This window comes from Cupriavidus sp. GW822-FHT03E04 (genome assembly GCF_058801495.1).
Genome location: NZ_JBXANI010000025.1, coordinates 1 through 55425, shown reverse-complemented (window position 1 = coordinate 55425; position 55425 = coordinate 1). Strand labels below are relative to the sequence as shown.

At 64.5% G+C, this 55425-nt stretch carries 56 protein-coding genes and 1 tRNA gene; 44 read left to right on the top strand and 13 right to left on the bottom strand.

Translation table 11 applies throughout. The features are described from left to right. The first annotated feature begins 34 nt into the window (after positions 1 to 34). The 4 genes from AC1RQC_RS30705 to AC1RQC_RS30690 all read left to right on the top strand — a co-directional run bounded on the left by AC1RQC_RS30705 (position 35) and on the right by AC1RQC_RS30690 (position 8778). Positions 35 to 1171 carry a deoxyguanosinetriphosphate triphosphohydrolase gene (locus AC1RQC_RS30705; RefSeq protein ID WP_492373455.1) on the top strand — a complete coding sequence of 379 codons (1137 nt, stop codon included), beginning with the start codon at positions 35 to 37 and terminating at the stop codon, positions 1169 to 1171. A 121-nt stretch (positions 1172 to 1292) separates the two neighbouring features. Continuing rightward, positions 1293 to 2015 (top strand): transposase, encoded by a 723-nt coding sequence (locus tag AC1RQC_RS30700; RefSeq protein ID WP_492373456.1) that lies wholly within the window; start codon positions 1293 to 1295, stop codon positions 2013 to 2015. Between the two features lie 379 nt (positions 2016 to 2394). Then, on the top strand, positions 2395 to 7176 hold the full coding sequence (locus AC1RQC_RS30695; protein WP_492885567.1) for a glutamate synthase-related protein: 4782 nt from the start codon (positions 2395 to 2397) through the stop codon (positions 7174 to 7176). 138 nt (positions 7177 to 7314) lie between these two features. Continuing rightward, on the top strand, positions 7315 to 8778 hold the full coding sequence (locus AC1RQC_RS30690) for a glutamate synthase subunit beta (RefSeq protein ID WP_441637855.1): 1464 nt from the start codon (positions 7315 to 7317) through the stop codon (positions 8776 to 8778). Between the two features lie 91 nt (positions 8779 to 8869). Here AC1RQC_RS30690 and AC1RQC_RS30685 read toward each other — a convergent pair whose 3' ends face one another. After that, the gene (locus tag AC1RQC_RS30685; protein ID WP_492373458.1) at positions 8870 to 9406 is read right to left on the bottom strand and encodes a GNAT family N-acetyltransferase; all 537 of its coding nucleotides are present in this window, start codon (positions 9404 to 9406) and stop codon (positions 8870 to 8872) included. A 295-nt stretch (positions 9407 to 9701) separates the two neighbouring features. Between AC1RQC_RS30685 and AC1RQC_RS30680 the strand changes: the two genes are divergently transcribed. The 27 genes from AC1RQC_RS30680 to AC1RQC_RS30550 all read left to right on the top strand — a co-directional run bounded on the left by AC1RQC_RS30680 (position 9702) and on the right by AC1RQC_RS30550 (position 30899). Beyond that, on the top strand, positions 9702 to 10742 hold the full coding sequence (locus AC1RQC_RS30680; RefSeq protein WP_492373485.1) for a tripartite tricarboxylate transporter substrate binding protein: 1041 nt from the start codon (positions 9702 to 9704) through the stop codon (positions 10740 to 10742). 151 nt (positions 10743 to 10893) lie between these two features. Continuing rightward, positions 10894 to 11715, top strand: a complete 822-nt coding sequence (locus AC1RQC_RS30675; RefSeq protein WP_492373459.1) for an ABC transporter ATP-binding protein — start codon at positions 10894 to 10896, stop codon at positions 11713 to 11715. Continuing rightward, a complete protein-coding gene (gene mlaE, locus AC1RQC_RS30670; protein ID WP_492373460.1) occupies positions 11712 to 12488 on the top strand; it encodes a lipid asymmetry maintenance ABC transporter permease subunit MlaE in 777 nt (258 codons plus the stop codon). The genes AC1RQC_RS30675 and mlaE overlap by 4 nt, the downstream gene beginning before the upstream one ends. 49 nt (positions 12489 to 12537) lie before the next feature. Beyond that, a complete protein-coding gene (gene mlaD, locus AC1RQC_RS30665) occupies positions 12538 to 13065 on the top strand; it encodes an outer membrane lipid asymmetry maintenance protein MlaD (RefSeq protein WP_043352390.1) in 528 nt (175 codons plus the stop codon). Further along, positions 13062 to 13892: an MlaA family lipoprotein gene (locus AC1RQC_RS30660; RefSeq protein ID WP_492373461.1), complete on the top strand. Its 831-nt coding sequence runs from the start codon at positions 13062 to 13064 to the stop codon at positions 13890 to 13892. Before mlaD ends, AC1RQC_RS30660 begins: the two co-directional genes overlap by 4 nt. Before the next feature lie 203 nt (positions 13893 to 14095). Continuing rightward, complete coding sequence (locus AC1RQC_RS30655) at positions 14096 to 14719, top strand: MlaC/ttg2D family ABC transporter substrate-binding protein (protein ID WP_150985713.1); 624 nt, start codon at positions 14096 to 14098, stop codon at positions 14717 to 14719. A 55-nt stretch (positions 14720 to 14774) separates the two neighbouring features. After that, complete coding sequence (locus tag AC1RQC_RS30650) at positions 14775 to 15155, top strand: STAS domain-containing protein (RefSeq protein ID WP_492885565.1); 381 nt, start codon at positions 14775 to 14777, stop codon at positions 15153 to 15155. Between the two features lie 247 nt (positions 15156 to 15402). After that, positions 15403 to 16356 (top strand): ABC transporter ATP-binding protein, encoded by a 954-nt coding sequence (locus AC1RQC_RS30645; protein WP_150985711.1) that lies wholly within the window; start codon positions 15403 to 15405, stop codon positions 16354 to 16356. 56 nt (positions 16357 to 16412) lie between these two features. Beyond that, complete coding sequence (locus AC1RQC_RS30640; RefSeq protein ID WP_416050396.1) at positions 16413 to 17183, top strand: ABC transporter permease; 771 nt, start codon at positions 16413 to 16415, stop codon at positions 17181 to 17183. 81 nt (positions 17184 to 17264) lie between these two features. After that, entirely contained in the window at positions 17265 to 17522 is a 258-nt protein-coding gene (locus tag AC1RQC_RS30635) for a BolA family protein (protein WP_043352389.1), read from the top strand. A gap of 210 nt (positions 17523 to 17732) precedes the next feature. Then, positions 17733 to 18983 carry a UDP-N-acetylglucosamine 1-carboxyvinyltransferase gene (murA, locus tag AC1RQC_RS30630; RefSeq protein WP_492373463.1) on the top strand — a complete coding sequence of 417 codons (1251 nt, stop codon included), beginning with the start codon at positions 17733 to 17735 and terminating at the stop codon, positions 18981 to 18983. Positions 18984 to 19009: 26 nt separating this feature from the next. Further along, positions 19010 to 19672: an ATP phosphoribosyltransferase gene (gene hisG, locus AC1RQC_RS30625; protein ID WP_150985708.1), complete on the top strand. Its 663-nt coding sequence runs from the start codon at positions 19010 to 19012 to the stop codon at positions 19670 to 19672. A 33-nt stretch (positions 19673 to 19705) separates the two neighbouring features. After that, positions 19706 to 21043 carry a histidinol dehydrogenase gene (hisD, locus tag AC1RQC_RS30620; RefSeq protein WP_174424915.1) on the top strand — a complete coding sequence of 446 codons (1338 nt, stop codon included), beginning with the start codon at positions 19706 to 19708 and terminating at the stop codon, positions 21041 to 21043. A gap of 87 nt (positions 21044 to 21130) precedes the next feature. Next, on the top strand, positions 21131 to 22231 hold the full coding sequence (gene hisC / locus AC1RQC_RS30615; RefSeq protein ID WP_492373464.1) for a histidinol-phosphate transaminase: 1101 nt from the start codon (positions 21131 to 21133) through the stop codon (positions 22229 to 22231). Positions 22232 to 22235: 4 nt separating this feature from the next. Then, positions 22236 to 22829 carry an imidazoleglycerol-phosphate dehydratase HisB gene (gene hisB, locus AC1RQC_RS30610; RefSeq protein WP_006159655.1) on the top strand — a complete coding sequence of 198 codons (594 nt, stop codon included), beginning with the start codon at positions 22236 to 22238 and terminating at the stop codon, positions 22827 to 22829. 122 nt (positions 22830 to 22951) lie between these two features. After that, a complete protein-coding gene (locus AC1RQC_RS30605; RefSeq protein ID WP_043350221.1) occupies positions 22952 to 23575 on the top strand; it encodes a YchE family NAAT transporter in 624 nt (207 codons plus the stop codon). After that, positions 23572 to 24225 carry an imidazole glycerol phosphate synthase subunit HisH gene (gene hisH / locus AC1RQC_RS30600; protein WP_492373465.1) on the top strand — a complete coding sequence of 218 codons (654 nt, stop codon included), beginning with the start codon at positions 23572 to 23574 and terminating at the stop codon, positions 24223 to 24225. The genes AC1RQC_RS30605 and hisH overlap by 4 nt, the downstream gene beginning before the upstream one ends. An 89-nt stretch (positions 24226 to 24314) precedes the next feature. Further along, on the top strand, positions 24315 to 25061 hold the full coding sequence (gene hisA, locus AC1RQC_RS30595) for a 1-(5-phosphoribosyl)-5-[(5-phosphoribosylamino)methylideneamino]imidazole-4-carboxamide isomerase (protein WP_006159658.1): 747 nt from the start codon (positions 24315 to 24317) through the stop codon (positions 25059 to 25061). A 78-nt stretch (positions 25062 to 25139) separates the two neighbouring features. Further along, positions 25140 to 25910: an imidazole glycerol phosphate synthase subunit HisF gene (hisF, locus tag AC1RQC_RS30590; RefSeq protein ID WP_174424913.1), complete on the top strand. Its 771-nt coding sequence runs from the start codon at positions 25140 to 25142 to the stop codon at positions 25908 to 25910. A gap of 15 nt (positions 25911 to 25925) precedes the next feature. Next, positions 25926 to 26333 (top strand): phosphoribosyl-AMP cyclohydrolase, encoded by a 408-nt coding sequence (hisI, locus tag AC1RQC_RS30585; protein WP_043350207.1) that lies wholly within the window; start codon positions 25926 to 25928, stop codon positions 26331 to 26333. After that, positions 26330 to 26710, top strand: a complete 381-nt coding sequence (locus AC1RQC_RS30580; RefSeq protein ID WP_492373466.1) for a phosphoribosyl-ATP diphosphatase — start codon at positions 26330 to 26332, stop codon at positions 26708 to 26710. The genes hisI and AC1RQC_RS30580 overlap by 4 nt, the downstream gene beginning before the upstream one ends. A 59-nt stretch (positions 26711 to 26769) precedes the next feature. Next, complete coding sequence (locus AC1RQC_RS30575) at positions 26770 to 27144, top strand: DUF4870 family protein (protein WP_174424912.1); 375 nt, start codon at positions 26770 to 26772, stop codon at positions 27142 to 27144. Between the two features lie 71 nt (positions 27145 to 27215). Beyond that, on the top strand, positions 27216 to 27572 hold the full coding sequence (locus tag AC1RQC_RS30570; protein WP_174424911.1) for a histidine triad nucleotide-binding protein: 357 nt from the start codon (positions 27216 to 27218) through the stop codon (positions 27570 to 27572). A gap of 163 nt (positions 27573 to 27735) precedes the next feature. After that, positions 27736 to 27972: a Sec-independent protein translocase subunit TatA gene (tatA, locus tag AC1RQC_RS30565; protein WP_043350196.1), complete on the top strand. Its 237-nt coding sequence runs from the start codon at positions 27736 to 27738 to the stop codon at positions 27970 to 27972. A 151-nt stretch (positions 27973 to 28123) separates the two neighbouring features. Beyond that, a complete protein-coding gene (gene tatB / locus AC1RQC_RS30560) occupies positions 28124 to 28633 on the top strand; it encodes a Sec-independent protein translocase protein TatB (protein WP_253931150.1) in 510 nt (169 codons plus the stop codon). A gap of 130 nt (positions 28634 to 28763) precedes the next feature. Next, positions 28764 to 29561 (top strand): twin-arginine translocase subunit TatC, encoded by a 798-nt coding sequence (gene tatC, locus AC1RQC_RS30555; RefSeq protein WP_492373468.1) that lies wholly within the window; start codon positions 28764 to 28766, stop codon positions 29559 to 29561. Positions 29562 to 29807: 246 nt separating this feature from the next. Beyond that, complete coding sequence (locus AC1RQC_RS30550; protein WP_492830502.1) at positions 29808 to 30899, top strand: porin; 1092 nt, start codon at positions 29808 to 29810, stop codon at positions 30897 to 30899. 505 nt (positions 30900 to 31404) lie between these two features. Here the strand turns inward: AC1RQC_RS30550 and AC1RQC_RS30545 are convergent. Continuing rightward, entirely contained in the window at positions 31405 to 32598 is a 1194-nt protein-coding gene (locus tag AC1RQC_RS30545; protein ID WP_492373470.1) for a Do family serine endopeptidase, read from the bottom strand. 19 nt (positions 32599 to 32617) lie between these two features. On the opposite strand from AC1RQC_RS30545, the gene AC1RQC_RS30540 reads away from it, so the two are divergent. Next, positions 32618 to 33364, top strand: a complete 747-nt coding sequence (locus AC1RQC_RS30540) for a Nif3-like dinuclear metal center hexameric protein (RefSeq protein ID WP_492373471.1) — start codon at positions 32618 to 32620, stop codon at positions 33362 to 33364. 54 nt (positions 33365 to 33418) lie between these two features. Here AC1RQC_RS30540 and mscL read toward each other — a convergent pair whose 3' ends face one another. Continuing rightward, positions 33419 to 33850, bottom strand: coding sequence for a large conductance mechanosensitive channel protein MscL (mscL, locus tag AC1RQC_RS30535; protein ID WP_441637936.1), 432 nt, complete (start codon positions 33848 to 33850; stop codon positions 33419 to 33421). Between the two features lie 212 nt (positions 33851 to 34062). Between mscL and petA the strand changes: the two genes are divergently transcribed. From petA to AC1RQC_RS30495, 8 genes are all read left to right on the top strand, one after another. After that, positions 34063 to 34680, top strand: coding sequence for a ubiquinol-cytochrome c reductase iron-sulfur subunit (gene petA / locus AC1RQC_RS30530; protein ID WP_267604528.1), 618 nt, complete (start codon positions 34063 to 34065; stop codon positions 34678 to 34680). A 2-nt stretch (positions 34681 to 34682) separates the two neighbouring features. Beyond that, positions 34683 to 36086, top strand: coding sequence for a cytochrome b (locus tag AC1RQC_RS30525; RefSeq protein ID WP_441637817.1), 1404 nt, complete (start codon positions 34683 to 34685; stop codon positions 36084 to 36086). Positions 36087 to 36123: 37 nt separating this feature from the next. Beyond that, positions 36124 to 36867, top strand: a complete 744-nt coding sequence (locus AC1RQC_RS30520) for a cytochrome c1 (RefSeq protein ID WP_492373472.1) — start codon at positions 36124 to 36126, stop codon at positions 36865 to 36867. Between the two features lie 257 nt (positions 36868 to 37124). Next, positions 37125 to 37736 carry a glutathione S-transferase N-terminal domain-containing protein gene (locus tag AC1RQC_RS30515; protein ID WP_006159674.1) on the top strand — a complete coding sequence of 204 codons (612 nt, stop codon included), beginning with the start codon at positions 37125 to 37127 and terminating at the stop codon, positions 37734 to 37736. 63 nt (positions 37737 to 37799) lie between these two features. Continuing rightward, entirely contained in the window at positions 37800 to 38297 is a 498-nt protein-coding gene (locus tag AC1RQC_RS30510; protein ID WP_150985693.1) for a ClpXP protease specificity-enhancing factor, read from the top strand. 61 nt (positions 38298 to 38358) lie between these two features. Beyond that, positions 38359 to 38434 (top strand) — tRNA-Thr (locus AC1RQC_RS30505). A gap of 274 nt (positions 38435 to 38708) precedes the next feature. Continuing rightward, positions 38709 to 39575 carry an endo alpha-1,4 polygalactosaminidase gene (locus tag AC1RQC_RS30500; protein WP_492830525.1) on the top strand — a complete coding sequence of 289 codons (867 nt, stop codon included), beginning with the start codon at positions 38709 to 38711 and terminating at the stop codon, positions 39573 to 39575. Between the two features lie 247 nt (positions 39576 to 39822). Then, positions 39823 to 41145, top strand: a complete 1323-nt coding sequence (locus AC1RQC_RS30495) for a PQQ-dependent sugar dehydrogenase (protein ID WP_492830500.1) — start codon at positions 39823 to 39825, stop codon at positions 41143 to 41145. A gap of 35 nt (positions 41146 to 41180) precedes the next feature. Here AC1RQC_RS30495 and AC1RQC_RS30490 read toward each other — a convergent pair whose 3' ends face one another. From AC1RQC_RS30490 to AC1RQC_RS30480, 3 genes are all read right to left on the bottom strand, one after another. Further along, on the bottom strand, positions 41181 to 41729 hold the full coding sequence (locus tag AC1RQC_RS30490) for an ester cyclase (RefSeq protein WP_492373475.1): 549 nt from the start codon (positions 41727 to 41729) through the stop codon (positions 41181 to 41183). A 44-nt stretch (positions 41730 to 41773) separates the two neighbouring features. Then, a complete protein-coding gene (locus AC1RQC_RS30485) occupies positions 41774 to 42778 on the bottom strand; it encodes a polysaccharide deacetylase family protein (RefSeq protein WP_492830498.1) in 1005 nt (334 codons plus the stop codon). A gap of 150 nt (positions 42779 to 42928) precedes the next feature. Next, positions 42929 to 43888: a LysR substrate-binding domain-containing protein gene (locus tag AC1RQC_RS30480; RefSeq protein ID WP_492373477.1), complete on the bottom strand. Its 960-nt coding sequence runs from the start codon at positions 43886 to 43888 to the stop codon at positions 42929 to 42931. Positions 43889 to 43986: 98 nt separating this feature from the next. Here AC1RQC_RS30480 and AC1RQC_RS30475 point away from each other — a divergent pair, with 98 nt between their 5' ends. Beyond that, on the top strand, positions 43987 to 45000 hold the full coding sequence (locus AC1RQC_RS30475) for a tripartite tricarboxylate transporter substrate binding protein (RefSeq protein WP_492885562.1): 1014 nt from the start codon (positions 43987 to 43989) through the stop codon (positions 44998 to 45000). A gap of 2 nt (positions 45001 to 45002) precedes the next feature. Beyond that, positions 45003 to 45380: a hypothetical protein gene (locus AC1RQC_RS30470; RefSeq protein WP_492373479.1), complete on the top strand. Its 378-nt coding sequence runs from the start codon at positions 45003 to 45005 to the stop codon at positions 45378 to 45380. Positions 45381 to 45399: 19 nt separating this feature from the next. On the opposite strand, the gene AC1RQC_RS30465 is transcribed toward AC1RQC_RS30470, so the two are convergent. From AC1RQC_RS30465 to AC1RQC_RS30435, 7 genes are all read right to left on the bottom strand, one after another. Continuing rightward, positions 45400 to 45894 carry a M48 metallopeptidase family protein gene (locus AC1RQC_RS30465; protein WP_150985760.1) on the bottom strand — a complete coding sequence of 165 codons (495 nt, stop codon included), beginning with the start codon at positions 45892 to 45894 and terminating at the stop codon, positions 45400 to 45402. A 59-nt stretch (positions 45895 to 45953) separates the two neighbouring features. Then, positions 45954 to 46178 (bottom strand): hypothetical protein, encoded by a 225-nt coding sequence (locus AC1RQC_RS30460; protein ID WP_043350086.1) that lies wholly within the window; start codon positions 46176 to 46178, stop codon positions 45954 to 45956. A 120-nt stretch (positions 46179 to 46298) separates the two neighbouring features. Then, on the bottom strand, positions 46299 to 47186 hold the full coding sequence (locus tag AC1RQC_RS30455; RefSeq protein ID WP_492373480.1) for a carbohydrate ABC transporter permease: 888 nt from the start codon (positions 47184 to 47186) through the stop codon (positions 46299 to 46301). Beyond that, entirely contained in the window at positions 47183 to 48082 is a 900-nt protein-coding gene (locus AC1RQC_RS30450) for a carbohydrate ABC transporter permease (RefSeq protein ID WP_043350082.1), read from the bottom strand. Before AC1RQC_RS30450 ends, AC1RQC_RS30455 begins: the two co-directional genes overlap by 4 nt. 77 nt (positions 48083 to 48159) lie before the next feature. Beyond that, on the bottom strand, positions 48160 to 49482 hold the full coding sequence (locus AC1RQC_RS30445; RefSeq protein ID WP_492885560.1) for an ABC transporter substrate-binding protein: 1323 nt from the start codon (positions 49480 to 49482) through the stop codon (positions 48160 to 48162). Then, positions 49479 to 50651 (bottom strand): ABC transporter ATP-binding protein, encoded by a 1173-nt coding sequence (locus tag AC1RQC_RS30440; protein ID WP_492373482.1) that lies wholly within the window; start codon positions 50649 to 50651, stop codon positions 49479 to 49481. Before AC1RQC_RS30440 ends, AC1RQC_RS30445 begins: the two co-directional genes overlap by 4 nt. A gap of 98 nt (positions 50652 to 50749) precedes the next feature. Beyond that, positions 50750 to 52483, bottom strand: a complete 1734-nt coding sequence (locus AC1RQC_RS30435; protein ID WP_492811622.1) for an IlvD/Edd family dehydratase — start codon at positions 52481 to 52483, stop codon at positions 50750 to 50752. 324 nt (positions 52484 to 52807) lie between these two features. Between AC1RQC_RS30435 and AC1RQC_RS30430 the strand changes: the two genes are divergently transcribed. After that, positions 52808 to 53575: a FadR/GntR family transcriptional regulator gene (locus tag AC1RQC_RS30430; RefSeq protein ID WP_492373484.1), complete on the top strand. Its 768-nt coding sequence runs from the start codon at positions 52808 to 52810 to the stop codon at positions 53573 to 53575. Positions 53576 to 53639: 64 nt separating this feature from the next. Then, positions 53640 to 55307: an energy-dependent translational throttle protein EttA gene (gene ettA / locus AC1RQC_RS30425; protein WP_006159698.1), complete on the top strand. Its 1668-nt coding sequence runs from the start codon at positions 53640 to 53642 to the stop codon at positions 55305 to 55307. Positions 55308 to 55425 lie beyond the last annotated feature (118 nt).

Below are 55425 nucleotides of genomic sequence, written 5' to 3'. Positions count from 1 at the left end.
CGCCACCCGGCCGCACGCCTGACCGGATTGCCGCATGACCGACCTCGAAAGCCATCTCGCTCCCTATGCCGCCCGCTCCGCGCAGACACTTGGGCGGGTGCATGCCGAACCGCCCTCGTCCTCGCGCACGGAATTCCAGCGCGACCGCGACCGCGTCATCCACAGCACGGCCTTCCGGCGGCTCGAGTACAAGACCCAGGTCTTCGTCAATCATGAAGGTGACCTGTTCCGCACCCGGCTCACCCATAGCCTGGAAGTGGCGCAGATCGCCCGCTCCATCGCCCGCAACCTGCGCCTGAACGAGGACCTGGTCGAAGCCATTTCGCTGGCGCACGATCTTGGCCACACGCCCTTCGGCCATGCCGGCCAGGATGCGCTGAACAACTGCATGAAGAACCACGGCGGCTTCGAGCACAACCTGCAGAGCCTGCTGGTGGTGGATGAGCTGGAGGAGCGCTATGGCGGCTTCAACGGGCTCAACCTGACGTTCGAGACCCGTGAGGGCGTGCTCAAGCATTGCTCGCGCGTCAATGCCTCTGCGCTTGGCGAACTGGGCCGGCGTTTTCTGGAGGGAACGCAGCCCTCGCTGGAGGCCCAGCTGGCCAACCTGGCCGACGAGATCGCCTACAACAACCACGATATCGACGACGGCCTGCGCTCGGGGCTGCTCACGCTTGAGCAGATGGACGAGGTGCCGATGTGGGGGCGCCACCGCGCCGAGGCGATGGCGGCATTTCCCGGTATCAACGGGCGGCGCGTGATCAACGAAACCGTGCGCCGGATGATCAACACGCTGATCGTCGACCTGATCGAAACCACCAGCCAGAACATTGCCGCCGCCAATCCGCGCAACATCGAGGCCGTGCGGGCTGCAGGCCCGCTGGTGGCCTTCAGCGCGCCGGTGCGCGAGGAAGCGGCGGCGCTCAAGCGTTTCCTGTTCCGCCATCTCTATCGCCATTACCTGGTGATGCGTATGTCCTCCAAGGCCCAGCGCATCATCACCGACCTGTTCGATGTCTTCATGGCGGATCCGCGCCTGCTGCCGCCGCAGTATCAGGCGGGGCAAGGCCGTGACCCGTCCCGGCTGATCTCGCACTACATCGCCGGCATGACCGACCGCTATGCGATCCGGGAGCACCGCCGCATTTTTGCTGTCGACGAAGGCAGTTAGGCCAGCGCGGCCAGCGGGAAAATTGGGGACGGATCAGGCTGCGGCTACGCTATCATCGGGCATCGCTTCCGTTTAAGCCATCCGAGCGGCAAGCACCTATCGCCGATTCCCTTCGCCCATCATGGCCCGACTTCCTCGTTTCTCCCCGGCTTCGCTGCCGGCACTGGTGTTGCAACGCGGCAACAATCGTCAGCCCGTCTTCCTTGGCACCGACGACTACCTCCACTACCTGGACTGCCTGCGCATGGCCGCGCGGGAGCACGACCTGGCGATCCACGCCTACGCCTTGCGGCCGAATCATGTTCACCTCGTGGCAACCCCCAGGCATGCCGATTCGCTCAGCCTCACCATGCAAGCGGTAGGGCGCCGCTACGCGCGCTATTTCAACCGGGTGGCGGACCGTACCGGCACGCTTTGGGATGGCCGCTTTCGCTCGGCGGTGTTCGATCCCGCTGCCTGGATGCTGCCAGCCATGCAGTACGTGGAGGGCAACGCCGTGCGTGCCGGCGAGGTGATTTCGGCCGAAGGGGATCGCTGGAGCAGCTATCGCCATCACGCCGGCATTGAGGCCAGCCCCTTTGTGAGCGATCACTCTGCGTACTGGGCGCTGGGCAATACGCCGTTCGAGCGCCAATCCAATTACCGTGCCGTCACCGCCGAGGGGCTGTCGTCGATGACCCTGGCCACGCTTCGCAGCCACGCGCATAGCGGCTGGCCTCTGGGTGACGCGGCCTTCCTTGCACAGCTGGAGCGACAGGGCGGGCGGCGCGTGCAGCCGTTGCCCAAGGGCCGCCCGGCGGGCCGGTCCGCAATGGACAGGGAGTCCGAGCCGGACGCGGTCTAGCCTCGGGGCGGGCCTGTGAAGCGCTGCGCGCTCGATCGCGGCGAGATCAATAATGCACATCCCGCGATGCACCATTCTTTATCTGTCCCCAAATAAAGACCATCCCCGTTGTGGTGCGAGGCTTATTATGATCTGACCCCATTTAAAAATTTTGCGGGACGCGTACGATTCTTTTATAGTTCCTCCACCCACATTCATTGTGCGGCGCGTCACGCCTGTGTACGCCGCTGCGGCCCCGCTGTCTCTCTGGTTCCCCGTCCCCGGTTTTCAACCGGCCCCGGTGGAAGAGTGCGGTCCCCGTTCCGGTCTGCCTTGCTGGCTCGCAGCCCTCACCGGAATCAAGCCCGTGGACCAATCGCAATCCCAATCAAAGCAAACGATGGCCCAAGCGCAGGCCGCAGAGTCTGCCGCCGCCGCGCACGCGCCTGCCTCGCGTCCGCAAGCCCAGGGCATGTACGACCCCGCCAATGAAAAAGACGCCTGCGGCGTCGGCATGGTTGCTCATATCAAGGGCAAGAAGAGCCACGAGATCGTCCAGCAAGGCCTGAAGATCCTGGAAAACCTGGATCACCGCGGCGCGGTCGGCGCCGATGCGCTGATGGGCGACGGTGCCGGTATCCTGATCCAGATCCCGGACCAGTTCTATCGCGAAGACATGGCCAAGCAGGGCGTGACCCTGCCGCCGTCCGGCGAGTACGGCGTGGGCATGATCTTCCTGCCGAAGGAGCACGCCTCCCGCCTGGCCTGCGAGCAAGAGCTCGAGCGCACCGTGCGCCTGGAAGGCCAGGTCGTGCTGGGCTGGCGCGATGTGCCGGTGGACGCCGCCATGCCGATGTCGCCGACGGTGCGCACCACCGAGCCGGTGATCCGCCAGATCTTCATTGGTCGCGGCCGCGACATCATGACCACGGACGCGCTGGAACGTAAGCTCTACGTGATCCGCAAGACCGCCAGCCACGCCATCCAGGCGCTCAAGCTCAAGCACGGCAAGGAATACTTCGTGCCGTCGATGTCGGCGCGCACGGTCGTGTACAAGGGCCTGCTGCTGGCAACGCAAGTCGGCGAGTACTACCTGGACCTGCAGGACCCGCGCGCCGTCTCGGCCCTGGCCCTGGTGCACCAGCGCTTCTCCACCAACACCTTCCCGGCCTGGGAACTGGCCCACCCGTACCGCATGGTCGCCCACAACGGCGAAATCAACACGGTCAAGGGCAACGTGAACTGGGTCAACGCACGGACCGGCGCGATCTCGTCGCCGGTGCTGGGCGACGACCTGCCCAAGCTGTGGCCGCTGATCTACCCCGGCCAGTCGGATACCGCATCGTTCGACAACTGCCTCGAACTGTTGACGATGGCGGGCTACCCGCTCGTCCACGCGATGATGATGATGATCCCGGAAGCCTGGGAACAGCACACCATGATGGACGACAACCGCCGTGCCTTCTACGAATACCACGCCGCCATGATGGAGCCGTGGGACGGCCCCGCCGCGATCTGCTTCACCGATGGCCGCCAGATCGGCGCCACGCTGGACCGTAACGGCCTGCGCCCGGCACGTTTCTACGTGACCGAGGACGACATCGTGGTGCTGGCTTCGGAAGCCGGCGTGCTGCCGTTCCCCGAGTCGCGCATCGTGCAGAAATGGCGCCTCCAGCCGGGCAAGATGTTCCTGATCGACATGGAGCAAGGCCGCATCATCGACGACAAGGAACTCAAGGACAACCTGGCCAACGCCAAGCCCTACAAGAGCTGGATCGACGCCGTGCGCATCAAGCTCGACGAGCTGGATGCCAAGCCCGAGGACGTGGCTGCCGAGAAGAAGCCGGACGCACGCCTGCTGGATCGCCAGCAAGCCTTCGGCTATACGCAGGAAGACGTCAAGTTCCTGATGGCGCCGATGGCGCTGGCCGGCGAGGAAGCCACCGGCTCGATGGGCAATGACAGCCCGCTGGCCGTGCTGTCGTCCAAGAACAAGACGCTGTACCACTACTTCAAGCAGCTGTTCGCCCAGGTCACCAACCCGCCGATCGACCCGATCCGCGAGAACATGGTGATGTCGCTGGTGTCCTTCATCGGACCCAAGCCCAACCTGCTCGAGCTGAACAACATCAACCCGCCGATGCGCCTCGAAGTGTCCCAGCCCGTGCTGGACTTCAAGGACATCGCCAAGATCCGCAATATCGAGCACTACACCGGCGGTAAGTTCCGTTCGTATGAACTGAACATCTGCTACCCGCAGGCATGGGGCAAGGAAGGCATCGAAGCCCGCCTGGCCTCGCTGTGCGCGGAAGCCGTGGATGCCGTGCGCTCGGGCTACAACATCCTGATCGTGTCGGACCGCCGCGTCGATGCGGAGCACGTGGCCATCCCCGCGCTGCTGGCAACGTCCGCCATCCACCACCACCTGGTGGACAAGGGCCTGCGTACCTCGGCCGGCCTGGTGGTGGAAACCGGCACGGCGCGCGAGGTGCATCACTTCGCGCTGCTGGCCGGCTACGGCGCCGAAGCCGTGCACCCGTACCTGGCGATGGAAACGCTGGCCGACATGGCACAAGGCCTGTCCGGCGACCTGTCGCCCGAGAAGGCGGTCAAGAACTTCGTCAAGGCGATCGGCAAGGGCCTGCAGAAGGTGATGTCCAAGATGGGCATCTCCACCTACATGTCGTACACCGGTGCGCAGATCTTCGAAGCCATTGGCTTGTCGCGCGAGCTGGTGCAGAAGTACTTCCATGGCACCGCAACGAATGTCGAAGGCATCGGCATCTTCGAGGTGGCCGAGGAAGCGCTGCGCCTGCACCAGGACGCCTTTGGCGACAACCCGGTGCTGGACACCATGCTGGAGACCGGCGGCGAGTATGCTTACCGCGTTCGCGGCGAAGCGCATATGTGGACCCCGGACTCGGTGGCCAAGCTGCAGCACGCCGTGCGCGCCGACGACGGCAAGGGCGCGTACCAGACGTACAAGGAATACGCCAACATCATCAACGACCAGAGCCGCCGTCACATGACGCTGCGCGGCCTGTTCGAGTTCAAGGTCGATCCGACCCGCGCCATTGCGCTGGAAGAAGTGGAACCGGCCAAGGAGATCGTCAAGCGCTTTGCCACCGGCGCCATGTCGCTGGGCTCGATTTCCACCGAAGCCCACGCCACGCTGGCCGTCGCGATGAACCGCATCGGCGGCAAGTCCAACACCGGTGAAGGCGGCGAGGACGCGAACCGCTACCGCAACGAGCTGCGCGGCATCCCCATCAAGCAAGGCGACACGCTGCAGGGCCTGCTGGGTACCGAAGCCGTGGTGCGCGACCAGGAACTGCAGGCTGGCGACTCGCTGCGCTCGAAGATCAAGCAGGTGGCCTCGGGCCGTTTCGGCGTGACCGCCGAATACCTGGCGTCCGCCGACCAGATCCAGATCAAGATGGCACAGGGCGCCAAGCCCGGCGAAGGTGGCCAGCTGCCCGGCCACAAGGTCTCGGACTACATCGGCAAGCTGCGTTACTCGGTGCCGGGTGTGGGCCTGATCTCGCCGCCTCCACACCATGACATCTACTCGATCGAAGATCTGGCGCAGCTGATCCACGACCTGAAGAACGTCAATCCGGCCTCCGATATCTCGGTCAAGCTCGTGTCCGAAGTGGGCGTGGGCACCGTGGCCGCGGGCGTGGCCAAGGCCAAGGCCGATCACGTGGTGATCGCCGGCCATGACGGCGGCACCGGCGCATCGCCGCTGTCGTCGATCAAGCACGCCGGCACGCCGTGGGAGCTGGGCCTGGCCGAGACGCAGCAGACGCTGATGCTCAACGGCTTGCGCAACCGTATCCGCGTGCAGGCCGACGGCCAGATGAAGACCGGCCGCGACGTCGTCATCGGCGCGCTGCTGGGCGCCGACGAGTTCGGCTTCGCTACCGCACCGCTGGTGGCCGAAGGCTGCATCATGATGCGCAAGTGCCACCTGAACACCTGCCCGGTGGGCGTGGCGACGCAGGATCCGGCGCTGCGCGCGAAATTCCAGGGCAAGCCAGAGCACGTGGTGAACTTCTTCTTCTTCATCGCCGAAGAAGCCCGCGAGATCATGGCGCAACTGGGCATCCGCACGTTCGACGAGCTGATCGGCCGCGCCGATCTGCTCGACACCAAGCCCGGCATCGAGCACTGGAAGGCGCGCGGCCTTGATTTCACCCGCGTGTTCTACCAGGCACCGTTCCCCGCCGAGGTGCCGCGCTTCCATACCGACGTGCAGGACCACGGCCTGTCGCTGGAAGCCGGCAAGGCGCTAGACCACGTGCTGATCGCCAAGGCTCGCCTGGCCATCGACAAGGGTGAGCGCGTGTCGTTCATCCAGCCGGTGAAGAACGTCAACCGTACCGTCGGTGCGATGCTCTCGGGCGTGGTGGCCAAGCAGTACGGCCATGAAGGCCTGCCTGACGACACCATCCACATCCAGTTGCAAGGCACCGCCGGCCAGTCCTTCGGCGCGTTCCTGGCGCACGGCGTCACGCTGGACCTGGTGGGCGACGGCAACGACTACGTGGGTAAGGGCCTGTCCGGCGGACGCGTGATCGTGCGCGCTCCGCATGAGTTCCGCGGCGACCCGACACGCAACATCATCGTGGGCAACACCGTGCTGTACGGCGCGATTGCCGGTGAAGCCTTCTTCAACGGCGTGGCAGGCGAGCGCTTCGCGGTGCGCAACTCCGGCGCGGCCGCGGTGGTGGAAGGCACGGGCGACCATGGCTGCGAGTACATGACCGGCGGCACCGTGGTGGTGCTGGGCGGCACCGGGCGCAATTTCGCGGCCGGCATGTCGGGCGGCATGGCCTATGTCTATGACGAGGACGGCCTGTTCGACAAGCGCTGCAACACCTCGATGGTGGCACTGGAAACGGTGCTGGCCGCGGCAGACCAGGAGAAGGGCCAGTCGCCCGCTTCCTGGCACAAGATGGGCGGCCAGCGCCAGCTTGACGAAATCATCCTCAAGGGCTTGATCGAGCAGCATTTCCGCTTCACGGGCTCAGAGCGCGCCAAGGCATTGCTGGCCGACTGGACCACGGCACGCCGCAAGTTCGTCAAGGTCTTCCCGACCGAGTACAAGCGCGCACTGGGCGAGATGTACGCCAAGGAGCAGGAAGCGAAAGACAGCGACCGGGAAGCCATCGCCGCCTGAGCCCCAAGGGCAGGGCAGGGCAGCGAGCCCGACCAAGCATGAGCGCTGTCGCGGATTCGCGCCGGCCTCACAAGATACTGACCTCACAGCGGGGCCGGCGCATGCGCCGGTGCCGCTCAGCATGACCAAGGACGCAACATGGGTAAGGCGACTGGCTTTCTCGAATTTCCGCGCCAGAACGAAGGTTACGAGCCCGTAACCAAGCGCGTGAAGCACTATAAGGAATTCGTATTCGCGCTGTCCGACAGCGAAGCGAAGATCCAGGGCGCGCGCTGCATGGACTGCGGCATCCCGTTCTGCAACAACGGCTGCCCGGTCAACAACATCATCCCCGACTTCAACGACCTGGTGTATCGCCAGGACTGGAAGTCGGCGATCGAGGTGCTGCACCAGACCAACAACTTTCCCGAGTTCACGGGCCGCATCTGCCCGGCACCGTGCGAAGCTGCCTGCACGCTGGGCATCAACGAAGCACCGGTCGGCATCAAGTCGATCGAGCACGCCATCATCGACAAGGCCTGGGAAGAAGGCTGGGTTGCCCCGCAGCCGCCCAAGCACAAGACCGGCAAGACCGTTGCCGTGGTTGGCTCCGGCCCTGCCGGCATGGCCGTCGCCCAGCAACTGGCGCGCGCCGGCCATGATGTGACCGTGTTCGAGAAGAACGACCGCATCGGTGGCCTGCTGCGCTATGGCATCCCCGACTTCAAGCTTGAAAAGTGGCTGATCGACCGCCGCATGGAACAGATGCAGGCCGAAGGCGTGACCTTCCGTGCCGGCGTGATGGTGACCGACGGCGAACTGCCGGCCGGCATCAAGAACTATGCGCGTGAGACCATCTCGGCGCAGGCCCTGCAGGACCAGTTCGACGCTGTGGTGCTGGCGGGTGGCTCGGAAGTGCCGCGCGACCTGCCGGTCCCGGGGCGCGATCTCGACGGTATCCATTACGCGCTGGAATTCCTGATCCCGCAGAACAAGGAAGTGGCCGGCGACGAGCCCAACGCGCTGCGCGCCGATGGCAAGCACGTGATCGTGATCGGTGGCGGCGATACCGGCTCCGACTGCGTGGGTACGTCGAACCGCCACGGCGCGGAATCGATCATTCAGTTCGAGCTGCTGCCGCAGCCGCCGGAAGAAGAGAACAAGGCGCTGGTGTGGCCGTACTGGCCGATCAAGCTGCGCACCTCGTCCTCGCACGACGAAGGCTGCAACCGCGACTGGTCGGTCGCCACCAAGGAGTTCATTGGAGAGAACGGCAAAATCACCGCGCTCAAGGCCTGCCGCGTCGAATGGAAGGACGGCAAGATGCAGGAAGTGCCGGACAGCGAGTTCATCCTCAAGGCGGATCTCGTGCTGCTGGCCATGGGCTTCACCAACCCGGTGGGCTCGCTGCTCTCCGCTTTTGGCGTGGATACCGATGCGCGCAAGAACGCCCGTGCCAGCACCGAAGGCGATCGTGCGTATCACACCAACGTGCCCAAGGTGTTCGCCGCTGGCGACGTGCGCCGCGGCCAGTCGCTGGTGGTGTGGGCGATCCGCGAAGGCCGCCAGGCCGCGCGTTCGGTCGATGCCTTCCTGATGGGGCATTCCGAGCTGCCGCGCTGATCTGCGCCATGGCTTTGCTGATGCCGTGACGCGTTGCTCGCGCCACAAGACCCGCCCCGCGCAAGCCGGGCGGGTTTTTTCATGGGTGCGCTCAGCCTGGCTGCAGCGTACGGCCCATCAGCACGGCATCGTCGCCGTAAGCCGACAGTTTGGCGGACACGGCAGCGCTGGGAGGCGTCAGATTCTCGTACCCGAGTCTGCGCCACCATGCCGCAGCCGATTGCACGGCGACCAGCCGCGACGAGCGCAATCCGGCAGCGAGCGCGGCCGCGCGGGCCGCGGCGTAGAGCGTTGGCGCCAGGCCGCGGCCCTGGCCCGCGGGTGCTACCGCCATATCGTGCACGAACCAGGTCAGGGTGCTGGCCGGCTTACCATCGCGTTCCCAATGCCGCTCCAGTACCTCGTCGAGTGCCGGCAGGCTGTCCTGGGGCCACATGTGGGTAAACAGATAGGCTGCCAGCTCGCCGTCCCGGCCGGCGGCCACCCAGCAAGTGGCGGGCGACAGCGCCAGGCGGCTGCCGAGGGCTGCGGCGGACTCGAGCAGCATGCCGCGATAGCACTGGGCCTGGATTTCCAGCACGGCGGGCAGGTCGGTGGCCAGCATGGGCCGAGGAGTGTATTCACGCATGACGGGCGATTATAGGCGGCGTCGAAGCACAGGCGCCGTGGATGCCCGGAGATCCGCGCCCAGCCATGCTCACAGGGTTGTCCCGGCTATGGTTAACGTGGTCTGTGCGGTTTTGGGCATTCTTCGTAGAATGACCTGACAATTAAAACAAAGAAAATAAAGACTGCCTCGCTAATCCCTTTTCAGCCGATCAAGACGCCACGGCGATGCCAGTGGCCCGGAGGAATTGATGTCCGAAGTGCGCATTGTTTCGCGGCTTTGGCGAGGTAAGGCGAAGTTGCTTCACCCCGCTGCCATGCCGGCTTGTCTGCAGTTGTTTCTGCACGCCTGGCATCCGCTGTTCCTTGCTGCCCTGCTGCTTGCCGCGAGCGGGCCCGGCCTGGCCCGGCCGGCCTCCGTGCCGGCTACCCCGGCGCCGGCAGCGTTTGCGCGCCCGATATCGTTTCCCGTCCGCCCCATTCGCCTGATCGTGCCTTTTCCGGCCGGCAGCGTGCCGGATGCCGTGGCGCGCCTGCTGGCCGAGCGCCTGACGGTACGCCTCGGCGTGCCGGTCGACGTCGACAACCGGCCCGGTGCGGGCGGCACCACGGCGGGAGACGTGGTGGCCAAGGCCAGTTCCGACGGGCATACCCTGCTGTTCCACCAGGCCACCATGCTGATCCAGCCGGGCCTGGAGCCGGTGCCTTATGACGTAGTGCGCGACTTCACGCCTGTAGCGCGGGTCGCGACCATGCCGCTGTTCCTGGTGATCGATGCGCGCCTGCCGATGCGCACGCCGCAGCAATGGCTCGCTGCGGTCAATGCCAGTCCGGGATCCTACAGCTACGGTTCCGGCCAGGCCGGCAGCCCCTCGCACCTTTATGCCCAATACGCTGTGCATGGTGTGCCGAACGGGGTGCCGCTGGTTACGGCCAAGGGCGAGGCGGCGGTGGTGCAGGAGATGCTGGCCGGGCGCGTCAGCGCTTGCTTCTGCGCGTTTGCTTCCGTGCAGGCCCAGGTCAAGAGCGGCAATTTGCGCCTGCTCGGCGTGACTGGTGTGGCGCGTTCGCAACTGGCGCCCACGGTGCCCACGCTGCAGGAGTCGGGGGTGGATGGCTATGGCGCGGGAGCCTGGTACGGCGTCATTGCCCCGGCCAAGACCCCGCATGCCATCGTGGCGCGGATCGCCAGCGAGCTGGATGGCGTCATGGGTGAGCGCGAGGTGCGGGATCGCCTGCTGGCGGCGGGCCTGACGCCGTTGCGCGATTCGCCGGAAGCCTTTGCGACGGCGATCCGGTCGGAGTCGATCCAGTGGCAGGTCATCTTGCGGCAAACTGGCGGGCCCACTGAACCCTAAGCTTCGCCTTTTGGCAGAGATGACCGAAGTCCGCAACTCAAATGTGATGAAACAATTATTTGCGTTGAGTGGATGTGGATTGCGCCACACTGCCTCGGGCAGCGCTAGGTAGTAGCCCTTATAATGGCGGACTGCCTAACACGGTGCCAACGTGACCGATTCCGCCTCAAACCTCGTCGAGCTCAAATCTGTCGATTTCGCCTATGCGGCGGGCGGCAAGCCAATCCTGTCGGGCCTTAGCATGCGCTTCCCGCGTGGCAAGGTGGTGGCCGTCATGGGCGGCTCCGGCTGCGGAAAGACCACCGTGATGCGCCTGATCGGCGGCCAGGTCAGGCCGCAGAGCGGCCAGGTGCTCTTCAACGGCGCCAATATCCCGACCCTGGACCGCAATGACCTGTACGCAGTGCGGCGGCAGATGGGCATGCTGTTCCAGTTTGGTGCGTTGTTCACCGATCTCTCCGTGTTCGACAACGTTGCCTTCCCGTTGCGCGAACATACCGACTTGCCCGAGTCGATGATCCGCGACCTGGTGCTGATGAAGCTCAACGCCGTCGGCCTGCGCGGCGCGCGCGAGCTGATGCCGTCGGAGATCTCCGGCGGCATGGCGCGCCGGGTGGCACTGGCCCGTGCGATCGCGCTCGATCCAGCCCTGCTGATGTATGACGAGCCTTTTGCCGGCCTCGACCCGATCTCGCTGGGCCTGACCGCGCGACTGATCCGCAGCCTGAACGACGCGCTGGGGGCCACTACCATCATCGTGTCGCATGACGTCAACGAGACCTTTCTCATCGCCGACTACGTCTATTTCATTGCCAATGGCCGCATTGCCGCCGAAGGCGAGCCCGAGGCCCTGCGTGCCTCGACGGATCCCTTCGTGCACCAGTTCGTCCATGCCGAGCCTGACGGCCCGGTCCCGTTCCATTATCCGGGGCCGTCGCTGGCCGAGGACTTCGTGAGCGGGGCGGGACGATGATGGGATTTTTCACGAGCATCGGCTCCGCGGTGCGGCAGTCGGTCAGCGGCCTGGGTCATGCCACGCGCATGTTTTTCACGGTACTGGCGATGTCTCCGGCGCTGCTGCGCCGCTTCCGGCTGGTGAGCGACCAGATTTTCTTTGTCGGCAACCTGTCGCTGGTGATCATTGCGGTCTCAGGCCTGTTTGTCGGCTTCGTGCTGGGTTTGCAGGGTTATTACACGCTAAATCGCTACGGCTCCGAGCAGGCGCTAGGGCTGCTGGTGGCGCTGTCGCTGGTGCGCGAGCTGGGCCCGGTGGTGACGGCGCTGCTGTTCGCCGGCCGCGCCGGCACGTCACTGACCGCCGAGATCGGCCTGATGAAGGCGGGTGAGCAACTCACCGCCATGGAAATGATGGCGGTCAATCCGCTACAGCGCGTGATCGCGCCGCGCTTCTGGGCTGGCGTGGTTGCCATGCCGGTGCTGGCGGCAATTTTCAGCGCCGTTGGCATCCTTGGTGGCTATGTGGTCGGGGTGCAGATGATCGGCGTGGACGCGGGCGCGTTCTGGTCGCAGATGCAAAACGGGGTGGATGTTCGCAATGACGTGCTCAATGGCGTCATAAAGAGCTTCATTTTTGGCGTCGCGGTGACGTTTATAGCGTTGTACCAGGGCTATCAGGCCAAGCCGACGCCGGAAGGCGTATCGCATGCCACCACGCGCACCGTGGTGATTGCCTCGCTGGCGGTGCTGGCGCTGGATTTCCTGCTGACTGCGCTGATGTTCAGCTGACTTGGCCGGTGCGGTCGGCGGAGCCGGAGTACTTGAAGAAGAGACGCAGATGAAAAGAAATACACTCGATTTCTGGGTTGGGCTGTTTGTTGTGGCGGGTTTCGTGGCGCTGCTGTTCCTGGCGCTCAAGGCCGGCAACATGAGTGCCCTGTCGTTCCAGGACACCTACTCGGTGCAGGCGCGCTTCGATAATATCGGCGGCCTGAAGCCGCGCGCCCCGGTCAAGAGCGCCGGCGTGGTGGTGGGCCGCGTGGCGGATATCCGCTTCGACGACAAGACCTACCAGGCGACCGTGACGCTCAACCTGGAAAAGCGCTACCAGTTTCCCAAGGACACCTCGGCCAAGATCCTGACCTCGGGCTTGCTCGGGGAGCAGTACCTGGGCCTTGAGGCGGGCGGCGACACCGCCATGCTGGCTGAAGGCTCGCGCATCACCATGACGCAGTCGGCCGTGGTGCTGGAAAACCTGATCGGGCAGTTCCTGTATAACAAGGCCGCCGATGCCGGGGCGGGCGGCAACAATGCCGGCGGCGCTGCCGCTGGAGCCGCCAGCGGCGCGGCGGGGGTGGTGAAATGACCGGCAGGCGTGCTGCCGCGCGCTGGCGCGTGGGACGAAACTGCTTGCTGGCAGCATCGGTTGCATGGCTGGCGGCAGGTTGCGCCACTGGCCCGACCGCCAACCCGAAGGATCCTATCGAGCCCTTCAACCGGGAAGTCTTCAAGGTCAACGACGCCGTCGACAGGACCGTGCTGCGCCCGGTTGCCCAGGTGTACGCAGATTACGTTCCATCGCCGATCCGCACCGCGATCGACAACGCTTTCTCCAACGTCAGCGATGTCTACTCGGCCGTCAACAACCTGCTCCAGGGCAAGCCCACCCGCGCCGCGGAAGACACCATGCGCGTGGCCATCAACAGCGTGCTGGGCATCGGCGGGCTGATCGACATCGCCACGCCGGCGGGCTTGCCGAAGTACAAGGAAGACTTCGGCCAGACCTTGGGCGTATGGGGCGTGCCGGCCGGCCCGTACCTGGTGCTGCCGCTGTTCGGGCCGAGCACGGTGCGCGATACCGCTGGCATGCTGGTCGACCGCCAGATTGATCCGTCGGCGTATATCGATCCCGTGTGGCTGCGCAACTCGCTGTTCGGGGTGCGTGTCGTCAACACCCGGGCTTCGCTGCTTGGCGCCACGGGCCTGATCGAGATGGCGGCGCTCGACAAGTACGCCTTCATGCGCGATGCGTACCTGCAGCGCCGCGAGTACCAGATCTATGACGGCAACCCGCCGGAGAGCGACGATACCGTGCCGACCACCCCGCCGCCGGATGCCACGCAGGAAAACCAGGCGCTACCCACGCCGCCAGTGCAGATGCCCGGCAATATCGGCAATTTCCGTCTGCGCTGAGTGGGTTTTGCCGCGGCTCGTGTCGCCGCTGTGAGTGGTGCAACAAAGTATGAAAAAGTGGTGTCGGAAGCTCCGGCACCGCGAACTCCCAGGCCTTGCCCGAACTCCAACTCGGCGCATGACCATTGCCGGCCTTGGTGCCGGGACGCGCTAGGATGCCGTACCTCGGTGTCCCTGCGTTATCGAATTGATAAGGACGAAATATGCTGAAGCGACTGTTGCTGCCTTTTCTTACCGTGGTTGCCTTTTCCGGCGCCGCCCACGCCCAATCGCAGGATGCCAGCACGCCCGACGGGCTGGTCAAGGCCGTGGTCAGCGACGTGATGACTTCGGTCAAGGCGGACAAGGACATGCAGGCCGGGAACATCGGCAAGATCTCGGCGCTGGTGGAGCAGAAGATCCTGCCCAACGCGAATTTCCAGAAGACCACGCAGATCGCCATGGGCCGCAACTGGTCCAAGGCCACGCCCGAGCAGCAAAAGCAGATCACCGACGAGTTCAAGACCCTGCTGATCCGCACCTATTCGGGCGCCATCGCGCAGATTCGCGACCAGAGCGTGCAGTTCCGTCCGTACCGCGGCAGCCCGGACGATACCGATGCCACCATTCGCACCCAGGTCATCAACAAGGGCGAGCCGATCCAGCTCGATTACCGCCTCGAGAAGACCCCGCAAGGCTGGAAGGTCTACGACATCAACGTGCTGGGCGCCTGGCTGACCGAGGCCTACAAGGGTAGCTTCAACACCATCGTGGGCCAGCAGGGCGTGGACGGTGTGATCAAGACGCTGCAGGACCGCAACCGCCAGCTCGCCAACGCCAAGAACTGAGCCTGCGAGCCTGCCTGAGCGGCAGGCTCAGCATGGCTGGCCGAAGTGTTCTACAATGAGCACTCCCGCACCCGCGGGAGTGCTTTTTTCCAGACCCGCATCCCCGGACCGCTGCCAGATGCTTTCGCTCGACACCTCGCTGACCAACCGCAACGCCGCCGCCGTGCTGCGTGACGGGCTGGCACGCCTGGCCCAGGGCGAAGCCCAGGTGGACTGCGGCAAGCTGACCCAGGTCGACTCCGCTGCCGTCGCGGTGCTGCTGGCCTGGCAGCGCGATGCCGCCAGCCGCGGCCAGTCGCTCGTGTTCGTCGGCGTACCGGCCCAGCTGGCTGAGCTGGCCACGCTGTACGGCGTCGATTCCCTGCTGCAATTCGGCGCCCAGGCGGGTGCCACGGGCGCGCGGCGCACGCAAGACACCGTTTCCCACCGACATTGAACCGGCATCCGTGGCAAGCTGCTGATCTGCGCTTGCTACCGCGATGCCCGGGCGATGGCTCGCGCCACGCCTCGCGCTCAAAGCGGGACTGCTCCCGCATCCCCTATAATTCCGGGTTGTTCGACCGTTCCGGCATATAAGGCACGGACAAGACACGGTCGAAGCACCCAGGCGGTCCCCGCCATTTCAAGGAGGCCGGCGTGCGAGCCCACAAGAGCCCTACGCGCCTGCCAAACAGTATCCGGCCATGAAAGCCATCGAACTCAAAGACGTTCGCAAGCGCTACCGCAACCTGCAAGCGCTCAAGGGCGTCAGCTTCACCGTCGAGCGGGGCGAATTCTTCGGCCTGCTCGGCCCCAACGGTGCAGGCAAGACCACGCTGATCTCCATCCTGGCGGGCCTGAACCGTGCCGATTCCGGCAGCGTCAGCGTGCTCGGCCACGACGTGGTGTCCGATTACCGGCTGGCGCGGCGCATGTTGGGCGTGGTGCCGCAGGAACTGGTCTTCGATCCCTTCTTCACGGTGCGCGAGACGCTGCGCCTGCAGTCCGGCTACTTCGGCCTGACCCGCAATGACGACTGGATCGACGAGATCATGGCCAACCTCGATCTCACCAACAAGGCCGACGCCAACATGCGCCAGCTCTCCGGCGGCATGAAGCGCCGCGTGCTGGTGGCCCAGGCGCTGGTGCACCGGCCGCCGGTCATCGTGCTCGACGAGCCCACCGCCGGGGTTGACGTGGAGTTGCGCCAAACGCTGTGGAAGTTCATTTCACGCCTGAATCGCGAGGGCCACACCATCATCCTGACCACGCACTACCTGGAAGAGGCGGAGGCGCTGTGTGATCGCATCGCCATGCTCAAGTTCGGCGAGGTGGTGGCGCTGGACCGCACCAGCAACCTGCTGAGCCAGTTCGCCGGGCTGCAGCTGGCGCTGACATTTTCCCGTGGTACCTTGCCGGCCACGCTTGAGCCGCTGCGCATGCCTTCCTCCAATCCGGGCGAACGCGCGGTGCGGCTGCGGCTGTCGGGCTACCCGGCGGTGGAGCCGATCCTGGCCGCCTGCCGCGAGGCCGGCTGCGAAATCGAAGACATGGAAATCAACAAGGCAGACCTGGAGGACGTGTTCGTGCAGATCATGCGGCGCGAAGGTCACATGCCGGGCGCGTTGCCGGATACGGCGGTGGAGGCTGCAGCATGAAGATGCCAACCGAATTCGACGGCACGCAGGACGCCATCAACACCCACCTTGCGCCGATGGCGGTGGGAGGGCTGGTAGGCTTTCGCACGCTGCTCTACAAGGAAGTGCTGCGTTTCTGGAAGGTCAGCTTCCAGACCGTGGCGGCGCCGGTGCTCACCGCGATCCTGTACCTGTTGATCTTCGGCCACGTGCTTGAGAACCGCGTGAAGGTGTACGACCAGATCAGCTATACCGCTTTCCTGGTGCCGGGGCTGGTGATGATGAGCGTGCTGCAGAACGCCTTTGCCAATAGTTCGTCGTCGCTGATCCAGTCCAAAATCACCGGCAACCTGGTGTTCATCATGCTGCCGCCGCTGTCGCACTGGGAAATGTTCGGCGCCTATGTGGTGGCGTCCATCGTGCGCGGCCTGGCCGTGGGCCTGGGCGTGTTGCTGGTGACGGCCTGGTTCGCCAACCTGCATTTCGCCAACATCGCGTGGATCCTGGTGTTTGCCGTGCTGGGCGCGGCGATCCTTGGCACGCTGGGGCTGATCGCCGGGATCTGGGCCGAGAAATTCGACCAGCTTGCGGCCTTCCAGAACTTCCTGATCATGCCGGCCACCTTCTTGTCCGGCGTGTTTTATTCGATCCACTCGCTGCCTCCCTTCTGGCAAGCGGTGTCGCACGCCAATCCGTTCTTCTACATGATCGACGGCTTCCGCTATGGCTTCTTTGGCGTCTCCGACGTGGCGCCGGCCTTCAGCCTCGCAGTCGTGGGTACGGCTTTCGTGGTGCTTGCCACGGTCGCGCTGCAGCTGCTCAAGAGCGGCTACAAGCTGCGCCACTGAACGCTACCCACAAGAGCAGAACGCCAAGAGCCCATCTATCCAGATCCGGAACCGTAAGCGAATCAACGCGAAAAGACCATCATGCTGCCTACACCCCAACAAGTCAGTGACTACATCGCCCAAGGGCTGTCCTGCGAACACCTGGAAGTGGAGGGCGACGGCCAGCACTTCTTTGCCACCATCGTCAGCGCCCAGTTTGACGGCAAGCGCCTGATCCAGCGGCACCAGCAGGTCTATGCCGCGCTGGGCGACCGCATGCGCGCCGAGATCCACGCACTGTCGATGAAGACGCTGACGCCGGCCGAATGGCAGGCGCAGGCGGGCGAGGGAAAGCAGTAAGCTAAGCGCCGGAACAAGGCGGACTCGCACGAATAAATACGGACCAACAAGCTGGCCGCCCGACAGGCCGGACATGACAATCAGGGTCCGCGCCACTCGCGCGGCGGCCCACGGGTATCAGATGCTGCGGCGGCGCGCCTTGACGCACCGCCACGGACCGTAATGAAACATGCCGGACGCCAGCGGGCGGCCGGCCGGAATTGAAAGAACATGGACAAACTCGAGATCCAGGGCAATGGCCCGCTGCGAGGCGAGATCCGCGTATCCGGCGCCAAGAACGCCGCGCTGCCGATCCTGTGCGCGGGACTGCTTAGCGCCGACACCCTCTCGCTCGACAACGTTCCCAGGCTGCAGGACGTGGGTACCACGCTCAAGCTGCTGCGCCAGATGGGCATGAAGGCCGAGCAGGACGGCACGCGCGTGACGCTCAACGGCGCCGACGTCAACTCGCCCGAGGCTCCCTACGAGCTGGTCAAGACCATGCGCGCATCGATCCTGGTGCTGGGCCCGCTGGTGGCGCGCTTTGGCGAAGCGCGCGTGTCGTTGCCTGGCGGCTGCGCCATTGGCGCGCGCCCGGTCGACCAGCACATCAAGGGCCTGCAGGCCATGGGGGCCGAGATCAGCATCGAGCACGGCTTTATCCATGCCCGCGCCAAGCGCCTGAAGGGCGCGCGCGTGGTGACCGACATGATCACCGTGACCGGTACCGAAAACCTGCTGATGGCCGCCACGCTGGCCGACGGCGAGACCGTGCTCGAAAACGCCGCGCGTGAGCCCGAAGTGACCGACCTGGCCAACCTGCTGGTCAAGATGGGGGCCCGTATCGAGGGCATCGGCACTGACCGCCTGGTGATCCAGGGCGTGGATCGCCTGCATGGCGCCAGCCACGCCGTGATCGCCGACCGTATCGAGGCCGGCACCTTCCTGTGCGCGGCCGCCGCCACGCTGGGCGATGTGGTGCTGCGCGGCGTGTCGCCGCACATCCTGGACACGGTGCTCGACAAGCTGCGCGAAGCCGGCGCCGCCATCGAGGCCGGTGAAGACTGGATCCGCCTGACGATGGCCCAGCGCCCGCAGTCGGTGAGCTTCCGTACCTCCGAATACCCGGCCTTCCCGACCGACATGCAGGCGCAGTTCATGGCGCTGAACAGCGTGGCCGGCGGCGTGGCTCGCATTACCGAAACCATCTTCGAGAACCGCTTCATGCACGTGCAGGAGCTGAGCCGGCTGGGTGCCGACATCGCGGTCGAAGGCAATACCGCGGTGGTCACCGGCGTGCCCCGGCTGTCGGGCGCCAAGGTGATGGCGACCGACCTGCGCGCCTCCGCCAGCCTGGTGATCGCCGGCCTGGTGGCCGAGGGCGAGACCGTGATCGACCGCATCTATCACCTTGACCGTGGCTATGACCGCATGGAAGACAAGCTGTCGGCCGTGGGCGCCAAGATCCGCCGCATCGCCTGAGCGCACGAAAAGATAAAAGGACGCAGATGAGCCCCTCCCCGACCCAGTTGACGCTGGCCCTCTCCAAGGGCCGGATCTTCACCGAAACCATGCCGCTGCTCGAGGCGGCCGGCATCCATGTCACCGAGGATCCGGAAACCTCGCGCAAGCTGATCCTGCCCACCTCCGATCCGGACGTGCGCGTCATCATCGTGCGCGCCTCCGATGTGCCGACCTACGTGCAATACGGCGCGGCCGACTTCGGCGTGGCTGGCAAGGACGTGCTGATGGAACACGGCATGGCCGGGCTCTACGCACCGATCGACCTGAATATCGCCAAGTGCCGCATGTCGGTTGCAACCTCGGCCGGCTTCGACTACGCCAGCGCGGTGCGCCAGGGCGCGCGGCTGGCCGTGGCCACCAAATATGTGCAGACCGCGCGCGAGCACTTCGCCAAGAAGGGCGTGCACGTGGACCTGATCAAGCTGTATGGCTCGATGGAACTCGGGCCGCTGGTGGGACTGGCCGACGCCATTGTCGACCTGGTCAGCACCGGCGGGACCTTGCGCGCCAACAACCTGGTCGAAGTGGAAGAGATCGTGCAGATATCGTCGCGCCTGGTGGTCAACCAGGCTGCCCTCAAACTCAAGCGTGAGCGGCTTGCCCCGATTCTCGACGCGTTTGAACGGGCCTCCGCCGCGCTGGCCTGACGCCGCGCGAGAGAGAGCCTGGGGAATGGAGTCATGAACGAAAATTCTATGGAAAACCTCGCAATCCGCCGGCTGGATTCAACCGAGCAGGGCTTTGCCGCCGAGTTGCGCAAGGTACTGGCGTTCGAAGCCGGAGAAGACGACGCCATCGATCGCGCCGTGGCGCAGATCCTTGCCGATGTGAAGGCGCGCGGCGACGCCGCGGTACTGGAGTACACGCAGCGCTTCGATCGTGTGGAAGCCAGCTCCATGGCCGCGCTGGAGATCTCGCCGGCCAAGCTCGAAGCCGCGCTCGACGAGCTCGAGCCCAAGCGCCGCGCCGCGCTGGAAACCGCGGCGGCGCGCGTGCGCGCCTACCACGAGAAGCAGAAGATCGAGTGCGGCAGCCACAGCTGGGAATACACCGAGTCCGACGGCACCGTGCTGGGACAAAAGGTGACCCCGCTGGACCGCGTCGGCATCTATGTGCCGGGCGGCAAGGCGGCGTATCCGTCGTCCGTGCTGATGAACGCCATCCCAGCACGCGTGGCCGGCGTCAAGGAAGTCATCATGGTCGTGCCCACGCCGGGCGGTGTGCGCAACGAGCTGGTGCTGGCCGCGGCGCAGATCGCCGGCGTGGACCGCGTGTTTACCATCGGCGGCGCGCAGGCGGTTGGCGCGCTGGCTTACGGCACGGGCTCGCTGCCCCAGGTCGACAAGATCGTCGGCCCGGGCAACGCCTACGTGGCGGCGGCCAAGCGCCGCGTGTTCGGCACCGTCGGCATCGACATGATCGCCGGCCCGTCCGAGATCCTGGTGATCTGCGACGGCACCACCGATCCGGACTGGGTGGCGATGGACCTGTTCTCGCAGGCCGAGCACGATGAGCTCGCGCAATCCATCCTGCTGTGCCCCGACTCGAACTACCTGGCCCAGGTGGAAGAAAGCATCCACCGCCAGCTTGACTCCATGCCGCGCCGCGACGTCATCCGTGCCTCGCTGTCCGGGCGCGGCGCGCTGATCCGGGTACGCGACATGGACGAGGCCTGCGAGATCGCCAACGCGATCGCGCCGGAGCACCTGGAGATTTCCGCCGAGAACCCGCGCCACTGGGCCGAGAAGATCCGCCACGCCGGCGCCATCTTCCTGGGCCGCTATACCAGCGAGTCGCTGGGCGACTATTGTGCGGGGCCCAACCACGTGCTGCCGACCTCGCGCACCGCGCGTTTCTCGTCGCCGCTGGGCGTGTACGACTTCCAGAAACGCTCCAGCCTGATCGAAGTGAGCGAGCAGGGCGCCCAGATGCTGGGCCAGATCGCCGCCGAGCTGGCCTATGGCGAGGGATTGCAGGCCCACGCCCGCAGCGCCGAGTATCGCCTCAGGCGTAACTGAGGCACAGCGGCCGGGTTCCGGTTTTTTCGGCGCCCGGCCGGATTGCAGCAATCAGCACCGACAACCACCGACCAAAGAGGTAATCCAATGTCCGTAGTGCAGCCTTCCCTGATCGAACGCATCATCCGTGACGACGTACGCGCCATGGGCGCCTACCATGTGCCGGATTCGCACGGTCTGGTGAAGCTGGACGCGATGGAGAATCCCTATCAGCTGCCCGACGCGCTGCGCGCAGAGCTGGCCGCGCGGCTGGCCGAGGTGGCGCTGAACCGTTATCCGGTGCCAAGCAGCGAAGTGCTGCGCGCGCGCCTGAAAACGGTCATGGACGTGCCCGCGGGCATGGACGTGCTGCTGGGCAACGGCTCGGACGAGATCATCAGCATGTTGTCGCTGGCCGCCGCCAGGCCGGGCGCCAAGGTGCTGGCACCGGTACCGGGCTTCGTCATGTACGCCATGTCCGCCCAGTTTGCCGGGCTGGAATTCGTCGGCGTGCCGCTCAAGGCGGATTTCACGCTAGACCGGGCGGCCATGCTCGCGGCCATGGCCGAGCACCAGCCTGCCATCATTTACCTGGCCTACCCCAACAATCCCACCGGCAACCTGTTCGATGCGGATGACATGGAAGCCATCGTGCGCGCCGCCCAGGGCGAGACCTGCCAGAGCCTGGTGGTGGTCGACGAGGCCTACCAGCCATTCGCCCAGGACACCTGGATGCCGCGCCTGGCCGAGTTCGGCAACCTGCTGGTGATGCGCACCGTGTCCAAGCTGGGCCTGGCCGGCATCCGGCTGGGTTACCTGGCCGGTGCGCCGGCCTGGCTCGCGCAGATCGACAAGGTGCGCCCGCCGTACAACGTCAATGTGCTGACCGAGGCCACCGCGCTGTTCGTGCTGGAGCATGTCGACGTGCTGGACCAGCAGGCTGCGCAACTGCGCGCCGAGCGCGCCACCGTGGCCAGCGCCCTGGCCGCCTTGCCGGGCGTGACGGTCTACCCGAGCGCCGCCAATTTCCTGCTGGTGCGCGTCGACGATTCCGCCCGTGTGTTCGACGGGGTGCTCGCGCGCAAGGTTTTGATCAAGAACGTGGGTAAAATGCACCCATTGCTGGCCAACTGTCTGCGCGTCACGGTCAGCACTCCCGAAGAGAACGCGCAATTTCTCGCTGCCTTCCAGGCGGCGTTGCAGGATTAACACCATGCGTGTTGCAGAGGTCACCCGCAATACTTCGGAAACGCAAATTCGCGTTTCGCTGAATCTCGATGGCACCGGCCGCCAGAAACTGGCGTCGGGCGTGCCGTTCCTCGACCACATGCTGGACCAGATCGCGCGCCATGGCATGTTCGACCTGGAGGTCGAAGCCAGCGGCGACACCCATATCGATGACCACCACACGGTGGAAGACGTCGGCATCGCGCTCGGCCAGGCCGTTGCCAAGGCCATTGGCGACAAGAAGGGCATCACCCGCTACGGCCACAGCTATGTGCCGCTGGACGAATGCCTGTCGCGCGTCGTGATCGACTTCTCCGGCCGCCCGGGCCTGGAGTTCCATGTGCCGTTTACCCGCGCGCGGGTGGGCAGCTTCGATGTGGACCTGACCATCGAGTTCTTCCGCGGGTTCGTCAATCATGCCGCGGTGACGCTGCATATCGACAACCTGCGCGGCATCAATGCCCATCATCAATGCGAAACCGTGTTCAAGGCCTTCGGCCGCGCGCTGCGCATGGCGGTGGAAATGGATCCGCGCGCCGGCAACACGATTCCGTCGACCAAGGGCACCCTCGTCGGCTGAGCCTTAGCGGCGTCCACCAGCCTCGCATGGCGGCGCGTTCTGCGCCGCCGGCGGCAAATTTCCGATCAATGTGGTGCCGATGCGGCACCAACGCGGCATTAGCGCGACATTAGCCCAACCCGATGGATACGCTTAAGTCGTTCATCTCGCTGCTGGCGCTGATCAACCCGATCGGGGCCATTCCGTTCTTCATCAGCCTGACCACCCAGCAGACCGAGGAAGAAAAGCGGCATACCATCAAGATTGCGTCGATCTCGGTGGCGACGGTAGTGGGTATTTCCGCCTTGCTGGGCCAGCAGATCATTGAGTTCTTCAATATCTCGGTGGCTTCGCTCCAGGTGGGCGGTGGCCTCATCATGATCATGATGGCGATGAACATGCTGAACGCCCAGACCAGCCGCACCAAGGCGACGCCCGAGGAAGAGGACGAGGCGGAAGCCAAGGCCAGCATCGCGGTGGTGCCGCTGGCGCTGCCCTTGCTGACCGGGCCCGGCTCGATCAGCACGGTGATCGTCTATGCCGGCAAGACCCAGCATTGGTACCAATTGCTGATTCTGGTCGGAATCGGGATCGCGCTGGGCGCAGTGGTATATATAGTATTCCGCGCCGCGGACCCGATCGCGCGCGTGATCGGCCGCACTGGCATCAATATCGGTACGCGCCTGATGGGACTGATCCTATCGGCGCTGGCCGTGGAATTCATTGTGGACGGGCTTAAGACATTGTTGCCTGTTTTGAAATCATGACTACCATAGCAATTGTGGATTACGGCATGGGCAACCTGCGCTCGGTGGCGCAGGCCCTGCGTGCGGCGGCGCCCGAGGCGGACGTACAGGTGGTGGACCAGCCCGAGGCGATCCGCGCGGCGGACCGCGTGGTGCTGCCCGGCCAGGGGGCGATGCCAGACTGCATGGGCGCGCTGGGCGCGTCCGGCTTGCAGCAGGCGGTGATTGAGGCCGCCGCCAGCAAGCCGATGCTGGGCGTGTGCGTTGGCGAACAGATGCTGTTCGACTTCAGCAAGGAAAGTAGGACGCAGGACGGCAGCACGCCTTGCCTGGGGCTGTTGCCCGGCGAGGTGATCCGCTTCGAGCTGGAAGGCATGACCCAGCCGGACGGCTCACGCTACAAGGTGCCGCAGATGGGCTGGAACCGGGTGCGGCAGGCACGCTCCCATCCGCTGTGGGCTGGCATCCCCGATGAAAGCTGGTTCTATTTCGTGCATAGTTACTACGTGCATGCGCAGGATCCGGCGCATATTGCCGGCGAAACCGACTACGGTGTCTTATTTACGAGCGCGGTAGCGCGCGATAATATTTTTGCCACGCAGTTCCACCCGGAAAAGAGCGCCGCCATGGGCTTGCAGCTGTACCGGAACTTCGTGCATTGGAATCCCTGAACCTCGATAGCGGCTTTTTCGGGACCGAGTTGGCCGGCCACGGTGGCTAGCTCAATTTTCTCTTTCACTCAATCACGCTCGTCACACTTATGTTGCTCATTCCGGCCATCGACCTGAAGGACGGTCAATGTGTACGCCTTAAACAAGGCGACATGGACCAGGCCACCGTCTTTTCCGAAGATCCCGCCGCCATGGCACGTCACTGGGTGGAGCAGGGCGCACGGCGCCTGCACCTGGTCGACCTCAATGGTGCGTTCGTGGGCAAGCCCCGCAATGAAGCTGCCATCAAGGCCATCATCGCCGAGGTGGGCGATGAGATCCCGATCCAGCTCGGCGGCGGCATCCGCGACCTGAACACCATCGAGCGCTGGCTCGACGGCGGCCTGTCGTACGTGATCATCGGCACGGCCGCGGTCAAGAATCCCGGGTTCCTCAAGGATGCCTGCACGGCGTTCGGCGGCCATATCATCGTCGGCCTGGACGCCCGCGAAGGCAAGGTTGCCACCGACGGCTGGAGCAAGCTGACCGGCCACGAAGTCGCCGACCTCGCGCGCAAGTACGAGGACTACGGCGTGGAAGCCATCATCTACACCGACATCGGCCGCGACGGCATGCTGCAGGGCATCAATATCGATGCCACCGTCAAGCTGGCGCAGTCGGCGACGATTCCGGTGATCGCCAGCGGCGGGCTGTCCAACCTGGCCGATATCGAACGCCTGTGCAGCGTGCAAAAGGATGGTGTCGAAGGCGTCATCTGCGGCCGCGCGATCTATTCGGGCGACCTCAATTTCGCCGAAGCCCAGGCGCTTGCCGACAAGCTCGGCGCCGAGCAGTAAGACAACGCGCCTCGCGCGCGACAATTGCAGCCACCGGCGCCACGCATGCGCGCAGCGCCGTGGCGGGCAAGGAATCTCATGCTAGCCAAACGTATCATCCCCTGCCTCGACGTGACCAACGGGCGGGTGGTCAAGGGTGTCAACTTCGTCGAATTGCGCGACGCGGGCGACCCGGTCGAGATCGCCCGCCGTTACGACGAGCAGGGTGCCGATGAAATCACTTTTCTTGATATCACCGCGACCAGCGACGGCCGCGACCTGATCCTGCACATCATCGAGGCGGTGGCCTCCCAGGTCTTCATCCCGCTGACGGTAGGTGGCGGCGTGCGGGCCGTGGAAGACGTGCGGCGCCTGCTCAATGCCGGCGCTGACAAGATCAGCGTCAACTCCTCGGCCATCGCCAACCCGCAGCTGGTGTCGGACGCCACCGCGCGCTACGGGTCGCAGTGCATCGTGGTCGCGATCGACGCCAAGCGCAGCTCCGCGCCCGGCGAGCCGGCGCGCTGGGAAGTCTTCACCCACGGCGGGCGCAAGGCCACCGGCCTGGACGCCGTGGCCTGGGCGCGCGAGATGGCCGCGCGCGGCGCCGGCGAGCTGCTGCTCACCAGCATGGACCGCGACGGCACCAAGAGCGGGTTCGACCTTGAACTTACGCGGGCTGTCAGCGACGCGGTGTCCGTGCCGGTCATCGCCTCGGGTGGCGTGGGCGGCCTGAAGGACCTGGCCGACGGCATCAAGCTGGGGCACGCCGACGCGGTGCTGGCCGCCAGCATCTTCCACTACGGCGAGCACACCGTTGGCGAAGCAAAGGCATTCATGGCCCGCGAGGGCATTCCGGTGCGAATCTGAACACGGCGAACCGACATGGCAAAGAAGTGGCTCAACAAGGTTAAGTGGGACGACAACGGCCTGGTGCCGGTGATCGTCCAGGAAGTCGGCTCGAACGACGTGCTGATGTTCGCGTTCATGAACCGCGAAGCGCTGCAGCGCACCGCGGAGATCGGCGAGGCCGTGTTCTGGTCGCGCTCGCGCAAGCGCCTGTGGCACAAGGGCGAGGAATCCGGCCACGTACAGAAGGTGCACGAGATGCGCCTGGATTGCGACGAAGACGTGGTCCTGCTCAAGGTCACCCAGAACGACGGCATCGCTTGCCACACCGGGCGCCACTCCTGCTTTTTCCAGAAGTTCGAGGGCGACGCCGAGAGCGGTGACTGGCAGACCGTCGAGCCTGTGCTCAAGGATCCGTCCACTATCTACGCGGCCAAGCCATGAGCGAACAACATTTGAGTAGCGCGGACGTGCTGGCCCGCCTGGCCACCGTGCTGGAGTCGCGCAAGCCGGAGAACGGCGGAGACCCTGACAAGTCTTACGTGGCACGCCTGTTCCACAAGGGTGACGACGCCATCCTGAAGAAGATCGGCGAGGAAGCCACCGAGACCGTGATGGCCGCCAAGGATGCGCGCGCTGCCGGCCTGGGTCCGGAGGCGGTCGGCAAGGTGGTGTACGAGGTGGCCGATCTCTGGTTCCACAGCATGGTGCTGCTCGCCCGTTTCGGCCTGAAGCCGGCCGACGTGGTCAACGAGCTGGCTCGCCGCGAAGGCCTGTCCGGCCTTGAGGAAAAAGCCCAGCGCAAGGCCGACGGCAGTTGAATAGCCACGCCGGCCCGCCGGCAACCCGCAACTACGAGCCGCTTTGAGGAGCAACGACGATGGGGGATGTGATCACCGCTGACAACGACCGGCTCGCTAGCCTGCGCAAGCTGACGCACATTCTTTATGCCCTGTACGCCATTTTCTGGCTGACCGGCGGCATCACCGCGCTGATCGCCATCGTGGTCGGGTACGTCAAGCGCGACGACACCCGGGGCACCCTCTACGCCTCCCACTTTGCCTGGCAGATCCGCTCCTTCTGGTGGTCGGTGGCGTGGGCCATTCTGGGCGGCGTGCTGTTTGCCACGGTGTTCCTGATACCGCTGGCCTTTGCGGCATGGGGCGTGCTGTCCCTGTGGATGTTGTATCGTATCGTCAAGGGCTGGCTCTACCTGAATGACAGCAAGCCGATGTACCCGGATCAGCGTTTCTGATGCTTCTGACGGGATCCCGGCGGGTTCCCGGCGAAATCGCAGCCTGATTTGCTGCGCGCAATGAAATTTTCATGAATTCACCGCACAATTGCCTCTTCTGCAGGATCGTGGCCGGCCAGCTACCGTCGCGCAAGGTGTATGAAGATGACGAAATGCTGGCTTTCCATGATATCCACCCGAAAGCCCCGGTACACTTCCTGCTCATTCCCAAGGTGCATGTCGATTCGCTGGCCGATTGCGGACCCGGCGAAGGCGCGGTGCTTGCTAAAATGATGTTGAAAGTGCCGGAGTTGGCGCGCGCGGCAGGCTGTGGCAATGGTTTCCGGACGGTGATCAATACCGGCCCGGATGGCGGACAGGAGGTGTACCACCTCCATCTGCACGTGCTTGGCGGCCCGCGCAACCAGTGGAAGGTGCCGCTGCCTTAAAGCCGGCTTCAAGCCAGCCTGGCAGCCAGCCCATGCAGGACCGCGGGCCGCGTGGCCTTCGGTCAGATGCCGTGCCGGCAACCGTCGCCCGGCATGGCCTTCAGTGACGGAACAACAAGCCGGGGTGGCAAGGCGCCGCCCCAGGCTTCATCAGGAGCAGAAAATGGGTTCGTTTAGCATTTGGCACTGGCTCATCGTGCTGGTGATCGTCATGCTGGTCTTTGGCACCAAGAAGCTGCGCAATATCGGCCAGGATCTCGGTGGCGCCGTGAAGGGCTTCAAGGACGGCATGAAGGATGCCAACGGGAACCCCGCTGACGCGCCGGACGCGCCGGCCAAGGAACTGCGCGACACCACCACCATCGACGTCGAAGCCAAGGAAAAGTCGCGCCAGCAGTAAGCGCGATCCCACCCTTGTCAGCACGCCCGATGTCTCTCCTCCTGGCAGCAATGCCTTGCCGGCCACGTTCGCTTCGCCACGCTTGCCTGCGTGACGACCTGCGCGCTGGCCGGGGCGGCCATTGTTACGGCCTCATCCTCCCGAACCTCGCATGATCGATCTCGGCATTTCCAAGCTTGCACTGATCGGCGCCGTGGCGCTGGTGGTGATCGGTCCCGAGCGGCTGCCGAAGGTGGCGCGCACGGTCGGCGCACTGGTCGGCCGCGCGCAGCGCTATATCAATGACGTGAAGGCAGAAGTCAGCCGCGAGGTCGAGCTCGACGAACTGCGCAAGATGCGCACGGAGTTCGAGGATGCCGCGCGCGATGTCGAGCGCACCATCCACAAGGAAGTGCACGAGCACGGCCAGGCCCTGAACGATGCACTGACCGGCACTGACTCAAGCACGCAGGCAGGGGCAAGCCCGGCCAGTGGCTATGTGCCTTCCTGGGACACGGCGCACAAGCCCCACAACGGCCGCAAGAGCTGGCGCGTCAAGCAAGGCGCGCAGCCCCTGTGGTACAAGCGCCAGCACAATGTACGCGTGTGGGCGCAGTCCGGCGCCGCGCGCGTCAAGCGCCACCGTCCCGCCACCGGTCCCGCTCGCTCTTTCTTCGAGTGAGCATGAAGGGGCTTGTCCACACGCCGGTAACCGGCCGGCCACCGCTGTCGTGCGTTCCGACTTGCGCGCCGTGCCGTTGTATCGCCACCGATTCCTCGATGCCAGCCATCCCGGCTGAGCGGTCCACGCCATGAGCGACTCTCGTTCCCAAGATCCCCAAGACCCGCAAGACGATGGTCCGCAGGAAACCTTCATCTCTCACCTGGTGGAGTTGCGCTCGCGTATCGTCAAGGCCGCGTCAGGCGTGATCCTGGTGTTCGTCAGCCTGGTCTACTGGGCGCCGAACATTTACAACCTGTTTGCCAGGCCGTTGATGGAGTCGCTGCCCAAGGGCGGCAGGATGATCGTCACCGACGTCACCGGCTCCTTTTTTGTGCCGATGAAGGTGACGCTGCTGGTCGCCTTCCTGATAGCGCTGCCCTGGGTGCTCTACCAGATATGGCAGTTCGTCGCGCCCGGCTTGTACCAGCATGAGAAGCGATTGATCGTGCCGCTGGTGAGCAGCAGCTACATCCTGTTTATCTGCGGCGTGGCGTTTGCCTATTTCCTCGTGTTTCCCACGGTGTTCCATTTCATGGCGCACTACAACGCGCCGCTGGGGGCCGAGATGTCGACCGACATCGACAAATACCTCAGCTTCGCCATGACCATGTTCCTGGCCTTTGGCATTACCTTCGAGGTGCCGGTGGTCGTGATCGTGCTAGTGCGTTTCGGTGTGGTCGAACTGGAGAAGCTCAAGCAGATTCGCCCCTATGTGATCGTCGGCGCCTTCGTGATTGCCGCCGTGGTGACGCCGCCCGATGTACTGTCCCAGCTGTTGCTGGCGGTGCCTTTGATTGCGCTCTATGAACTGGGGCTGATCATGGCGCGATTCACCACAAAGCCCGTTGCGACCGACGCTGCAGCCAGCGAAGCCCAGCCAGATTGACGGCCGGGCAGAATGGCGAGAACAAGGCTTGGTGTCGTAACTTTTGCACCAAAATGGTGAAAAACGTCACCTATGCTGTTGCGACATCACAACAAAATGTGTCCGTAACCATGGTTAACGATGAAAAAGCCTTCTAGCGGCCGGGGGCGCTGACCCATAATACGCATCAGACGTGAAGGTAAATGCGTCGCCCAAGCACTTGGGCAAGCCAAGATTTCCCAATCAGTTGACAAGGAAAGTGTCGATATGAAGATGAAACTGTTTGCAGCCGCTGTAGCTGCCCTGGCCGCTGGTGGTGCGTATGCCCAATCGAGCGTGACCCTGTACGGCGTGGTTGACGCTGGTATTGAATACACCAACAAGAACCAAAGCTCTACCGGCAACCACAACCTGTTTGCCTTGCAGTCGGGCAACCAGTCCGGTTCGCGTTGGGGCCTGCGTGGCGTCGAAGATCTGGGCGGCGGTCTGAAGGGCATTTTTGTCCTGGAAAGCGGCTTCAACGTTGACAACGGTACGATGGGTCAAGGCAACCGCCTGTTTGGCCGTAACGCCTACGTCGGTCTGCAGAACCAGTACGGCACCCTGACCCTGGGCCGTCAGCAGACCACGTTCTATGACTTCGGCCTGCTGTATGATCCGATGGCCATTTCGACCCGTTACTCGATCACCGCAACGGCTCCGGAATACGCTTTCCGTGCTGACAATGCGGTCAAGTACACCGGCACGTTCGGTGGCCTGACCACTTCGGCCTTCTACAGCTTCAACAGCAACAACCAAGAGGTTGCTGGTAACTTCACCAACGGCCGCGAGTACGGCTTCCTGGCAAGCTACGCCGCAGGCCCGTTCTCGGTTGGTGCTGCTTATGACCAGTCGAACAAATCGTCGGCAGGTGTTCTCACCGACAATCAGCTGATCCGTCGCGCTACCATCGCTGGTACCTACGCTTTCGGTCCGGCCAAGCTCTACGCTGGTTACCGTTATGCCAAGGCTTTCAACAACGCGACCCTGCCGGGTGCTGCTGGCGCGCAGAACACCGCATCGAACCTGGGTTGGGTTGGTCTGGGCTACCAGCTGACCCCGGCTCTGTCGCTGTCGGGCTCGGCTTACTACCAGAACCTGCGTAACGCCAAGGCTAACCCGTGGCAGTTCGTGACGACCGCCGACTACGCGCTGTCGAAGCGCACCGACGTGTACGCTACGGCTACGTACATCCTGAACAAGGGTGCTAACTCGGCTCTGAGCGTGAATGGTTTCAACGACCAAATCACGTCTGGCCCGCTCGTCCAAACTGGTGGCAACCAGTTCGGCGGCGTGGTTGGTGTTCGCCACAAGTTCTAATTTAGCGCAGGCGTAAGCCTGCTCTAGATTGGCTTGAATCCAAAACGCCGGCATCCGCAAGGATGCCGGCGTTTTGTTATATGCGGCCGATGGCCGCTACGCAATGGCGATCGTGGCGCTCGTATGACATGGGGCTCCCAGGTCGCGACGCAGTATGGTCTCAGCCCGCGATCTGCGGTGTTGCCATCCGTCCCGCCGCCACGGATCCCCGCAGGGGGAGGGCGGCTGTGGCCTTGCGCCGTCAGCGGGCGCGGCATTGATGTCAGCCCGAGGCCGTCATGGCGGTCATCCCTCTCGCCGGCTGTTCCTTGTCCCCGTTCCTTATCCCCAGTTCCCAGTTGACCGTCCAGGCCCGGCAGGGCGCCGAACCGTGCCACGAGAGCGCCTCGCGCAGCACCGGGTACGCACGTGCCGGGTCCCAAGCCGGCAGGTATCTCACCAACAACAAAAACCCCGCCACAAGGGGCGGGGTTTGGTGAAGCAGGGCGCTATTCAGGGGTTCTGGCTACTCTTCCTCATCCAGTGGCAGCGCCCGGCGCGGCGGCGGTGGCCGCTTGCCGATCATCACCGTCAGTTCGGTTGGCTTGCCACGACGCACGACCTTCATCTTGGCCTCGGCGCCTGGCTTGAGCTGGGCGATGGCGTTGAGCAGGGCGGTGGTGTCGGTAATGCTCAGTCCATCCACCGAGACCAGCACGTCGCCCGGCTTCACGCCGGCCTTGTCAGCCGGCCCGCCCTGGACCACGGCCGCGATCAGTGCGCCCTCCTTGGCTTCGAGCCCAAAGGACTCCGCGATCTCCGGCGTCATGTCCTGCGGCTCCACGCCGATCCAGCCGCGTGTCACCGAGCCGGTGGAGATGATCGACTCCATCACTTGCTTGGCCGTGGACACCGGAATGGCGAAGCCGATACCCAGCGAGCCGCCGGAGCGCGAATAGATAGCCGTGTTGACGCCCAGCAGGTTGCCCTGCGCGTCGACCAGCGCGCCGCCGGAGTTGCCCGGGTTGATCGCTGCGTCGGTCTGGATGAAGTTCTCGAAGGTATTGATGCCCAGGTGGCTGCGGCCCAGCGCCGAGACAATGCCCATGGTGACGGTCTGGCCGACGCCGAAGGGGTTGCCGATGGCCAGCACCACGTCGCCTACCTTGACGTTCTCGATTCGCCCCAGCGTGATCGCCGGCAGGTCCTTGAGCGTGATCTTGAGCACGGCCAGGTCGGTTTCTGGGTCCGAGCCCACGACCTTGGCGTTGGCCTTGCGGCCATCGGTCAGGGCGACCTCGATTTCGTCGGCGCCGTCCACCACGTGGTGGTTGGTTAGAATGTAGCCTTCCGCGCTGACGATGACGCCCGAGCCAAGGCTGGAGACCGGCTCCTGGCGCTCCGGCAGGCGATCGCCAAAGAAGAAGCGGAACCAGGGGTCTTCTGCCTGCGGATTGGGCGTTTGCTTATTACCGTTCTTGCTGGTGAAGATGTTGACCACCGCCGGCATCGCCTGTTGGGCCGCCTCGCTGTAGGAGCCCGGCGCGGAGGAGCCGGCCACATTGGGGACGACTTCCTTCAGCGCAACGATGGGCGAACCGGATTGCACGGCCACCCGGCCGCGCTGCAGCCATTCGGGTTTGAGTGTGGCCACAACGAACCACACTGCCAGCACAACGGTGACAGCCTGAGCAAAGAACAGCCAAAAGCGGCGCAACATATTGGATTTTGGGCAGGATATGAAAACAAAAGATCTTGAATTGTACTTGAACGACCTGCTTCAAGTACCTCGATACAAAGACTATTGCCCGAACGGATGGCAAGTGCAAGGCCGCCCCGAGGTAGAGCACATCGCCACCGGCGTAACCGCGAGCCTGGCCCTGGTCGAAGCCGCCATCGAGGCTGGCGCCGATGCCATCCTGGTCCATCACGGCTACTTCTGGAAAAACGAAGATGCCCGCGTGATCGGGCAAAAGCACGCGCGTTTGAAGCGGTTGCTAGGCGCCGACGTGAACCTGCTCGCCTATCACCTGCCGCTCGACGACCATCCCGAGTTCGGCAACAACGCCCAGCTGGGCTTGCAGCTCGGCTTCACCCCAACCGGGCGCTTTGGAGACGGCCAGCTTGGCTGGACCGGCACCTTGCCACAATCCATGCCGCTCGCCGCGCTGGCCGCCCATGTGGGTGGCGTGCTCAACCGCGAGCCGCTTGCCATCGGCGACCCTGGGCAGATGATCCGCACCGTGGGCTGGTGCACCGGCGGCGCCCAGGGCTACTTCGACGCGGCGGTGGCAGCCGGCGTGGATGCCTACCTGAGCGGCGAGGTCTCGGAGCAGACCACCCATCTGGCGCGCGAGAGCGGCGTGGCCTACCTGGCGGCGGGGCATCACGCCACCGAGCGCTATGGCATCCAGTCGCTAGGCGAACACCTGGCGCAGCAATTCGGCCTGCGCCATACCTTTATCGATATTCCCAACCCGGTTTGATTCCGGGCCGATGCCGCGAGGCGGGTGTGGTGGCTGGCCGCGCCCGGCATTGCCTCAGGGCTGGCGTGCCTTCAGGCTGTCGCGGATCTCGCGCAGCAGCACCACGTCCTCGGGCGTGGCGGCCGGTGCTGGCGCCGGTTCGGCGGCACGCATCTTCATGATGGCGCGCACCATCATGAAGATGATGAAAGCCAGAATGATGAAATTGACCAGAATAGTCAGGAAATTCCCATAGGCAAATACGGGAACGCCGGCTTTCTTTAGGGCGTCTAGCGTGTGCGGCACGCCCGCCGGCGGCTCGGATAGCACCACGAAAAGGTTAGAGAAGTCGAGTTTGCCAATAATGCGGCCCACCACCGGCATGATCAGGTCATTCACCACGGAATCGACAATCTTGCCAAACGCGGCGCCGATAATCACACCGACTGCCAGGTCGACCACATTGCCCCGCATTGCGAAGGCCTTGAACTCCGACATCATCCCCATGCTTTTCTCCCAGTGTTGCTTTCGTTGAACGGTCGTCAGGATAAAAGCCTGCCCCATCACCGCCTGTAACGCAAGCGTACAGGCCACATCGCCCTTTTTGTGGCCGATTATCGTACGTCGCGCAATCACCGTGCGCCTTTCAATGCCACATGTGCCTAAGGTACAATTTACGGTTGACGCAAAATCTAATTTGACATCCCCTGGGGTTTGGAATGAGTGACCAGCAAAACGTGAAGAACGTGGATAAGGGTCGCCGCAATTGGTTGATTGCGACGTCAGTCGCTGGCGGCATCGGAGGCGTGGCGGTAGCGGTTCCGTTCGTCAGTACGTTTGCGCCGTCAGAGAAGGCAAAGGCCGCCGGAGCCCCGGTAGAAGCCGACATCAGCGCCCTCAAATCGGGCGAGATGATGACCGTTGAATGGCGCGGCAAACCAGTCTGGATCCTGAAGCGCACCGAGGAAATGCTCGCGTCGCTGAAGAAAACCGATGCCGAAGTCGCCGACCCCAACTCGGACGTTCCCTTCACCATGAAGACGCCTGAGTACTGCAAGAACGAAACCCGTTCCCGCGCAGAACACAAAGATCTGCTGGTCGTGGTGGGCATCTGCTCCCACCTGGGCTGCTCGCCCTCCGGCCCCTTTGGCTCCGGCTCCAATCCCCAGCTCGGCTCCGATCCCGGTTTCCTCTGCCCCTGCCACGGCTCGACGTTCGACCTCGCTGGCCGCGTGTTCAAGAACAAGCCGGCTCCGCAAAACCTCGACGTACCCCCGTACCAGTTCCTGTCCGACACCAAGATCGTGATCGGCAAGGATGAAAAAGGAGACGCTTGACCATGGCGGCCGAAAAACAAGTAAAGACGACCGGCCTGCTTGGCTGGATCGACGCACGCTTCCCCGCAACCCAACTTTGGGAAGATCATCTTTCCAAGTACTACGCACCGAAGAACTTCAACTTCTGGTACTTCTTCGGCTCGCTCGCCCTGCTGGTGCTAGTCATCCAGATCGTCACCGGCATCTTCCTGGTGATGAACTACAAGCCGGACGGCACGCTCAACGCCGCCGGCATTCCCGTGGCTTACGCCAGCGTGGAGTACATCATGCGCGAGGTGCCCTGGGGCTGGCTGGTGCGCTACATGCACTCCACCGGCGCCTCGGCCTTCTTCGTGGTGGTGTACCTGCATATGTTCCGTGGCCTGCTGTACGGTTCGTACCGCAAGCCGCGTGAGCTGGTCTGGGTCTTCGGCTGCCTGATCTTCCTGTGCCTGATGGCAGAGGCCTTCATGGGCTACCTGTTGCCCTGGGGCCAGATGTCGTACTGGGGCGCCCAGGTGATCGTGAACCTGTTCTCGGCCATCCCCGTGATCGGCGGCGACCTGTCGCTGTTCATCCGCGGCGACTACGTCGTGAGCGACGCGACCCTGAACCGCTTCTTCTCCTTCCACGTCATCGCCGTGCCGCTGGTGCTGCTGGGCCTGGTGGTCGCGCACATCATCGCGCTGCACGAAGTGGGCTCGAACAACCCGGACGGCGTCGAGATCAAGGCCAAGAAGGACGAGAACGGCGTGCCGCTGGACGGCATCCCCTTCCATCCGTACTACTCGGTGCACGACCTGATGGGCGTGGGCGGCTTCCTGATGATCTTCTCCGCTGTGATCTTCTTCTTCCCGGAGATGGGCGGTTATTTCCTGGAGTCGAACAACTTCGTCCCGGCCGATCCGCTCAAGACCCCGCCGCACATCGCGCCGGTCTGGTACTTCACGCCGTTCTACTCGATGCTGCGTGCCACCACCTCGAACTTCCTGCCGATCCTGTGGGTGTTCTTCGCGGTGCTGCTTGGCCTGGTGTTCCTGCGTAGCAAGGACGCGCGCATCAAGGTTGGCGCGCTTGCCATCGCCGTGATCCTGGCCGTGGGCTTCTACTTCATCGACGCCAAGTTCTGGGGCGTGCTGGTGATGGGCGGCTCGGTCGTGATCCTGTTCTTCCTGCCGTGGCTGGACCACTCGCCGGTGAAATCGATCCGCTATCGCCCGTCCTTCCACAAGAGCATTCTCGTCGTGTTCGTGGTGGTGTTTATCGTGCTGGGCTACCTTGGCGTACAGCCTCCGTCGCCGGTGGGTGAAAAGGTGTCGCAGCTGGGAACCCTGCTGTACTTCGCCTTCTTCCTGACCATGCCGCTGTGGAGCCGAGTCGGCCAGTTCAAGCAAGTGCCGGAACGTGTCACGTTCCACCCGCACTGAGCCCGGACTTACCCCGACAAGAGCACAAGGACAAAAGATGAAAAAGCTGCTTTCGATTCTCGCGCTGGCCGGCGCCTGCTTTGCCGCCGCGCCCGCCATGGCCAACGAAGGGGGCTACCCCCTCGAGCCGGCGCCCGTGCAAACGAGCGATCTTTCCTCGCTGCAGCGCGGCGCCAAGCTGTTCGTCAACTACTGCCTGAACTGCCACGGCGCATCCATGATGCGGTACAACCGCCTCAAGGATATCGGCCTGACCGACGACCAAATCCGCCAGAACCTGCTGTTCTCCGGCGAGAAGGTGGGCGACATGATGACCATCGCCATGCCGCCGAAGGATGCCAAGGCTTTCTTTGGCGCCACGCCGCCGGACCTGTCGGTGATCGCCCGCGCCCGCGGCGACGACTGGCTGTACACCTACCTGCGTACCTTCTACCGTGACGACAACCGCGCCACGGGCTGGAACAACCTGGTGTTCCCGAGCGTCGGCATGCCGCACGTGCTGTGGGAGCTGCAAGGCCAGCGCGCCGCCAAGTTCGTCGAGGTGGAAGAGCACGGCGAGAAGGTGCACAAGTTCGCCGGCTTCGAGCAGATCACCCCGGGCAAGATGAGCACGCTCGAGTACGACCAGGCCACGAGCGACCTGGTTGGCTTCCTGGACTGGATGGCGGAACCCGCGCAGAACCAGCGCAAGCGCCTGGGCGTCTGGGTGCTGATGTTCCTCGGTGTGTTCACCGTCTTCGCCTGGCGCCTGAACGCTTCGTACTGGAAAGACATCAAGTAAAGCGCGATAAAACCCCGGAAGGCCCGCGGGTCTGATGGGGAGAGGGCTGGGGCGGGTGTTGTGCAGAGCAACCCCGCGCCAGCCCTTTTGCTTTCTAGGCTGCAGGCGCAATGCCAGATAAATGTGCGTCAATGCCGACTTTAATGCGCATCGAATGCACTTGGATGTGCTTCATGAATCTCTAATTTGCTTTCTCTATATCGGTTCTGCCAGAATACCGATCCAGTCAATCGACCCCGCATCAAAGGAATCCAACCATGATGGTGTTGTATTCGGGCACCACCTGCCCGTTCTCCCAACGTTGCCGCCTCGTCCTGTTCGAAAAGGGCATGGATTTCGAGATCCGTGACGTCGACCTGTTCAACAAGCCGGAAGACATTTCGGTGATGAACCCCTACGGCCAGGTGCCCATCCTGGTCGAGCGCGACCTGATCCTGTACGAGTCGAACATCATCAACGAGTACATCGACGAGCGCTTCCCGCACCCGCAGCTGATGCCGGCTGACCCGGTGCAGCGCGCCCGCGCTCGCCTGTTCCTGTTCAACTTCGAAAAGGAACTCTTCACGCACGTCTACGCCCTCGAAAATGAAAAGGGCAAGGCCGCCGAGAAGAACCACGAGCGCGCCCGCTCCGCCATCCGCGACCGCCTGACCCAGCTCGCGCCGATTTTCGTCAAGAACAAGTACATGCTTGGCGAAGAGTTCTCGATGCTCGACGTTGCCATCGCCCCGCTGCTGTGGCGCCTGGACCACTACGGCATCGAACTGTCGAAGAACGCTGCGCCGCTGCTCAAGTACGCCGAACGCATCTTCAGCCGCCCGGCCTACATCGAAGCGCTCACCCCGTCTGAAAAGGTGATGCGCCGCTAAACCGGCTTTGGTCCGACGCGGCAAGCTCGCGTCGGACCGCCGGACTGCGCCACTGGAAGCACAATGCCTGAAACCTCCACCAAGCCCTACCTGATCCGCGCCATCTACGAGTGGTGCACGGATAACGGCTTCACGCCGTACATCGCCGTCTTCGTCGACGCCAACACCAGCGTGCCGCGCGAGTTCGTCAAGAACAACGAAATCGTGCTCAACGTCAGCTTCGACGCCACCAGCGGCCTGGACATGGGCAACGAGTGGATCGGCTTCAGCGCCCGCTTTGGCGGCATCTCGCGCAAGATCGACGTGCCCATCGAGAATGTGCTCGCCATCTACGCGCGCGAAAACGGCCAGGGCATGGCCTTTCCGGTGGAACGCAGCGTGCCCGAGACCCAGGCAGCAACCGAGCGCGAGAACAACCCGCCACCCAAGCTGTCCTCGGTCGAAAGCGAGCCGCTGGTCACCGCGGAAGCCAACGAAGACCACAACGGCGACGACGAACCCACGCCGCCGCCCGTGTCCCGCATTGGCGCCAAGAAACCTTCGCTGAAGGTCGTGAAGTAAGCACAGGAAGGCATCGTCAATTTGCGCCGCATGCAGTAGAATCGCGGTCTGCACCAAACATGCCGGCTTAGCTCATCAGGTAGAGCAGTTGATTTGTAATCATCAGGTGGCGGGTTCGAGTCCTGCAGCCGGCACCAGAATTTAAGAACGGGCTACGCGAATTGCGTAGCCCGTTTTGTTTTTTGGGCTGGACACCTTTCGCGCTGCCTCGAATGCAACGGTTCCTGCGCCCGTCTTGCGCCCGTCATCCAACCCGAATACCTTACCCCTGTCGTGAAACCCTTCAAGGTCTACCCACGCCAGCCGACAACCTTACAGAGTTCTGGCTTTCCCAGTCTCATCACCCCAAGCTCATCACCCCGACCGCAGCAAACCAAAAGGAACACATCCGTGAATCGGAAACTTGCACGTATGGCATGGGTGGCCTCGTTCGCCTGTCTGTCGGCCTGCGGAGGCGATGGCTCGTCGGCGGAGTCGGATGCTTCCGTCAAGTCCGTGTCGGCGGTGAATGCGTCGGCCGCGACCCTGGCGCCGTCGGCGCAAACGCTGGCGGCCTCGCACTGGATGCCGACGGCAGCCGATACATGGCAATTGCAGCTGACGGGTACGCTCAACACGAGCTACCCGGCGCAGGTTTTCGACATCGACCTGGTGGATACGCCGCAGGCGACCATCAATGCTCTGAAGGCGCAGGGCAAGCGTGTGGTCTGCTATTTCTCGGCGGGTAGCTCGGAGAACTGGCGGCCGGATTTCAAACAGTTTGCCGCGGCGGATATGGGCAAGGCGTTGTCGGGATGGGCGGGCGAGCGTTGGCTCGATACGCGCTCGGCCAACGTGCGCCAGATCATGCAGGCGCGCATGGATCTGGCGAAGTCCAAGGGCTGCGATGGCGTGGACCCGGACAACGTGGATGGCTATACCAATAAGCCGGGCTTTGCGCTGACGGCGGCCACGCAGCTGGACTACAACCGTTTCCTGGCGGCGCAGGCACATGCGCGCGGCCTGGCCGTGGGCTTGAAGAATGATGTGGACCAGGTCTCGCAGCTGGCGACTGACTTCGATTTCGCGGTGAACGAGCAGTGCTTCCAATACAACGAGTGCGCGAGCTACAAGCCGTTCACGGCGCAGGGCAAGGCGGTATTCAACGTGGAGTACGCATCGAAGTACAAGACAGCATCGACGCGCGCCGCGCTGTGCGCTTCGGCCCAGGCAGCGCACCTTCGCACACTGGTGCTCCCGTTGAACCTGGATGACGCGTTCCGCTACGCTTGCGATTGAGCTGAGCGGCCACGACGAATAGACGGCGCTGGCCACAGGCCGGCGCCGGTCCCTCCCGGGCGGGGTTCCGCGCCTTAAGCCTTTCCTCCCCCCTTCCTGGCTTGTCCCTGCTGCGCATCGCCTCTGTCCTACAGCGCGATTCCAGTATGCTGACAGCGGTTGCCGGGCGCGCGTCCTATAGTGGACGCAGTGGGGCGCGGCGACGCCATTATCAAGCGATCAAGCGTGTTACCGCGGAGAGCCGATCATGCCTGTGCAGCGTCTAACTGTCCTGTCACTTTGCCTGCTGATGGCGGCCGGCCTCACGGCATGCGGCGACACCGCAACCTTGCCAGTGTCCGCCGGTACGGGTTTCAACCCGGCCTTGCCGGCGCCAATCAAGACCTTGCTGCCGACGGTGCGCGTTGCGCCTGCCATTGGCTGGGCCGACGGCGCGAAGCCAATGGCAGCGGATGGCCTCGTCGCCGTGGCTTTCGCGGACAAGCTGGACCATCCGCGCTGGCTCTACGTACTGCCCAATGGCGACGTGCTCGTGGCTGAAACCAATGCGCCGGCCAAGGCGGATGACGGCAAGGGCATCCGGGGCTGGGTCATGACGCAGATGATGAAACGCGCGGGCGCCGGCGTGCCAAGCGCCAATCGCGTCACGCTGCTGCGCGACACCAATGGCGATGGCGTCGCGGATGCGCGCTCCGTATTTCTCAAGGACTTGCATTCGCCCTTCGGCATGGTGCTGGTGGGAAATGATCTCTACGTGGCGGATACGGATGCCGTGCTGCGCTTCCCATATCAACCGGGGCAGGCCGAGATCACCGCGCCCGGCGTGAAGGTGGTGGACCTGCCGGCCGGCGCCATCAATCACCACTGGACCAAGAACATCATCGCCAGCAAGGACGGCAGCAAGCTCTATGTCACCGTCGGCTCCAACAGCAACGTTGGCGAGAATGGCCTCGACAAGGAAGAAGGGCGGGCCGCCATCTGGGAGGTCGATCCCAAGACCGGCGCGCACCGTGTGTTTGCCAGCGGCCTGCGCAATCCCAACGGCATGGCCTGGGAGCCCGACAGTGGCACGCTATGGACTGCGGTGAACGAGCGCGACGAGATCGGCAGCGACCTCGTGCCGGATTACATCACCTCGGTCAAAGACGGCGCCTTCTACGGCTGGCCCTTCAGCTACTACGGCCAGCATGTGGACGCACGCGTGAAGCCGCAACAGCCGGAGATGGTGGCCAAGGCCATTGCGCCCGATTACGCCGTCGGCCCGCATACCGCGTCGCTCGGCCTGGCATCGGCGCAAGGCAACGCGCTGCCTTCCCGCTTCCGCAACGGCATGTTCGTCGGCCAGCACGGCTCGTGGAACCGCAATCCGCGCAGCGGCTACAAGGTGATCTTCGTGCCGTTCGCCAACGGCAAGCCGGCTGGCGAGCCGCTCGACGTGCTGACCGGTTTCCTGACGCAGGACGGCGACGCGCAAGGCCGCCCGGTGGGCGTTGCCATCGACAAGCGCGGGGCGCTGCTGGTTGCCGACGATGTCGGCAATGTGGTTTGGCGGGTGACGGCGGCGAAGTAGTGCCGCCACGCACCGCGCATGTTGCGGCCCAATACCTACTTGCTCACCCCCATCTGCCTGAGCAGGCCCAGGTTGTCCTCCAGATGCCAGTTCTCCACGATCTTGCCGTTTGCCACCCGGTACAGGTCGAAGGCCTGGAAGTCGATCTGCTGGCCCTGGCCCTTGCTGTCGCCGAACTGCCCGGTGAAGTGGCCGCGAAAGCGCAGGTGGACCGCGACCCGGTCGCCGGCGATGACTACGTCTTCCATTTCCGCGCTGAGATCCGGTACCGCGGCGCGGAATCCCCTGGAGGCCTGCAACGGGCCGCGCAGGCCTTGCTCGCGGTCGGGCGGCAGCGTTCGGTCGGTGAAGTCCGGGGCGAGTGCGAGCGTGGCGTAGCGTTCGTCGCCGGTGTGCCAGAAGGTGGCGTAGCGGCGGGCGGCGAGAAGCGCGGCTGCGGCGGATGGCTGGTCCGCGCCCTGGGCCAGGTGCTGCGGGTGGACCAGTTCGTCGCCGGCAGCGGCGGCGCTTTGCGATAGCGGCAACAGGGCGATGCCGAGGGCGGCGACGAATGCGCGTACTGGCGTGAGGCTTGCGTTGTTCATGTCGGCTTGTAACTCGTTCTGTATGTTCGTGGTTTTGCCCTGGCTTATGCCGCCGGCACGCCGCTCGCGCCGAGCGCGAAGCGGGCGATGTCGTCCTTGCGCATGAAGGTCACGCCGGCATGGCCCTGGGCGTAGCGGATAAATGCGTCGAGCGCCCGCACGCGTGCCGGGGAACCTGAGATGCGGTCGTGCGTGCTGATGGACATCATGCGGCGGCGGTGGGCGCCTTCCGCGTAGAGCACATCGAACTCCGCTTTCAGCTCGCCGAGCAGGTCTTCGGCCGTGGTCGATGGCGAGTCGAAGCGCACGATGTCGTTGTTGCGCACGGTGTAGGGCACCACGGCGAACGGCTTGCCGCCTACCTGCAGCACGGATGGCTCGTCGCGGCTGAGGTCGTCGATGTGATAGAGGAAACCGAGCGACTGCAGGATCGGCAGCGTATTGGGCGAGCCGCGCATCCAGAAGGCGTTGAAGCCGAGGGGGCGCGTGCCGGTGGCGCGCTGGATGGTGTCGATGCTCTGCACGTAACTGGCGCGTTCCGCTTCGGCACTCATGCTGTATTGCGGCTCCCAGGTCTGGCCATGGCCCGAGGCTTCGTGCCCGCGCGCGACGATTTCACGCGCCAGTTCCGGATGGCGCTCGACCGCCTGCCCCACCATATGCGAGGTCACCTTGATACCGGTGCGGTCCCACAGGTCCAGCAGACGTGGAATGCCTTCGCGCACGCCGTAGGTGTACCAGGACTGCAGCGGGTAGTCGGGATACTTGGGGTCGAGCGCAGGGAAGGGGCCGCTGGCGCCGCGCTCGGGCTGGGCGCCGGCTTCGAACTGCATCGAGATGGAGATGACGAGTTGCGCGCCATCCGGCCAGAACCGGGTGCGGCCGGCGCGGGCTTGCGGGTGCGCCTGGCTGGGTGGCGTGGTGGCGGCGCCGGCTGTAGCCGCGGCCAGGGGCAGCGCGGCGGTGAGTACAGCTGCGCTGCCCAGGAAGTCGCGGCGCGGATTCCGCGGCGCGCGCGCCGTCGGTCTGATGGGGTGGTTTGTACTCATGTTCGGTTTCCTTGCCTTGCGGCGGTTGCATGAGTACAGACTTTATGATTCAAACAAAGATTGATAAATATCTATTCGGATCTATCAATTTCAAATGCTGTTTGTTAATTGGCGTGCGACGCGAAACGGTGGGCGATGGCATCAGGCGTGTCAGCCAGGTATGAGATACCCGCTGCCGGCGGCGTCCCGGATCACCTTTCCCAGCGTATCCATGAAGGCTGTGGCGGCGGGGCTATCCGGCCGGCCGCGGCGCCGGTGCAGTGCGGCCGTGCGGCGGAAGCCAGGATGCGCGACCGGTGCGTAGGCTAGCCCGGCGAAGCTGCCGCTGCGCCGCGCGCCGGCGATATGCAGTGCCAGCGGGCTGGCGATGGTGTACAGGCGCCCGCCGAGCACGGCGCGCAGCAAGGCTTCCACGCTGGGGCCTTCCAGCCGGGGCCGCAGCACGATGCCGGCGGCCTGCGTGGCCGCGTCGATCTGCCGGCGCATGGCGAAGCGCTCGGGCAGCAGTGCCAGGGGCAGCGTTCCCAGTTGCGCCAGGGTCACGGTTTCCTGCTCGCGCGGCAGCTTGTGTCCGGGTGCGATCAAGGCAAGCGTTTCCGAGAACAGCGGCACCTGTTCGATGCGTTTTGGCGCATCCTTCGCGAACGCCAGGCCAAGGTCGATCTGTCCGTCGAGCAGGGAACGGTCGACCTCGGCGGCGGCAAACTCAAACACCTGGATATCCAGCCCCGGATGCGCATCGACCAGCGCTTGCACGGCCGGCATCACCAGCGCGGAAAGATAGGTATGGGTGGCGCCGATGCGCAGCGTGCCTTCCACCGCGCCGTGCTGGGAGGCCGCAGATACGATGACCCGTTCGAGTTGATCGAGCACGGGTTCGAGCGCGAGCACCAGTTGCCTGCCCGCATCGGTCAGTTCCAGCTTGCGGCCCACGCGCCCGAACAGCGGCACCCCCAGGCTCTGCGCGAAGATGCGCAGGTGCTGTGACAACGCCGGCTGCGTCAGGCCCAGCGAACCGGCCGCGGCGGTCACGCTGCCATGGCGGGCGACGGCCATGAAGCTGCGAACCAGGCGAAGGTCCATGGCTTCGGGCGTGGCCGTTGATCTCATAATTTGCTGTGATGAATTGAAAATCGATTCATCATTTTACAGAGCATGTCGTAACTGCTGGAATGCACGCACAACATGGAAAACACCAGGAGACCCCCATGTCATGCCATTCCAGTGCCAATTGGCGCAACCGCCGGCTGCCCGCCTTTTTATCGCCCGTGCTCGCGGCCGCAGCGCTCTGCCTGGCATTCGCGCCAGCCGCCAGCGCTGCCTATCCGGATCGCCCGATCCGCCTGGTGGTGCCGTATGCGCCCGGCGCCACCACCGACTCGCTCGCCCGCCTGATCGGGAAAGAACTGCAGGTCCGCCTGAAGCAATCCGTGGTGGTGGAGAACCGGCCCGGCGCGGGCGGCACCATCGGCAGCGACTATGTCAGCAAGGCGCCGGCCGATGGCTATACCTTGTTGCTCGGCGCGGTCGGGCCGGTCTCGGTCGGCAAGGCGCTATATCCGGCGCTGCCCTACGACCCGGCGAAGGACCTGGCCAGCGTAGGCCTGATCGGCGCGGTGCCATTCATCCTGGTGGCCGGCACCCGCGGGCAGCGCTTCGATACCGTGCCCGCGCTGGTGCGCGCGTCCGTCGCGGCGCCCGACACCATCGCCTACGGCTCGGCGGGCAACGGCACGCCCCAGCACATCATCGGGGCGATGTTCTCGCAGGCGACCGGTGCGCGCCTGCTGCACTCTCCCTACAAGGGGTCGGGCCCGGCCATCAACGATTTGCTGGGCGGGCAGATTGCACTGATGTTCGACAGCCCCGTGCTGCTGATGCCGCATATCAAGGCCGGCACGGTGGTGCCATTGGCACAGACCGGCGCGCGGCGCTCCGCCTTGCTGCCCGGCGTGCCCACCATGCGCGAGCAGGGCGTACGCGATTTCGATGCGGCGCCGTGGTACGGAATCATGGCGCCGGGCAAGCTGCCGGGCGATATCCTCAACCGGCTCAATCGCGAGCTGAATGCGGTGCTTGCCGACAAGCAGATGCAGGAACGCCTGCTGGCGCTTGGCGTGGAAGCCCGGCCGCTCGATCCTGCCGGCTTCCGCCAGTTCCTGTCGCAGGCGCAAACGAGCTGGACCCGCGCCGTATCCTCCGCCTCGGTGAAACCGGACTGATCATGCCGCACCTGATTACGGAAACCACACGGCAACTCGCCGACAGGATCGATTTCGCGCAGGTGTTCGCCGGCGTGCACCGCGAGCTCGCCGGCCACGGTTACGCGCAACTGGCCGATCTCAAGAGCCGCTTGCTGGTGGCGGAAGTGGCGCTGACAGGTGACGACCCCGAAGCCGGCTTCGTCGTGACGCACCTCGTGATGACCAACGCGCGTCCGGAGCCAGAGCAGGCTGCCATGGCCGCAGTTGTGCTGGCGCATACGGCGGCAGCCGTCAGGCAGGCCGCTTTCGCTGGCAACGTGCAGGTGTGCGTGCTGCATCGCCTGGCGGCACCGGGGACGTATGGGAAGACAGTGGTGGTGAGCCCCGGTGCTGATTGAGGATTGAGAGGAGAGGGGCTTAGCCCTGCGCAGCCTCCAGCTCGCGCCACGCCAAAAACAGGCGCGTATCGAACTCCAGCTGGTGGTACGCCGGCTCCATGTATTCGCACAGGCGGTAGAACGCCTTGTTGTGATCGCTCTCCTTCAGGTGTGCAAGCTCGTGCACCACGATCATGCGCAGGAACTCGGGCGGTGCTTCCTTGAACAGCGACGCCACGCGGATTTCCTTCTTGGCCTTGAGCTTGCCGCCTTGCACGCGCGAGATGGCGGTGTGCAGCCCGAGCGCGCGATGGACCACGTCGATCTTGGCGTCGAACGCGACCTTATGGATTGGCGGCGCGGTGCGCAGGAATTCCTGCTTCAGCTCGGCGGTGAAGTCGTACAGCGCGCGGTCGGTCTGCACGGTGTGCCGCGCGGGATATTTCTTCGCCAGGTGTTCGCCCAGGCGATTGGCGGCCACCATCTGGCGCACCTGGTCGAGCACGCCGTCGGGATACGCGGCGAGGAAGCGCAGCGGATCCTTGACGCCGGGGCGCCAGGTCTCGCTGGTGGGGGCGGGGGTGCTACGGGTGCTCAATGGTGATGGTGGTGATGGTGGGCCCAGCTGCCGTCGACCGAGCTGACGAAGGACTCCACGGCGTCCTTGTCGCCGGTGGCGTGGCGCACCATTTCACCGCACTTGCAAAAGCCCTGGTACGGCGTGATGTGCGAGCAGGCGGACACTTTCTGCAGGAATAGCGTGACGGGCTTGGTGCACTTCTTGCACTTGAAGGTGAGGGTGCGGGCGGGTTTGCTCATGGGATCGGGCTTGGAGGCGGAGTGATTCGAATGCGACATTGCCGGAGCGCAGGCTCACGGCAGGATAACTGCGCATTTTAGCCTGCCATGGCCCCACGCGTCCTGGCTGCCGCCATGCGCTTATTCCTTGACCGCGCCCGTCATGCCCGACACGTAGTACTCCACAAAGAACGAGTACACCAGCGCCACCGGCAGCGAGCCCAGCAAGGCGCCCGCCATCAGCGCGCCCCAGTGGTAGACGTCGCCTTCGATCAGTTCGGTGACGATCCCTACCGGCACCGTCTTCACCTCCGACGAGGAGATGAAGGTCAGCGCGTAGATGAACTCGTTCCACGACAGCGTGAAGGCAAAGATGCCAGCCGAGATCAGCCCCGGCACGGCCAGCGGCAGGATGATCTTGACCAGGATTTCCCAGCGCGTGGCGCCGTCGATCAGCGCGCACTCTTCCAGCTCGTAAGGGATGGAGCGGAAGTAGCCCATCAGCAGCCAGGTGCAGAACGGGATCAGGAAGGTGGGGTAGGTGAGGATCAGCGCCCAGCGTGTATCGAACAGGCCGAGCTGGAACACGATCGATGCCAGCGGGATGAACAGGATCGAGGGCGGGATCAGGTAGGCCAGGAAGATGGCCAGGCCTACCTGCTTCGCGCCCTGGAAGCGCAGCCGCTCGATGGCGTACGCGGCCAGCACGCTGGCGGCCAGCGAGGCAAAGGTGGAGATCGTGGAGACGATCACAGTATTGAGCAGCCACTCCGGGTAGGGGGTGTCGAACAGCAGCTTCTTGAAGTGGGCGAACGTGGGTGCCATCACCCAGAACGGGTTGGCGCTGCGCATCAGGAGTTCGCCGTCCGGCTTGAAGGCAGTGATCGCCATCCAGTAGAAGGGGAACAGCAGCACGAAGACGAAGATGCCTAGCGGGATGTAGATGGTCACCCAGCGCCGTGGCATCGATTGCAGGTAATCCATTCCCTGCGCGGTGTCCTGCTGCTGCGCTGCGGCCGTCGCTTTCATTTGTCGCCTCCCTGTTGCCAGCCGCGCCGCTGCAGGCCGAAGTATGAAAACAGGATGGCGGCCAGCAGGAAGGGCACCATCATCGTGGCGATCGCCGCGCCTTCGCCCAGCGAGCCGCCGGGAATCGCGCGCTGGAACGACAGCGTGGCCATCAGGTGCGTGGCGTTGAGCGGGCCGCCGCGCGTGAGCACATAGATCAGCTGGAAGTCGGTGAACGTGAACAGCACCGAGAAGGTCATCACTACTGCGATGATCGGCGTCAGCAGCGGCAGCGTGACATAGCGGAACTGCTGCCATGGCGTGACGCCGTCGATGGACGCGGCCTCGTACAACGTGGGCGAGATCGTCTGCAAGCCAGCCAGCAGCGAGATGGCGACAAAGGGAATGCCGCGCCAGACGTTGGCCGCGATGGTAGAGAAGCGCGCCAGCCATGGGTCGCCCAGGAAGTCGATATAGCGATCGATCAGCCCTAGCTTGACCAGCGTCCAGCTGATGATGGAGAACTGCGCGTCGTAGATCCACCAGAATGCCAGTGCCGACAGCGCGGTCGGCACGATCCATGGCAGCAGCACGATGGCGCGGAAGAAGGACTTGAACGGCAGGTTCTTGTTGAGCAGCAGCGCCAGCCACAGGCCTAGCGCGAATTTCACCACGCTGGCCACCACCGTGTAGAAGATCGTATTGAACAGCGCCAGTTGCGTCAGCGAGTCGCCTGCCAGGTAGCTGTAGTTGGACAGACCGATCCATTCTCCGGTGCCGCCGATCTTGGTGTTGGTGAAGCCGAGCCATACGCCAAGGCCGAGCGGGTACGTCAGGAAAACCAGCAGCAACAGCGCGGTGGGCAGCATGAACAGCAGCCCAAGCGCATGGCGGTTGTTCAACAGGCGGGAAATCATGGTTCACCTCGCATGGCTCACCTCGCAGGGTTCGGCTCGGCGGGCGCGGCGGTGCTGCCGCGCCCTTGTCTTTCTAGCTACGCCTTGTAGTACCGCTGCGCCCGCTCCGCCGCGCGCGCCGCCGCTTCCTTGGGTGTCTTGGAGCCGCTGGCCGCTTCCGCCACCATGTCGACCACGATGTAGTCGGCCATGGCCGCGGCCGAGGCCGTGCCCAGCGGCCCGGCGTGGCCGTTGTCGAGCATCAGCGCGGCGGCGTCGCGATACACGGTGTGCTTGGGGTCGGCCGTCCAGATCGGGTTGGCCTCATAGGCCTTGAGCGGCTGGCTGACGTAACCGATGGCGGCTTCCATCCACGGGTTGTACTGTTCGGGCTCCATCATGAACTGCAGGTAGGCCTTGGCCGCGTTCGGGAACTTGGAATACCTGAACAGCATCATCTGCGTGATCTGCATCAGCTCGGTGGGCCTGCCGGGCGTGCCGATGGGGAAGTGCGCGTGCTGGATGTCGCGCGCCATTTCCTGCAGCTTGGGTTCCTTCGAATTCTTGGCCGCGTAGTAGATCGAGATGCCGTTGGCGGTCAGGCTGATCTGTCCGTCGAGGAAGGCCTTGTTGTTGGACGGGTCCTGCCACGACAGCGTGCCGGGCACGAAGGTGGCGTAGAGCTGCTTGGCATACTCCAGCGCGGCCCACGTCTCTGGCGAGTTAACCACCACCTTGCCCTGGGTATCGACCAGCATGCCACCGTGCGACCACAGCAGCCAGTGTGCCCAGTTGTTGCCGTCGCCCACGGCCTTGCCGAGCGCGAAGCCGCACGGCGTGTTCTTGGCCTTGAGGCCCTGGCACAGCTTGAGGAAGCCGGCAAGGTCCTTCGGGATGGCGTCGAAGCCAGCGGCTTTGACGTGGCTTTCGCGATAGACCAGCGCATTGCCGACCACGCCCAGCGGCAGGCCGATCCACTTGCCGTTGTGCGTGCCGTACTTGCGGCACACGTCGTACCAGCCGCCGTACTTGCCGCCCAGGTAGGTGGCCAGGTCGGTCAGGTCGACCAGCTTGTCCGGGTACTGCTGCGGGTCATCGAACCAGCCCACGATGACGTCCGGCCCGCTGCCGACGCTGGCCGCGACGGCGGCCTTGGGGCGCACGTCTTCCCAGCCTTCGTTGTCGACGCGTACCTCGACGCCGGTCAGCTCGGTGAACTTCTTCGTGTTGGCGTTCCACAGGTCTTCGTCGCCCTGCACGAAACGCTTCCAGCGCAGCACACGCAGCTTGGCGCCGGCCTCCGGCTTGTATTGCAGTGCAGCCGGCGCGGCGAAGGCATGGCCGCCGATCGCCGTGGTGGCGGCAACGGCCGCCGTGGACACCAGGAAATCGCGCCTCGTGAAGTTGCTCGGTGTGCTCATCGCTTTGTCTCCTCCGTGGTCAGGGGCTCCGCCCCGTGCTGGTCATGCCTGCTTCCCGGATTGTCCGCCGGTGTCGCCGGGCCGCGCTGCAATAGCGTCTGGCCCGAGTCGGCATCGAACAGATGCGTGTGCTGGTGGTCGGGTACCAGGTTCAGGATGTCGCCCGCGGCGAAGTCATGGCGCTCGCGGAAGATCGAGATGAACTCCGCCTCGCAGAAGCGGGAGTAGATCTCGGTGTTGGCGCCGGTGGGCTCGACCACCGACACGCGCGTTTGCAGGCCCTGGCCCGGCATGCCCAGGATCAGGTGCTCGGGCCGCACGCCGTAGATCACGCGCTGGCCGTCGGTGCCGGCGGCGGCATCGAAGCGCGCAGGTGCCGGCAGGCGCGTGCCATCGGGAAACTCGACTGCGGCATCGCCGCCACTGCGGCGCAGCACGCCAGGCACGAAGTTCATCGCCGGGGAGCCGATAAAGCCGGCCACGAAGAGGTTGTCGGGATGATCGTAAAGCTCCAGCGGCTTGCCGCGCTGCTCCACGCGGCCGTCGCGCATCACCACGATCAGGTCGCCCATGGTCATGGCCTCGATCTGGTCGTGCGTGACATAGACCGAGGTGGTGCGCAGGCGCTGGTGCAGCTCCTTGATCTCCGCGCGCATCTGCACGCGCAGCTTGGCGTCCAGGTTGGAGAGCGGCTCGTCGAACAGGAACACCTGCGGATCGCGCACGATGGCGCGGCCCATGGCCACGCGCTGGCGCTGGCCGCCTGAGAGCTGGCGCGGGTAGCGTTCCAGCAAACTGTCCAGGCCGAGGATGGCGGATGCCTTGGCCACTTTCTGCCGGATCTCTTCCTTGTCGCCCTTGGCGAGCTTGAGCGAGAAGGCCATGTTGTCGTAGACCGTCATATGCGGGTAGAGCGCATAGTTCTGGAACACCATGGCGATATCGCGCTCCTTTGGCGGCAGGCGGTTGACCACGCGGTTACCGATGGCGATCTCGCCGGTGGTGATCTCCTCCAGCCCGGCGATCATGCGCAGCAGCGTGGATTTGCCGCAGCCCGATGGCCCCACCAGCACGGTGAACTGGCCATCGGCAATATCGATGTCCACGCCGCGGATCACCTGCGTGCTGCCGAAGTATTTCTGGATGCCGCGAATCTGGACCGATGCCATGCGTGGTGTCTCCGTGAGCCGCTGATGCTCGTTCGTGCCGGGGGCGGCAGTTCGCCGCGATTGGATTGCCGTGGTGATTCGTGGCGCGACAGCGTGCCTCAGTGGTTGTCCTTGGGCACCGCGGCGCCGCTCTTGCCCACCAGGAAATCCATGTCGGCGCCCAGGTTGGCCTGCTGCACATGCTCGACATACAGGCGCGTCCAGCCGCGCTCCATCGGCAGCGCGGGCGCCTGCCACGCGGCGCGGCGGCGCTGCAGCTCCGCCTCATCGACATGCAGGTGCAGCTTGCGCATGGGCACATCGAGCTCCACCACGTCGCCGTCCTTCACCAGCGCCAGCGGGCCGCCGGCCGCGGCCTCGGGCGCCACGTGCAGCACCACCGTGCCGTAAGCCGTGCCGCTCATGCGCGCATCCGATACGCGGACCATGTCGGTGATGCCCTTGCGCAGCACCTTGGGCGGCAGTGGCATGTTGCCGGCTTCGGCCATGCCTGGGTAGCCGCGCGGGCCGCAGTTCTTCAGCACCAGCACGCAGGTCTCGTCGACGTCGAGCGATTCATCGTCGAGCCGCTGGTGCATGTGCTCGCTGTTCTCGAATACCACCGCGCGGCCGGTGTGCTTGAGCAGCGCCGGCGTGGCGGCCGACGGCTTGATCACCGCGCCATCGGGGCACAGGTTGCCGCGCAGCACAGCAATGCCGGCGTTGGCCTTGAAGGGCGCGCCGAAGGCGTGGATGACTTCGCGGTTCCAGTTGGGCGCGTCCTTGCAGTTGTCCCACAACGTCTTGCCGTTGACGGTGAGCGCGTCGCGCGCAAGCAGCGATTCCAGTTCGCGGATCACCGCGGGCAGGCCGCCTGCGTAGTAGAAATCCTCCATCAGGTGGCGCCCGGATGGTTGCAGGTCGAGCAGGCACGGCAGCTCGTGGCCCAACGCATCCCAGTCTTCCAGTTTCAGCTCGACACCGATGCGCCCGGCGATGGCTAGCAGGTGGATCACGGCGTTGGTCGAGCCGCCAATGGCCGCGTTGACGCGGATCGCATTCTCGAACGCGTCCCGGGTCAGGATCTTCGACATCACCAGGTTGTCCTTCACCATCTCCACGATGCGGCGCCCCGACGCGCGCGCCAGCACATTGCGGCGGCCATCCACGGCGGGAATCGCCGCGTTGCCGGGCAGGCTCATGCCCAGCGCTTCCACCATGCTGGCCATGGTCGACGCGGTGCCCATCGTCATGCAGTGGCCGTGCGAGCGGTGCATGCAGCTCTCGGCCTCGAAGAAGTCCTCCTGCGACATCTGGCCGGCCCGCACTTCCTCCGACATCTTCCACACATCGGTGCCGGAGCCCAGCTCGCCGCCGCGGAACTTGCCGCTCAGCATGGGGCCGCCGGAGACACCGATGGTGGGCAGGTCGCACGAGGCCGCGCCCATCATCAGCGCGGGCGTGGTCTTGTCGCAGCCCATCAGCAGCACCACGCCATCGATCGGGTTGCCGCGAATCGATTCTTCCACGTCCATGCTGGCCAGGTTGCGGAACAGCATGGCGGTGGGGCGCAGCATGGTCTCGCCCAGCGACATCACCGGGAATTCAAGCGGAAAGCCGCCGGCTTCCCACACGCCGATCTTGACCTGTTCGGCCAGTGTGCGGAAATGCGAGTTGCAGGGCGTGAGCTCGGAGTAGGTGTTGCAGATGCCGATGACCGGACGGCCATCGAACTGGTCGTGAGGAATGCCGCGGTTCTTGAGCCACGAGCGATAGATGAAGCCATCGCGGTCGAGGCGGCCAAACCAGGCCTGGCTGCGGCGCTTGGGGGGCGTCGGCTTGTCGTCGTTCACTCGGGTCTCCTGCGTTCTTGCGGGGCCGCGTAGCGACGGCTGGCGCGTAGGCGCCACGTGTGCTGATGCCCGCTTTCTTGTGCGCTGCAGATACGGATGCCCACGACCGATTGCACTGCCTTGCCGCATGCATGCCGAGTGAGCGGAGTCTAGTTCACGAGTCTGGACAGGTAAACTGGTATTACCAATTAGTGGTCTTTACCGATGCCGCTGCGCATGCTGCGGCGCGCGATGAATCCGCCTGGACATTCGCTGGCGTGCTGCCTAGACTCCAGCCGGCTGGACAAATGGTCAAACCAATTTCGCCAGACGCTCGGGCTGCACATGCCTATCCATTCGATCGAACCGCAACGCCTGTACCGCCAGATCAGCGCCCAGCTGCGCACGCTGATCCGGGCCGGCGAGTTTCCGGTGGGCTCGCGCCTGCCGGCGGAGCGGGATTTGTCGGTGCAGCTCGGCGTGAGCCGCCCATCGCTGCGCGAGGCGTTGATCGCGCTCGAGGTTGAGGGCTATATCGAAGTGCGGATGGGCTCCGGCATCTATGTGTGCGAGCCGCCGTCATCCGTCGACGCCGGCTTCGACCTGTCCGGCGAGGAAGGCCCGCTCGAGCTGATCCGCGCACGTGCCCTGGTGGAAGGCGAGGTCGCCGCGCTGGCGGCCCGGAGCGGGCGCAAGGCCCAGTTCGATGCGATCGAGGAGGCCATCGCGCAGATGGCCGCCGAAGCCGCCGCCGGCATCAAGCCGCTCGATGCGGATCGCTTGTTCCATGTGCGGGTGGCGCAAGCCACCGGCAACAGCGTGCTGGTGGGCGTGGTGCGCCGGCTCTTCGACTTGCGCCTCGGGCCGCTGTTCGATCAACTGAACAGCCACTTCGAGACGCCCGAGGTCTGGGCCCAGGCCATCGCCGAGCATCGCGAAGTGCTGGCGGCGCTGCGCCGCAAGGATCCGGAGCTGGCGCGCGCGGTCATGCAGCGGCATATGGACATCGCTTACCGCCGCCTGACCTCCAGCCTGACCCGTGCGCGCAAGCGCGCAGCCGGCACGCCGGGTGCCGCGCCACGTGCCAGGAAGGCGTCCTCAGGGGCGTCATGAAGGGCCTTGTGCGGACCGGCTTTGCTACACTTGGCCGATTCCCCCCAATTTCACCCGGATCCGCATGGCACAGTACGTTTTCACCATGAACCGCGTGGGCAAGATCGTCCCGCCCAAGCGTCACATTCTCAAGGACATTTCCCTGTCCTTCTTCCCGGGCGCCAAGATCGGCGTGCTGGGCCTGAACGGCTCGGGCAAGTCGACCGTCCTGAAGATCATGGCGGGCCTCGACAAGGAAATCGAGGGTGAAGCCACGCCCATGCCCAACCTGAACATTGGCTACCTGCCGCAGGAGCCGCAGCTCGATCCCGAGCAAACCGTGCGCGAGTCGGTGGAGGCCGCGCTGGGCGGTGTGTTCGAAGCCCGCAAGAAGCTCGACGAGATCTATGCGGCCTATGCCGAGCCGGACGCGGATTTCGACGCGCTGGCAGCGGACCAGGCCAAGTACGAAGCCATCCTGGCGGCAAGCGACGGCAACAACGCCGAGCTGCAGCTGGAGATCGCGGCGGATGCGCTGCGCCTGCCGCCGTGGGAAGCCAAGGTCGGCAACTTGTCCGGCGGCGAGAAGCGCCGCGTGGCGCTGTGCCGCCTGCTGCTGTCGCGCCCCGACATGCTGCTGCTCGACGAACCTACCAACCACCTGGATGCGGAATCGGTGGAATGGCTGGAGCAGTTCCTGACGCGCTTCCCCGGCACCGTGGTGGCGGTGACCCACGATCGCTACTTCCTCGACAACGCCGCCGAGTGGATTCTGGAACTGGACCGTGGCCACGGCATTCCCTGGAAGGGCAACTACAGCTCCTGGCTGGACCAGAAGGAAGCCCGCCTGAAGCAGGAAGAATCGAGCGAGTCGGCCCGCCAGAAGGCGCTGCACAAGGAACTGGAATGGGTGCGGCAGAACCCCAAGGGCCGCCAGGCCAAGTCCAAGGCACGTCTCGCGCGCTTTGACGAACTGAACAGCCAGGAATACCAGAAGCGCAACGAAACCCAGGAAATCTTCATCCCCGCGGGTGAGCGCCTGGGCAACGAGGTGATCGAGTTCAACGGCGTGAGCAAGGCCTACGGCGACCGCCTGCTGATCGACGACCTCAGCTTCAAGGTGCCGCCCGGCGCCATCGTCGGCATCATCGGCCCCAACGGCGCCGGCAAGTCGACCTTCTTTCGCATGCTCACCGGCAAGGAAACCCCGGACAGCGGCGAGATCAAGGTCGGCCCGACCGTGAAGATGGCCTACGTGGACCAGAGCCGCGATGCGCTCGACGGCAGCAAGACCGTGTTCGAAGAGATCTCCGGCGGTGCCGACGTGCTGACGGTTGGCCGCTACGAAACGCCGTCGCGCGCGTACATCGGCCGCTTCAACTTCAAGGGCTCGGACCAGCAGAAGCACGTGGGCACGCTCTCGGGCGGCGAGCGCGGACGCCTGCACCTGGCCAAGACGCTGATCTCCGGCGGCAATGTGCTGCTGCTCGATGAACCGTCCAACGACCTCGACGTGGAAACGCTGCGCGCGCTGGAAGACGCGCTGCTGGAGTTCGCCGGTTGCGTGATGGTGATCTCCCACGATCGCTGGTTCCTGGACCGGATCGCCACCCACATCCTGGCCTTCGAGGGCGAGTCGCATGTGGAATTCTTCCCGGGCAACTACCAGGAGTATGAGGCGGACAAGAAGCGACGTCTGGGTGAGGAGGGGGCTAAGCCTAAGCGGATTCGGTATAAGCCTATTGTTCGTTAAGGGGATTTGGGGGGCTCTGAACTGCAACTTCAGCTGCAACTGCTTAACGTCAACTTCAACTGCAGTTTCACCTCCCCTGCGGGGAGGCGACCTACTTTCTTGTCTCGCCAAGAAAGTA

Bases quoted from the DNA above. Each gene is read 5' to 3' on its own strand.
- AC1RQC_RS30440 (WP_492373482.1), bottom strand. From the start codon at position 50,651: ATGGCATCGGTCCAGATTCGCGGCATCCAGAAATACTTCGGCAGCACG.
- AC1RQC_RS30570 (WP_174424911.1), top strand. From the start codon at position 27,216: ATGAATTCACCGCACAATTGCCTCTTCTGCAGGATCGTGGCCGGCCAG.
- AC1RQC_RS30640 (WP_416050396.1), top strand. From the start codon at position 16,413: ATGGCGGTGGGAGGGCTGGTAGGCTTTCGCACGCTGCTCTACAAGGAA.
- AC1RQC_RS30485 (WP_492830498.1), bottom strand. From the start codon at position 42,778: ATGAGTACAAACCACCCCATCAGACCGACGGCGCGCGCGCCGCGGAAT.
- AC1RQC_RS30605 (WP_043350221.1), top strand. From the start codon at position 22,952: ATGGATACGCTTAAGTCGTTCATCTCGCTGCTGGCGCTGATCAACCCG.
- AC1RQC_RS30430 (WP_492373484.1), top strand. From the start codon at position 52,808: ATGCCTATCCATTCGATCGAACCGCAACGCCTGTACCGCCAGATCAGC.
- AC1RQC_RS30650 (WP_492885565.1), top strand. From the start codon at position 14,775: ATGAGCACTCCCGCACCCGCGGGAGTGCTTTTTTCCAGACCCGCATCC.
- AC1RQC_RS30460 (WP_043350086.1), bottom strand. From the start codon at position 46,178: ATGAGCAAACCCGCCCGCACCCTCACCTTCAAGTGCAAGAAGTGCACC.
- AC1RQC_RS30645 (WP_150985711.1), top strand. From the start codon at position 15,403: ATGAAAGCCATCGAACTCAAAGACGTTCGCAAGCGCTACCGCAACCTG.
- ettA (WP_006159698.1), top strand. From the start codon at position 53,640: ATGGCACAGTACGTTTTCACCATGAACCGCGTGGGCAAGATCGTCCCG.
- mlaD (WP_043352390.1), top strand. From the start codon at position 12,538: ATGAAAAGAAATACACTCGATTTCTGGGTTGGGCTGTTTGTTGTGGCG.
- AC1RQC_RS30490 (WP_492373475.1), bottom strand. From the start codon at position 41,729: ATGAACAACGCAAGCCTCACGCCAGTACGCGCATTCGTCGCCGCCCTC.
- hisC (WP_492373464.1), top strand. From the start codon at position 21,131: ATGTCCGTAGTGCAGCCTTCCCTGATCGAACGCATCATCCGTGACGAC.
- tatA (WP_043350196.1), top strand. From the start codon at position 27,736: ATGGGTTCGTTTAGCATTTGGCACTGGCTCATCGTGCTGGTGATCGTC.
- tatB (WP_253931150.1), top strand. From the start codon at position 28,124: ATGATCGATCTCGGCATTTCCAAGCTTGCACTGATCGGCGCCGTGGCG.
- AC1RQC_RS30580 (WP_492373466.1), top strand. From the start codon at position 26,330: ATGAGCGAACAACATTTGAGTAGCGCGGACGTGCTGGCCCGCCTGGCC.
- AC1RQC_RS30690 (WP_441637855.1), top strand. From the start codon at position 7,315: ATGGGTAAGGCGACTGGCTTTCTCGAATTTCCGCGCCAGAACGAAGGT.
- hisD (WP_174424915.1), top strand. From the start codon at position 19,706: ATGAACGAAAATTCTATGGAAAACCTCGCAATCCGCCGGCTGGATTCA.
- AC1RQC_RS30500 (WP_492830525.1), top strand. From the start codon at position 38,709: ATGGCATGGGTGGCCTCGTTCGCCTGTCTGTCGGCCTGCGGAGGCGAT.
- petA (WP_267604528.1), top strand. From the start codon at position 34,063: ATGAGTGACCAGCAAAACGTGAAGAACGTGGATAAGGGTCGCCGCAAT.
- AC1RQC_RS30635 (WP_043352389.1), top strand. From the start codon at position 17,265: ATGCTGCCTACACCCCAACAAGTCAGTGACTACATCGCCCAAGGGCTG.
- hisI (WP_043350207.1), top strand. From the start codon at position 25,926: ATGGCAAAGAAGTGGCTCAACAAGGTTAAGTGGGACGACAACGGCCTG.
- AC1RQC_RS30575 (WP_174424912.1), top strand. From the start codon at position 26,770: ATGGGGGATGTGATCACCGCTGACAACGACCGGCTCGCTAGCCTGCGC.
- AC1RQC_RS30455 (WP_492373480.1), bottom strand. From the start codon at position 47,186: ATGAAAGCGACGGCCGCAGCGCAGCAGCAGGACACCGCGCAGGGAATG.
- murA (WP_492373463.1), top strand. From the start codon at position 17,733: ATGGACAAACTCGAGATCCAGGGCAATGGCCCGCTGCGAGGCGAGATC.
- AC1RQC_RS30685 (WP_492373458.1), bottom strand. From the start codon at position 9,406: ATGCGTGAATACACTCCTCGGCCCATGCTGGCCACCGACCTGCCCGCC.
- AC1RQC_RS30495 (WP_492830500.1), top strand. From the start codon at position 39,823: ATGCCTGTGCAGCGTCTAACTGTCCTGTCACTTTGCCTGCTGATGGCG.
- AC1RQC_RS30450 (WP_043350082.1), bottom strand. From the start codon at position 48,082: ATGATTTCCCGCCTGTTGAACAACCGCCATGCGCTTGGGCTGCTGTTC.
- mscL (WP_441637936.1), bottom strand. From the start codon at position 33,850: ATGGGGATGATGTCGGAGTTCAAGGCCTTCGCAATGCGGGGCAATGTG.
- hisH (WP_492373465.1), top strand. From the start codon at position 23,572: ATGACTACCATAGCAATTGTGGATTACGGCATGGGCAACCTGCGCTCG.
- AC1RQC_RS30520 (WP_492373472.1), top strand. From the start codon at position 36,124: ATGAAAAAGCTGCTTTCGATTCTCGCGCTGGCCGGCGCCTGCTTTGCC.
- AC1RQC_RS30680 (WP_492373485.1), top strand. From the start codon at position 9,702: ATGCCGGCTTGTCTGCAGTTGTTTCTGCACGCCTGGCATCCGCTGTTC.
- AC1RQC_RS30525 (WP_441637817.1), top strand. From the start codon at position 34,683: ATGGCGGCCGAAAAACAAGTAAAGACGACCGGCCTGCTTGGCTGGATC.
- AC1RQC_RS30475 (WP_492885562.1), top strand. From the start codon at position 43,987: ATGTCATGCCATTCCAGTGCCAATTGGCGCAACCGCCGGCTGCCCGCC.
- AC1RQC_RS30470 (WP_492373479.1), top strand. From the start codon at position 45,003: ATGCCGCACCTGATTACGGAAACCACACGGCAACTCGCCGACAGGATC.
- AC1RQC_RS30445 (WP_492885560.1), bottom strand. From the start codon at position 49,482: ATGAGCACACCGAGCAACTTCACGAGGCGCGATTTCCTGGTGTCCACG.
- tatC (WP_492373468.1), top strand. From the start codon at position 28,764: ATGAGCGACTCTCGTTCCCAAGATCCCCAAGACCCGCAAGACGATGGT.
- AC1RQC_RS30545 (WP_492373470.1), bottom strand. From the start codon at position 32,598: ATGTTGCGCCGCTTTTGGCTGTTCTTTGCTCAGGCTGTCACCGTTGTG.
- AC1RQC_RS30480 (WP_492373477.1), bottom strand. From the start codon at position 43,888: ATGAGATCAACGGCCACGCCCGAAGCCATGGACCTTCGCCTGGTTCGC.
- hisG (WP_150985708.1), top strand. From the start codon at position 19,010: ATGAGCCCCTCCCCGACCCAGTTGACGCTGGCCCTCTCCAAGGGCCGG.
- hisB (WP_006159655.1), top strand. From the start codon at position 22,236: ATGCGTGTTGCAGAGGTCACCCGCAATACTTCGGAAACGCAAATTCGC.
- AC1RQC_RS30540 (WP_492373471.1), top strand. From the start codon at position 32,618: ATGAAAACAAAAGATCTTGAATTGTACTTGAACGACCTGCTTCAAGTA.
- AC1RQC_RS30515 (WP_006159674.1), top strand. From the start codon at position 37,125: ATGATGGTGTTGTATTCGGGCACCACCTGCCCGTTCTCCCAACGTTGC.
- AC1RQC_RS30660 (WP_492373461.1), top strand. From the start codon at position 13,062: ATGACCGGCAGGCGTGCTGCCGCGCGCTGGCGCGTGGGACGAAACTGC.
- mlaE (WP_492373460.1), top strand. From the start codon at position 11,712: ATGATGGGATTTTTCACGAGCATCGGCTCCGCGGTGCGGCAGTCGGTC.
- AC1RQC_RS30550 (WP_492830502.1), top strand. From the start codon at position 29,808: ATGAAGATGAAACTGTTTGCAGCCGCTGTAGCTGCCCTGGCCGCTGGT.
- hisA (WP_006159658.1), top strand. From the start codon at position 24,315: ATGTTGCTCATTCCGGCCATCGACCTGAAGGACGGTCAATGTGTACGC.
- hisF (WP_174424913.1), top strand. From the start codon at position 25,140: ATGCTAGCCAAACGTATCATCCCCTGCCTCGACGTGACCAACGGGCGG.
- AC1RQC_RS30510 (WP_150985693.1), top strand. From the start codon at position 37,800: ATGCCTGAAACCTCCACCAAGCCCTACCTGATCCGCGCCATCTACGAG.
- AC1RQC_RS30700 (WP_492373456.1), top strand. From the start codon at position 1,293: ATGGCCCGACTTCCTCGTTTCTCCCCGGCTTCGCTGCCGGCACTGGTG.
- AC1RQC_RS30655 (WP_150985713.1), top strand. From the start codon at position 14,096: ATGCTGAAGCGACTGTTGCTGCCTTTTCTTACCGTGGTTGCCTTTTCC.
- AC1RQC_RS30705 (WP_492373455.1), top strand. From the start codon at position 35: ATGACCGACCTCGAAAGCCATCTCGCTCCCTATGCCGCCCGCTCCGCG.
- AC1RQC_RS30695 (WP_492885567.1), top strand. From the start codon at position 2,395: ATGGCCCAAGCGCAGGCCGCAGAGTCTGCCGCCGCCGCGCACGCGCCT.